Genomic DNA, 56,504 nt, shown 5'->3' with positions numbered 1-56,504 from the left:
GGGCGAGCGCGGCGATGACCGGTGCCGAGATGGCGAGGTGGCCGAGACCATGCGCGGAGATGTCGACGAAGAGGTGCACGCCGGCCCCGGTTTCAGGGCTCGGCTGCGTCCGCGGCCTGCGTGCGCACGATGCGCGCGAACTCCTGGGCCGCCTCGATCGCCCAGGCTTCGGTGCGCGGCAGCAGGAAGATCGACTGCGCCTCGCCCGTGCGCGGCCCGCCCATCGCCGCGCCGATGCGGCGGAGTTCGTGCAGCATGACGCGGGCGGCCTCCAGCGCCTCGATCCACGGCAGGACGAAGCGCCCGCAGAGGACGACGCGTTCACCTTGGGCCGGGGAGACGACGTCGGCGAGGTGGCCGTCGTCGAGTTCGGGCACCTCGGTATCCTCGGTCTGCAGGACCAGCACTGCCGCGCTCATCTCGCCCGTCGCCAGCATCAGGCTGGTCGGCTTGCAGGCGAAGCCGAGCGGCTCGTCGCTGCCGAGCAGCGTCGCCGGTAGCCAGCCGGCGCGCACCACGTCGGCCGGCGGTGCTTCGGGAGGGGCGAGCAGCACTTCGCTGCGTCCGGGCGCGCTGTAGTGCAGCAGCACCGGCGCGCCCCACAGCGGTCCGCCGAGCGGTCCGCCGAGCAGCAGCACGTCGCGCAGCAGCGTCACCAGCGGCGCGCGTTCGTCCTCGCGCAGGCACGCCAGCTCTTCGGCGATCTGCGGGTAGCTGGTGCACTCGATCCAGCTGCGCGCCGCCTCGATCGCCTCGTAATAGCGGCCCTCTTTCAGCCTGGCGGTGACTTTTCGATGCATGAGCGTTGCTCTCGACGGCAGGGAAACGATCGGCCGGCTAATTTACCGCCGCCGGGCCGCGCGATCAATCGCGCCTGCATGCCGGGAGCCTGTCCGGCGCTGCGCGCGCCGGGCCAGGGGTGTCTCCTTATGCGAAAGAGCGATAAGGAAATAATTCGAAAGACTTTGTCGGTCTAGAAGGCCTCCGTATAGTGGGCCCCTCGCCGTTTTCGAGGGTTTTGCCATGTCCCGCTCGTTCCGTCCCTTCGCCATTGCCGCCCTGCTCTCCGGCCTGCTCGCCGCGCTGCCGGCGGCTGCCGACAGCGTGCTCCTCAACGCTTCCTACGACGTCGCGCGCGATTTCTACAAGGATTACAACCCGCTCTTCCAGAAGCACTGGAAGGCGAAGAGCGGCGAGACCGTCGACATCAAGCAGTCGCACGGCGGTTCGTCGAAACAGGTGCGTGCCGTCGCCGACGGGCTCGAAGCCGACGTGGTGACCATGAATCAGGCCTCCGATGTCGATTTCCTCGCCGACAAGGGCTTGGTTGCGCGCGACTACGCGAAGAAATTCCCGAATAACGCCTCGCCCTACACCTCGACCATGGTGCTGATCGTGCGCAAGGGGAACCCGAAAGCGATCCACGACTGGGGCGACCTCGTCAAACCCGGTGTGCAGGTGGTGCTCGCGCATCCGAAGACCAGCGGTAACGGCCGCTATGCCTATCTGGCCGCCTGGGGTTATGCGCTGCGCCAGCCCGGCGGCAACGAGAAGACCGCGCAGGACTTCGTCGGCCGCGTCCTGAAGAACGCGCCGCTGTTCGCCGCCGGCGGCCGCGACGCGACGACCACCTTCCTGCAGCGCCGCATCGGCGACGTGTTGATTTCCTTCGAGAGCGAGGCCGAGCTGATCGCGCGTGAATTCGGCCGCGGCGACTTCGAGGTGGTCTATCCGTCGCAGTCGATCCTCGCCGAGTTCCCGGTGGCGGTGGTCGAACGCGTCGTCGACAAGAAGGGGACACGCAAGCAGGCGCAGGCCTACCTCGACTACCTGTGGTCGAAGGAAGGGCAGGAGAACGCCGCGCAGAACTACCTGCGTCCGCGTGACGCCGAGGTGCTGAAGAAGTATTCGGCGCAGTTCCCGACGGTGCGTACCTTCAGCGTCGATGAAGTCTTCGGTGGCTGGGGCAAGGCATACGCTGCGCACTTCCGCGACGGCGGCAGCTTCGACCAGGTCTACCAGCAGAAGTAAGCGTCGATGGCCCGCAACGTCCTTCCCGGCTTCAGACTTGGGCTCGGCTACACGCTGCTCTATCTGTCGCTGATCGTGCTCTTGCCGCTGGCGGCGCTGGTGTTCAAGTCGGCCGAGCTGTCGGCGGCGCAGTTCTGGGACATCGCCACCGGCGAGCGCGCACTCGCCTCGCTGCGCGTGACCTTCGGTTCGGCGCTGATCGCCGCGCTGATCAACGCCGCCTTCGGCCTGCTCACCGCCTGGGTGCTGGTGCGCTACACGTTTCCGGGCAAGCGCTTCGTCGACGCGCTGGTCGATCTGCCCTTCGCGCTGCCGACCGCGGTCGCCGGCATCACGCTGGCCACCCTCTACGCCGGCAACGGCTGGATCGGCCGGCACCTGGAGCCGCTCGGTTTCAAGGTCGCGTTCACCCCGGTCGGCATCGTCGTCGCGCTCACCTTCATCAGCCTGCCCTTCGTCGTGCGCACGCTGCAGCCGGTGATCGAGGACATCGAGCCCGAGATCGAGGAGGCGGCAGCCGTGCTCGGCGCCAGCCGCTGGCAGACCTTCCGCCTCGTGCTGCTGCCGGCGATCCTGCCGGCGCTGATCACCGGTTTCACGCTCGCCTTCTCGCGCGCGATCGGCGAATACGGTTCGGTCATCTTCATCGCCGGCAACATGCCCTTCATCTCCGAAATCACGCCGCTTTTGATCGTCGCCAAACTAGAGCAGTACGACATCGTCGGCGCCACCGCGCTGGCGGTGGTCATGCTGGTGATCTCCTTCGCGCTGCTGCTCGCGGTCAACGCCTTGCAGTGGCGGATGGCCAATCGTCACAGTGCAGCGGGAGCCCGCCGATGAGCAGTCCTCGTCCTTCCATCGCCGAGCCGCGCTGGGTGCGCTTCACGCTGACCGCGGTCGCGCTCGTCTTCCTCGGTTTCTTCCTCGCGCTGCCGCTGGTCGCGGTCTTCGTCGAGGCCCTAGCCGCCGGTATTCCCGCCTACCTCGATGCGCTCGCCGATCCCGAGGCGCGTTCGGCGATCTGGCTGACCGTGCTCGTCGCGCTGATCGCGCTGCCGCTCAACGTCGCCTTCGGCGTTGCCGCCGCCTGGGCGATCGCGCGCTTCGAGTTCCGTGGCAAGAGCGCGCTGATCACCCTGATCGACCTGCCCTTCGCGGTCTCGCCGGTGGTCGCCGGCCTTGTCTTCGTGCTGCTGTTCGGGTCGCAGGGACTGTTCGGCGCCTGGCTGTCGGCGCACGACATCCGCATCATCTTCGCCGTCCCCGGCATCGTGCTGGCGACCCTGTTCGTGACCTTCCCCTTCGTCGCGCGCGAGCTGATCCCGCTGATGCAGGCGCAGGGGCGCGAGGAGGAGGAGGCCGCCGTTTCGCTCGGCGCTTCCGGCTGGCAGATGCTGTGGCGGGTGACCCTGCCGAACATCAAGTGGGGCCTGCTCTACGGCGTCATCCTCGCCAACGCGCGCGCGATGGGCGAGTTCGGCGCGGTCTCGGTGGTCTCCGGGCACATCCGCGGCGAGACCAACACGCTGCCCCTGCACGTCGAGATCCTCTACAACGAGTACAACCAGGTCGGCGCCTTCGCCGCGGCTTCGGTGCTGGCGCTCCTGGCGCTGGTGACGCTGATCGCCAAGACCATCGTCGAGTGGCGCATGCGCCGCGAGACGGCGATGCTTGAAGCGAGCCTCTCGCCGGAGGGCGGCGCTGCCTCCCCGGCAGCCTGAGTCCAGGCGCCCCGACCCTTACCGACAGAACGACCATGAGCATAGAAATTCGCGGCATCGGCAAACGCTTCGGCAACTTCGTCGCCCTCGACAATATCGACCTCGATATCCCCAGCGGCGAGCTCGTCGCGCTGCTCGGCCCCTCGGGCTGCGGCAAGACGACGCTGCTGCGCATCATCGCCGGCATGGAATCGCCCGATCATGGGCAGGTGCTGTTCGAGGGCGAGGAAGCGACGCATCTGCACGTGCGCGAGCGCAAGGTCGGTTTCGTCTTCCAGCACTACGCGCTGTTCCGCCACATGACGGTGTTCGAGAACGTCGCCTTCGGCCTGCGCGTCAAGCCGCGCCACGAGCGTCCGTCCGAGGCCGAGATCCGCCGCCGTGTCACCGACCTCCTCAAGCTCGTGCAGCTCGACTGGCTCGCCGAGCGCTATCCCTCGCAGCTCTCCGGCGGCCAGCGGCAACGCATCGCGCTGGCGCGCGCGCTCGCCGTCGAGCCGAAGGTGCTGCTGCTCGACGAACCCTTCGGCGCGCTCGATACGCGCGTGCGCAAGGAACTGCGCCGCTGGCTCAGGCGCCTGCACGACGAGGTGCATATCTCCAGCGTCTTCGTCACGCACGACCAGGAGGAGGCGCTCGAAGTCGCCGACCGCGTGGTGGTGATGAACCAGGGGCGCATCGAGCAGATCGGCACGCCCGACGAGGTCTATTCGCGCCCGGCGAGCCCCTTCGTCTATCGCTTCCTCGGCGACGTGAACGTCTTCCACAGCCGCCTGCACGGCGCCTGGGCGGAAATCAACCGCTTGCCCGAAGGCGCCCATGCCGGCGAGGCGCTGGCCTTCATCCGTCCGCACGACATCGACATCGAGCGCTTCGAGCAGGCCGGTTCGCTGGCGGCGCGCGTGCAGGAAGTGCATGCGATCGGACCATCGGTGCGCGTCGAACTCGCGCACGGCAGCGAGCTGATCGAGGTCGAGCTGACGCGCGAGCGCGCCAACGCGCTGGGCCTGAGCCGCGGCGACCAGGTCTGGCTGCGGCCGCGGCAGGTGCGCGTGTTCGCTGCCGAGCCCGCAGGCGAGGAGTTCGGTTCGGGCATCTGAGCGACGCGCTGCTGCATGGCATGCGCAAGCGTGTGACTCCCTTTCCGGTCGCGGTGCTATAATCCGCGTCCGGTTTGCTCCGATGGTCTCCCCCATGGCGCTTTTTACGTTCGGCATCAATCACCACACGGCTCCTCTGTCGGTCCGCGAGCAGGTGGCGTTCAACGCCGAGAAGTTGCATCAGGCATTGGCTGACCTCACGCGCGCTAAACCCGTGCGCGAGGCGGCGATCCTGTCCACCTGCAACCGCACCGAGCTCTACTGCGCGACCGACGCGCCCGAAGCCGCGGCCGACTGGCTCGCCGAGTATCACCGCATCGGCCGTCAGGACATCAATCCCTACCTGTTCACCTACCCCGAGCGCGACGCCGTTCGCCACGCCTTCCGCGTCGCCAGCGGCCTCGACTCGATGGTCATCGGCGAGCCGCAGATCCTCGGGCAGATGAAGGACGCGGTGCGCGTCGCCGAAGAGGCGGGAACGCTCGGGACGACGCTGCACAAGCTCTTCCAGCGTTCGTTCGCGGTGGCCAAGGAAGTGCGCTCGACCACCGCGATCGGTGCCAACATCGTCTCGATGGCCGCTGCCGCCGTGCATCTGGCCGAGCGCATCTTCGAGCGCATCGACGAGCAGCGCATCCTGTTCATCGGTGCCGGCGAGATGATCGAGTTGTGCACGACCTACTTCGGCGCCGAAAAGCCGAAGCAGATCGTCGTCGCCAACCGCACCGTCGAGCGCGGTCGGGCGCTGGCCGAGCGTTTCGGCGGCACCGCCATCCGCCTCGACGAGATCGCCGATCGTCTGGCGCAGTTCGACATCATCGTCTCGTGCACCGGTTCGCCGCTGCCGATCATCGGTCTCGGCATGGTCGAGCGCGCGGTCAAGGCGCGTCGCCACCGCCCGATCTTCATGATCGACCTCGCCGTTCCGCGCGACATCGAGATCGAGGTCGGCGAACTCGACGACGTCTTCCTGTACACGGTCGATGACCTGGCACAGGTGGTGCAGGCCGGTCTCGAATCGCGCAAGGCGGCGGTGGTCGAGGCCGAGACGATCATCGCCCAGCGCGTCGACAGCTTCCTGCAGTGGATGTCCACGCGTGACACGGTGCCGCTGATCCGCTCGCTGCGCGACGCCGCCGAGCGCACGCGCCGGCACGAGATCGAGCACGCGCACAAGCTGCTGGCCAAGGGCGACGACCCGCAGCGCGTCCTCGAACAGTTGTCGATGCGGCTGATGAACAAGTTCCTGCATGCGCCGACGCAGACGCTCAATCAGTCGGCCGAGGACGAGCGCGCCGAAATGAATGCGATGGTCGCCCGCCTCTTCCATCTGCACACGCACGATTAGCTGCCGCTGACCGTCGGCGCCGCTGCCTGCCGTCCGCGCGGCCGGGGTGGCGCCTGCGCTAGCTGCCGACCGGGCATTCCCGGTCGGAGTCCCTCCGGTCGACGTCCTGCCTGCCCCGCGCCGGCGGCGCGCACTGATTCCAAACCTTCACTCCGTCAGCCTTCCCCATGAAACAGAGCATCGTCGATAAACTCGAGCGCCTTTGCGGTCGGCTGGAAGAACTCGACCGCGTGCTGGCGAGCGGCGAGGCGACGCGCAACATGGACGAGTACCGCAAGCTCACGCGCGAGCATGCCGAGATCGGCCCGGTGGTCGCGCGCTACCAGGATTGGCGGCAGTGCCAGGAAGATCTCGCGCACGCGCAGGAGATGCTCGCCGATCCCGAGATGAAGGAACTCGCCGAGGCCGAGATCGACGATGCGCGTGCGCGTCTGCCGGCGCTCGAAACCGAGTTGCAGACCCTGCTGCTGCCGAAGGACCCGGACGACGACCGCAACCTGTTCCTCGAGGTGCGCGCCGGCACCGGCGGCGACGAGTCGGCGCTGTTCGCCGGCGACCTCTTCCGCATGTACTCGCGCTACGCCGAGCGCCGCCGCTGGCAGGTCGAGATCGTCTCGGCCAATCCCTCCGAACTCGGTGGTTACAAGGAGATCATCGCCCGCGTCGTCGGCAGCGGTGCCTACGCCAGGCTCAAGTTCGAGTCGGGCGGCCACCGCGTGCAGCGCGTCCCGGCGACCGAGGCGCAGGGGCGCATCCACACCTCGGCCTGCACCGTCGCCGTGATGCCGGAGGCCGACGACCTCGCCGAGGTGGTGCTCAACCCCGCCGACCTGCGCATCGACACCTTCCGCGCGTCGGGTGCTGGCGGCCAGCACATCAACAAGACCGATTCGGCGGTGCGCGTCACCCACCTGCCGACCGGGATCGTCGTCGAGTGCCAGGACGATCGCTCGCAGCACAAGAACAAGGCGCAGGCGCTGTCGGTGCTCGCCGCGCGCATCAAGGACGCGCAGGAACGCGAGCAGAACGCGCAGATCGCCTCGACCCGCAAGAGCCTGATCGGCAGCGGCGACCGTTCCGAGCGCATCCGCACCTACAACTTCCCGCAGGGGCGCGTCACCGACCACCGCATCAACCTGACGCTGTACAAGATCGACTCGATCATGGACGGCGACATCGACGAACTGGTCGACGCGCTGGCCGCCGAACGGCAGGCCGAACTGCTCGCGCAACTCGCCGAGGGCGGCGAGTAAGTCCGCGATGAGCGGCAAGGCGAGCGGGGTGAGTGAGGCTGCCGCGGCGGGGGAAACCTTGCCGACGAGCATCGGCGCGGCCTGGTGCCTGGCCATGCGCCGCATCGACCGGCTCGATGCTCGCCTGCTGGTCGAGCACGTGGCCGGCTGCACGCACGCCGAGCTGATCGCCAGCCCCGAGCGTGCGCTTGCCGCCGACGCGGCAAGGCGACTGGCGGCGCTGGTCGAACGTCGCGCCGCCGGCGAGCCGCTCGCCTACCTCACCGGCTGCACCGGCTTCTACGGCCTCGACTTCGGCGTTTCCCCGGCCGTGCTCATCCCGCGTCCGGATACCGAGCTGATCGTCGAGCTGGCGCTGGCGCGTGCGCGCGCGCTGCAGGCGGCGGGAATGACGCCGCGCCTGCTCGACCTCGGCACCGGTTCGGGGGCGATCGCGGTTTCGCTGGCCGCCTCGCTGGCGCCGGGCGCACGGGTCGAGGCGGTCGAGCGGTCGCCGGCTGCGCTCGCGGTCGCCCGGGCCAACGCCCTCCGTCACGGTGTCGACGTCGTCTTCCATCAGGGCGACTGGTTCGCGCCGCTCGCCGCTACGGGCGTGCACACCCCGGGCCTGGCTACCGGCGTCGCCACGCGCTTCGACATCGTCGTCTCCAACCCGCCCTACGTCGCCGCCGGCGATCCGCATCTGGCGCAGGACGGCCTGCCCTTCGAGCCGCAGGAGGCATTGAGCGACGGCGGTGATGGCCTTTCCTGCCTGCGTGCGATCGTGCAGGAGGCGCCGGCGCATCTCGTGCCCGGTGGCTGGCTGCTGCTCGAACACGGCTACGACCAGGCCGCTGCGGTGCGTTCGCTGCTCGCTGCGGCGGGGTTCGTCGAGGTCGCGAGCTGGCGCGACCTGGCGGGGATCGAGCGCGTCAGCGGCGGTCGCTGGCACGCGGCGGGTGGCTGAGCGAGCGGCGGCAGCGGAACTTCAGGGCAGCTGCCGCGGTCTGTCGATGCCGTATTCTTTCACTGCTTTCCTCAGGAGATTTTCATGGATGTTCAGCAACTGATTCGCGAGCAGGTCAGCGGTGCGCCGGTGGTCTTGTACATGAAGGGTACGCCGCTGCAGCCGCAATGCGGTTTTTCGGCGATGGCGGTGCAACTCCTGCAGAATTGCGGCGTGCACGACTTCTTCAGCGTCAATGTCCTCGCCTCGCCCGAAATCCGCCAGGGGATCAAGGAATTCGCCAACTGGCCGACGATTCCGCAGCTCTACGTGAACGGCGAGTTCATCGGCGGCAGCGACATCATGCGCGAGATGTACACGACCGGCGAGCTGCAGCAACTGCTCGACAGCGCGCTTCAGAAGTGAGGTTCTGACGCGGCGCCGGCTCGATTGGGCGGCATCGCCGTGGCGAGGAAGGCGAGCGCCGCGTCGATGCCCTGGTCGAGTTCGGCGTAAGCATCGTGACTGCCGGCGATCAGCAGCAGTTGCGTCGAGTCATCGCGACGCCCGGCGTGGATCAGCCGGGCCTCGTCGGCCGGAACGGTCTCGTCGTCGAGGCCATGCACCAGCAATACCGGGCAGCCCACCTTGCCGATCGTATGCTGCGCAGCGATGTCGGCGAAGCGGTGGCCGATCACGTGCTGCACGTAGCGCAGCACGTACCAGCCGAAGGGAATGAACGGAACCCGCCAGGAGGCGAGCAGGCGGCGCATCACCGTTTCCGGGTGGGCGAAAGCGGCGATGCTGATCACCGCGGCCACCTCGTCACGGCGCGAGGCGAGCAGCAGCGCCGCTGCGGCGCCGACCGAGTGTCCGATCAGGCCGATGCGTCTGCCGTCCACGTCGGCGCGCTGCCGCAACCAATCCAGGGCGCTCTCCATGTCCTCGGCGAAACGCGGCAGCGAGGAAAAGGTGTCGCTGTCGCTGGCACCGTGGTTGCGCGCCTCGATCAGCAGCAGCCCGTAGCCGGCGCGGTGCAGTGCTGGCGCCAGCGGCAGCATGTTGGCGGCGTTGCTACCCCAGCCGTGCAGGATCACGAGCGCCGGCGCGGGCGATCCGGGTGATCCGGGCGGGCGCTTTCCCGCCGGCGGAATCCACCAGGCGCGCAGGCGCCGGCCGCGCTGCGTGCCGATGCGCACTTCGCTGAATGCGAGTCCGTGATCGGCCGGAGTCGCCGGGTCGACCAGCCGTGGTGCGCGCAGGCCGAGCCGGATGGCGAAGTTGATCAGCGCCAGCAGCAGGCCACCGAAGATCAGCGCAAGGGCCAGGATATCCATCATCGTTTCGCGGCCGGCAATCTAGGGCTCAGGTCTCGCATTGAACCTTGACACCTCTTTTCATCCACGAAATCCACGAAACAAGACATAGGGTTGCGGTCGTTCAGCGTCAAACCCGATGAATGGTTTCGCGTTTTTTCGTGCATTTCGTGGCCAACTGCTTTTTTCAGGTTGCAACATTACGGGTTGTGCCAGCAGATCCATCGCGGTGTCGATCGCTGGAGCCGCTCTGGAACCCGTGCGGGTGCGGGAGCGATTGCGGCAGCCACGGCCCGGATTACTCATGCAGCTTCCGGTCGCGGACTTCCGGAAGAAAGAACAGGCCGATCAGCGAGGCCAGGATCAGCAGGGCGGTCGGGTACCACAGCCCGGCCAGCGGGTTGCCGAACTGCACACCCAGCCAGGTCACCATGAATGGCGACATGCCGCCGATCCAGCCTGCCGAAAGGTTGTGCGGCAGGGCGACGGCCGTATAGCGGGTCCGCGCCGGGAACAGCTCCGGCAGGGTTGCCGTTTGTGGCCCGGTGATGCAGGCCAGCGGAACGACCAGGACGAGCAGCAGGATCACGATCATCGTCGAATCCGGCGTCGGCAGGCTGCCGTAGTGCAGCAGGCCCATGAAGACCGGAAAGATGCTGATGGCGCCGATGATCAGTCCGGCCAACAGCACGGGCCGGCGGCCGATGCGGTCGGACAGCCAGCCGCAGAATATCGTGGCCGGAAAAAGCGCCAGCGTGGCGATCGTGACCAGGCCGCTGGCCTGCGCGGCCGGAAGATTGACCACGGTTTTCAGGAAGACGGTGGTGTAGACCTGGGCTGAAAAGAAGAGCAGCGAACCGCCGGCGGAAAGGCAGAAAAACAGGAGCGCCATGCGCCCGAGTGTCTGCCGGTCGCGAAAGCATTCGCGCAAGGGCGTCTTCGCCAGCGCGTTCTGTTCGCTCAAATGGCGAAATACGGGCGATTCATGCAGGTTGACCCGGCTCTTGATCGAGATGGCCAGCAACAAGGCGGAAACCAGGAAGGGAATGCGCCAGCCCCAGTCCCTGAAGTCGGCGTCGCTGAGGAAATGCTGCAGGACGACGATTTGCAGCGTCGATGCCATCATGCCCAGCGGTCCCATCAGTTGCAGGACGCTGGTGTACAGGCCGCGCTTGCCGGTCGGCGCATGTTCGGTGAGGTAGACCGAGGCGCCGCCGATCTCGCCGCCAACCGAGAAGCCCTGCAGAATGCGCAGCGCGAGCAGCAGGCAGGGGGCGAGCAGGCCGACCTGCGCGTAGGTCGGCAGCAGTCCGACGCAGACGGTGGACACGCCCATCAGCACGATCGTCACCAGGAAGATGCGGCGTCGGCCATAACGGTCGCCGAGCGAACCGAACGCGGCGGCGCCGAGCGGGCGGACGATCATGCCGATACCGAAGGTCGCCAGGCTGGCGAGCAGGGCCGCCACCGGGTCGTCACCCGGAAAGAACAGGACGCTGAAGTAGATCGCCAGCGAGGCGAAGGTGAGGAAGTCGTACCACTCGAGAAAAGTGCCGAAACAGGCGGCAACGACGACTTTCTTCTGGATGTCCTGCGGGCTGTCGGTGGGCTGCATCATCGGTGAGCTGGAGGATTTCAGGAAGGCGGGCACCCGGATGCCGGAATCGCCGATGCTCGCACGAGGCCGCAGTGCCCGGCCTCGTTCGTGCCCGTTAACCTGAAACGTGGAACAATTTCGAGAAACATCCGCCGCCCTGATCTGCCGAAGCCGTCGCGATCAGCACTCCCGTCATCGCGAGCCCGAAGAGCGTGGCGATCCAGTGCGTAGGGCTGAATAGAAGAACGAACTGGATTGCCACGGCGCTACGCGCCTCGCAATGACGGCAGCGAATGGCTGCCTTTCATGCTCAGGGCTGGCACGACTCGCCATGACCGTCAGCCGCGCGCCCGCGCGCGTGCGATCGCCGCGCTCACCTGCGCCGGCGCCGTTCCGCCGATGTGGTTGCGGGCGGCGAGCGAGCCCTCGACGGTGAGCACCGCGAACACGTCCTCGCCGATCAGCGGCGAGAAGGCCTGCAGCTCGGCGAGCGACAGCTGCGGCAGGTCGACGCCGAGTTCCTCGGCGCGGCGAACGGCGAGGCCGACCGCCTCGTGCGCGTCGCGGAAGGGCAGGCCTTTCTTGGTCAGGTAGTCGGCGAGGTCGGTAGCGGTGGCGAAGCCCTGCTGCAGCGCCGCGCGCATGTTCTCGGGACGCGCGCTGATGCCGGGGATCATCGCGGCGAAGATGGCGAGCGTGTCGCGCACCGTGTCGGCGGCGTCGAACAGCGGTTCCTTGTCTTCCTGGTTGTCCTTGTTGTAGGCGAGCGGCTGGCCCTTCATCAGCGTCAAGAGCGACATCAGGCTGCCATAGACGCGGCCGGTCTTGCCGCGCGCGAGCTCGGGGACGTCCGGGTTCTTCTTCTGCGGCATGATCGAGCTGCCGGTGCAGAAGCGGTCGGCGATGCGCACGTAGCCGACGCGCGGGTTCATCCACAGCACGAGCTCCTCGGAGAAGCGCGAGATGTGCGTCATCAAGAGCGAACAGGCAGCGCAGAATTCGATCGCGAAGTCGCGGTCGGAGACGGCGTCGAGCGAGTTCTCGCAGACGCCGTCGAAGCCGAGCTCGGCGGCGACGAATTCGCGGTCGATCGGGTAGGTGGTGCCGGCGAGCGCGGCGGCGCCGAGCGGCAGTCGGTTCAGGCGGCGGCGGCAGTCGGCGAAACGTCCGGCGTCGCGCTCGCTCATCTCGACGTAGGCGAGCAGGTGGTGACCGAAGGTGACCGGCTGCGCGACCTGCAGGTGGGTGCAGCCGGGCATCGGCGTCGCCGCCTCGCGTTCGGCGAGGTCGAGCAGGTTGTTGCGGAAGTCGCGCAGCAGGACGAGGATCTCGTCGATCGCGTCGCGCAGCCAGAGACGGATGTCGGTGGCGACCTGGTCGTTGCGCGAGCGGCCGGTGTGCAGGCGCTTGCCGGCGTCGCCGACGAGCGCGGTCAGGCGCTTCTCGATGTTGAGATGGACGTCCTCGAGGTCGAGCGACCATTCGAAGCGTCCCGATTCGATTTCCTCGACGATCTGCGCCATGCCGCGCTCGATGTCGGCAAGGTCGGCGGCGCCGATGATCGATTGCTTCGCCAGCATGCGTGCGTGCGCGAGCGAGCCGCGGATGTCCTGCCGCCACATGCGCTTGTCAAAGTCCACCGACGAGGTGTAGCGTTTGACGAGTTCGGACATCGGTTCCGAGAAACGACCGGCCCAGGTGTAGGCGGTCGGCGTGCCGGGAGCTGGCGAGGCGGGCGAGGAAGAAGAGGTCATGATGGATGCGCGCGTGTGCAGTGAGGGAGCCTCGCGGAACGGTGCCAGTCGGTGCGCCGGACGGCCATCCCTGGCGGGGCGGGAGATGCGCGAGTATACGGCAAAAGCCCGGGCCCGGCCGGGCGCCAGGTGGCGTGCTGCCGCCGCTCCGCTGCCCGGCGCCGACTGCGGACGGGGGAAATCATGATCGAAACCGTTTTCGCCCACCTGTGGCGCGACGAGAGCCCGTACATCTTCGGCGCTGCCCTGCTGCTCTCGGCCCTGCTCTACCGCGCGCTCGGCGGCACCCGGCAGCCGCTCAAGCACTCGCTGCTCTTCCTCGCCTTCTGGCTCCTGCTCGATCTCGCCGCGGCGCTCTTTGCCGCGCGCGGTGAAGTGGTCATTGCCGGCGGCGTGCATCAGGCGGCCTTGCTCGGCTTCGGACTGGTGCTGATCCGCCTCTCGGGACTCGCGCTCTTCCGCGTGCTGCTGCCGGCGATCCGCGTTCGCGCGCCGCGCATCCTGGAGGACATCGTCGTCATCGCCGGCTACCTCGTCTGGGCGATGGTGCGCCTGGGCTACGCCGGTGTCGAGCTGACCGGTCTGGTGACCACCTCGGCGGTGATCACCGCGGTGGTCGCCTTCGCCATGCAGGATACCCTCGGCAACATCCTCGGCGGGCTCGCGCTGCAGCTCGACAACTCGCTGGAGATCGGCGACTGGGTGCGCTTCGACGACGTCTCCGGGCGCGTCGTCGAGATCCAGTGGCGCTACACGGCGATCGTCACGCGCAACGGCGAGAAGGTCGTCGTCCCCAACAGCCAGTTGATGAAGAGCAAGTTCTTCGTCCTGCTCGACCCGGAGCACGGCCAGGAAGGCTGGCGGCGCTGGGTCTGGTTCAACGTCGACTACGCGGCGCCGCCGGGCAGGGTGATCGCGGTCGTCGAACAGGCGATCGCCGACGCCGCCATCGCCAACGTCGCCAAGTCGCCGCCGCCCTCGTGCGTGGCGATGGAATTCACGCCCGGATCGGTGCGCTACGCGCTGCGCTACTGGCTGCTCGACCCGCGCGACGACGATCCGACCGACTCGGCGGTGCGCGTCCATGTCTTCGCCGCGCTGGCCCGTTCCGGCTGGGGCATCGCCTTGCCCGACCAGCTCATCCACATGGTCAAGGAGGGCGAACCCTACCGCGAACGCCTGCGCCAGCAGGAGCTCGAACGCCGCCTGCATGCCCTGGCGGGAATCCCGCTGTTCGCGCCGCTCTCCGACGGCGAACGGCGCACGCTCGCCGAACGGCTGGTCGACGCGCCCTTCGCCGCCGGCGACGTGATGACGCGCCAGGGTGCTGTCGCGCACTGGCTCTACATCGTCGCCAGCGGCGAGGCCGCGATCCTCTGGGCAGGCCCCGACGGGCAGCCGCGGCAGATCGGCACCGTTCCGGCCGGTGCCGTGTTCGGGGAGATGGGGCTGATGACCGGCGAACCGCGCTCGACCACGGTCGTCGCGCGCAGCGACGTCGAGTGCTACCGGCTCGACAAGTCGGGTTTCGAGGACATCATCCACGCGCGTCCGGAACTGGCCGAGGCGATGTCGCACATCCTCGCCGAACGCCTGCGCCAGATCGAGGAGATGCAGGCGCGCCTGCAGCGCGAGGGCAGCGAGCACCCGCGCGGCCACGGGCCGGCGGCGATCCTGACGCTCATCCGGGAGTTCTTCGGGTTAACGTGAAACGTGGAACAATTTCGTGAAACATCGGCCAAGCTGATCTGCGGAATCCGTCGCGATCGGCAGCCCGTCATCGCGAGCCCGCAGGGCGTGGCGATCCAGTGCGTAGGGCTGAATGGAAGAACGAACTGGATTGCCACGGCGCTACGCGCCTCGCAATGACGGTAGCGGATGGCTGCGTTTCATGGCATGGGGCGGCGGACGTCGCCATGAACGATAGGGACACCATGAATCATGGTGTCCCTATCGTGTGCCTTTCTTCTCCCACACCTGGAAGCGTTCACGGCCGGCGAAGACCGGCGGCGAGTCGTGGACCGGACGATCGTCGCGCAGGGTGAAGGCGTCGCCGAGCAGGGCGTCCAGTTCTTCCTGCGAGATGCCGAAAGGCGGTCCCTTCAGCTGCTCGGCGACGAAGAATACACCGGCGAGGAGGCATCCGGGGGCGAGCAGTTCGGCCATCCGCCGCGCGTAGCCGGCGCGCAGCTTGCGCGGCAGCGCGCAGAGGAAGGCGCGCTCGACGATCAGCGAGAAGGGCGCTGCCGGAACGAAGTCGAAGAAGTCGGCGCAGAGCAGCCGGCCGCCGAAGGCCTCGCCGAGCGTCTGCCGCGCGCGCTCGACGGCGGCCGCCGAGAAGTCGAGCGCGGTGACCTCCCAGCCGGCGCGGTCGAGCCAGGCCGCCTCGAGCGCGCTGCCGCAGCCGGGAACGAGCACGCGCCGGGCAGTCGCCTGCTGCACGTGCGCGGCGGCGAATTCGCGCAGCGCCTGCGGCACGCAGTGGGCCTCCCACGGCGTCACCCCCTCGCTGAAGCGCTTGTCCCAGAAGTCGGGAAGTTCGGGGCGCTGGTGCGCCGGCTTCTCCTGCTTCGCCAACTGCTCCGCCGCGCTCATCCTGCGCTCCCTGCTTGACTGCGCTGCCGCTCGCCAGCCGCCGCCAACGACCGTGATAGAATTCCGCGCTTCATGCGTGCCTCCTGCGTGCTCCCGGCGAGGCCGGTGCAGCGTCCCGATTGTCGACGAACCTACAGAGAATTCGCCTTGAACTCCTCATCTTCCTCTCCCTCCCGCATCGTCATCGCTTCCCGTGAGTCGCCGCTTGCCATGTGGCAGGCCGTCCATGTGCAGGGACGTCTCGCCGCATTGTATCCGCAGAGCCAGGTCGATATCCTCGGCATGACGACGCAGGGCGACCAGATCCTCGACAAGCCGCTGGCAACGATCGGTGGCAAGGGGCTGTTCATCAAGGAACTCGAAGTCGCGATGGAGGAAGGCCGCGCCGACCTGGCCGTGCATTCGCTGAAGGACGTGCCGATGGTGATGCCCGAAGGCTTCGTCCTCTCGGCCATCTCCGAGCGCGAGACGCCGTTCGACGCCTTCGTCTCGAACAAGTACGCTTCGCTCGACGAGCTGCCGGCCGGTGCCGTCGTCGGCACCTCCAGCCTGCGCCGCGAGGCGGTGCTGCGCTCGCGCTACCCGCAACTGGTGATCAAGAGCCTGCGCGGCAACCTCGGCACGCGCCTGAGGAAGCTCGACGCCGGCGAGTACGACGCGATCATCCTTGCCGCGGCCGGCCTGATCCGCCTAGGCCTCAAGGAGCGCATCCGCTCGACGCTGACCCCCGAGCAGTCGCTGCCGGCGCCGGGGCAGGGCGCGCTCGGCATCGAGACGCGCGCCGACCGTCCCGACGCGACCGCGATCGTCGCCGCGCTGAACGACCCGGAAACGGCGCACTGCGTGCGTGCCGAACGTGCGCTGTCGCGTGCGCTCGGCGGCAGCTGCCAGGTGCCGCTCGGCGGCTACGCGATCATCGAGAATGGTGAACTGTGGCTGCGCGGCTTCGTCGCCACCCCGGATGGCCAGCAGATGGTCAGCGCCGAAGTGCGCGGCGCGCCCGCCGACGACGAGGCCCTCGGCCTGCAACTCGCCGCCCAGCTGCGTGCGCAGGGCGCCGACGACATCCTCGCGCAGCTGGCGACGCACCAGGCCGGCTGATGTCGCGCTGGTATTTCGCCGTTGATGCCACCTCTTCAGAACCGATTGCCGAGAAAAAGCCGATGAGCCAGCCGCTGCAGGGTGTCACCGTCGTCGTCACCCGGCCGCTGGCGCAGGCGGCCGGTCTCGCGGCAATGATCGAGGCGGCCGGCGGCGAAGCCGTCGTCTTCCCGGTGCTCGAGATCGGTCCGGCCGAAGACCCGGCGCCGCTCGCCGCGGCGATCGACGCGCTCGACGACTACGCATTCGCCGTCTTCGTCAGCCCGAACGCGGTCGCCTACAGCGTGCCGGAGATCCTCGCACGACGCGCCTGGCCCGCGGGCTTGCGTCCGGTGGCGGTCGGCGGCGCTACCGTCGCTGCGCTCGCGCAACACGGGATCGGCCCGACCATCGCGCCTAGCCTGCGCTTCGACTCGGAGGCGCTGCTCGAACTCCCCGAGTTGCAGGCGGCAGCGGTTGCCAGCAAGCGCGTCGCCGTCTTCCGCGGCAACGGCGGTCGCGAGCTGCTCGCCGACACCCTGCGCGAACGCGGTGCCCGCGTCGATTTCATCGCCTGTTACCAGCGCACGACCCCCGCCGGCGGCTCGGCCTCTTTGAAGGACCTGTGGGACAGCGGCTGCTTCGACGCGGTCGCGCTGTCGTCGAGCGAAGGCCTGCGCAACTTGTGGGAGATGCTCGACGCCGAGGACCGCGAGCGCCTCGCCGAGACGCCGCTGTTCGTCCCGCACGCGCGCATCGCCGAGGCCGCGCACGCGCTCGGGCTGACGAACACCATCCTCACCGATCCCGCCGACGCCGGCATCATCGCCGGGCTGTGCGCGCACCCGTGGCGCTGAGCCACCGTGGCTGAAAGCATGCAGCGACTGCTCGCCGAACTGCAGCGGCTTTACTTCCTGCCCGGGCCCGGGTTGCCATCCCAGGCGGCCGGCGCTGGGAACGCACTTCCCGCGGCCGTCGATCTGGTCGACGCCGACGGCCGCGCGCGGGTCATGCTCGTCGATTTCAGGCGTGCCGACGACTGGGTCTCGGTGAGCAAGCTCCTGCACGCGCTGTGCAGCGAGCTCGAGCTGCCGCTGCCGGCGCTCTCGGTGGTGGCGTGTGGTGGCTTTCGCCTCTGGCTGTCGTTTGCCGAAGCGCTGCCGGCCGGCGAACTCGCCGCCTTCGCCGAGTCGCTGCGCCGCCGCTACCTCGCCGACCTGCCCGCTGCGCATCTGGCCTTCGCTCCGGTGGCCGCGGAGCCCTGCGCGCTGCATCTGGTTCCTGCCGCCGATGAGGAGAGCGGCAAGTGGTCGGCCTTCATCGACCCGGCGATGGGCAGCGCCTTCGTCGACGAGCCCGGACTGCCGCTGGCGCCGAACATGCAGCGGCAGGCCGAGATGCTCGCCGGGCTCAAGAGCATCGACCGCGCCGACTGGCTGCGGGTGACTGCGCTGTTGCAGCCCGCGCAGCCGGTGGCGCAGGAGCGCGTGCCAGAGGGCGGCGAGCTGAGCCGCCAGTCAAGCCGTGATCAAGGTCGCGGAAGCTCCGGCCCGGACGTCGCCGGCCATCATGACGACCCGAAGGCTTTCCTGCTCGCGGTGATGAACGATCCCTCGGTCGCCATGCGCGACCGCATCAGCGCCGCGCAGGCACTGCTGCCCTGGTTCGCCGGGCCTTCAGCTTCGTAGGTCGGCTTACGCTGCGCTAACCCGACCTGCCAGACTCTGCCTAGGCCCAGTCGCGCGGCGGCAGCAGTGCGTAGATCCTCGCCTCGGGGCTTCCCGGTTCGGGCTGCCAGTCGTATTTCCAGCGCACCAGCGGCGGCATCGACATCAGGATCGATTCGGTGCGACCGTCGCCGTGCAGGCCGAACAGGGTGCCGCGGTCCCAGATCAGGTTGAATTCGACGTAGCGGCCGCGGCGGTAGGCCTGGAAGTCGCGTTCGCGCTCGCCGAAGGGCGTGTCCTGGCGGCGCGCGACCAGCGGCAGGTAGGCGTCGGCGAAGGCGTCGCCGACGGCGCGCGTGAGCGCGAAGCAGCGCTCGAAGCCGCCGGTGTCGAGGTCATCGAAGAAGACGCCGCCGACGCCGCGCGGCTCGTTGCGGTGCGGCAGGTGGAAGTACGCGTCGCAGGCCTTCTTCATGTCCGGATAGACCTCGGCGCCGAAGGGCGCGAGCGCCTGCTTCAGCGTGCCGTGAAAGTGGCGGATGTCTTCCTCGAACGGGTAGTAGGGCGTCAGGTCGCAGCCGCCGCCGAACCACCACAGCGGCTCGCCATCGGCCGGTGTCACGGCGAGCGCGCGCACGTTGAGGTGCGCGGTCGGGCAGTACGGGTTTTCCGGGTGCAGGACCAGCGAGACGCCCATCGCCGTGAAGGGCGCGCCGGCGAGCTGCGGCCGGGCGGCGGTGGCCGACGCCGGCAGCGCCGCGCCGCGCACCTTCGAGAAGGCGACGCCGCCGCGCTCGAAGACGCGGCCGCCTTCGATGACGCAGGTGAGGCCCTCGCCGGCAAGTGCGGCCTCGCTCGGCTTTTCCCAGGCGTCGCGCAGGAAACGGCCGCCTTCTGCGCCTTCGAGTTCCTCGCAGGCGGCGACCAGGCGCTGCTGCAGCTCGCGGAACCAGGCCTCGGCGGCGCTGCCGCCCTGCGCCGCTGCCGGCCGCGGGGCGGTGTCGCTCATCGGTTGATCGCCCGGTAGCCGATGTCGCGGCGCAGCTGCATGCCGTCGAAGTGGATGCCGCTGGCGACCTCGTAGGCGCCTTGCTGCGCGAGGCGGACGTTGTCGCCGAGCGCGGTGACGCAGAGGACGCGACCGCCCGAGGTGACCACCTTGCCGTCGACCAGGCGCGTTCCGGCGTGGAAGACGTGCGCATCGTTGCTGCCTTCCGACAGGCCGTTGATCGTATCACCGACACGCGGCGTTTCCGGGTAGTTGGCGGCGGCGAGGACCACGCCGAGCGCGACGCGGCGGTCCCACTCGGCTTCGATCGCATCGAGCTTGCCGTCGATCGCGTGCTCGAGCAGGACGGCGAGGTCGGACTTCAAGCGCATCATGATCGGCTGCGTCTCGGGGTCGCCCATGCGGCAGTTGAATTCGAGCGTCTTCACCGAGCCGTCGCGGCCGATCATCAGGCCGGCGTAGAGGAAGCCGGTGTAGGGGATGCCGTCGGCGGCCATGCCGCGCACCGTCGGCATGATGATCTCGCGCATCACGCGCGCGTGGATCTCGGGCGTCACCACCGGCGCCGGCGAGTAGGCGCCCATGCCGCCGGTGTTGGGACCGGTGTCGCCGTCGCCGATGCGCTTGTGGTCCTGGCTGGAGGCCAGCGGCAGCACGTTCTTGCCGTCGACCATGACGATGAAGCTGGCTTCCTCGCCGTCGAGGAACTCCTCGATGACGACGCGGGCGCCGGCGTCGCCGAGCTTGTTGCCGGCGAGCATGTCGTCGATCGCGGCATGTGCTTCGGCGAGGTTCATGGCGACGACGACGCCCTTGCCGGCGGCGAGCCCGTCGGCCTTGATCACGATCGGCGCGCCCTGTGCGTCGACGTAGGCATGCGCGGCGCTAGCGTCGGTGAAGGTCGCGAAGGCCGCGGTCGGGATCTTGTGCCGTGCCATGAAGCGCTTGGCGAAGTCCTTCGAGCTTTCGAGCTGCGCGGCGGCCTTGGTCGGGCCGAAGATCTTCAGTCCGCGCGCGCGGAAGATGTCCACGACGCCGGCAGCGAGCGGCGCCTCGGGGCCGACCACGGTGAGCGCGACCTTCTCGCTTTCGGCGAAGTCGGCGAGCGCGACCGGGTCGGTGAGCGGCAGGTTCTCGAGTTCGGGTTCAAGCGCCGTGCCGGCGTTGCCGGGGGCGACGTAGATCTTGCGGCGCAGGCCGGGTGCCTGCGCCAGCCGCCAGGCGAGCGCGTGCTCGCGGCCGCCGGAACCGATGACGAGTAGTTTCATTAGGGTCTTTTCCTTAGTCAAAAGTTCGTTTGAGCCACTTTTTTAGTGCGAGGAATTTAGGGCTTGTGGTGTCGATCAGGTTGTTGCCGATCAGCGCTGCCAGTTTCTGGCCGGGCACTTCCTGCCAGGCGAGCCAGGTCGCCATTTCGGCCTTGGTCTTGAAGTGCGCCGGGAATTTCGGGGTGTCAATGTCCGTGACCGCAGTCCTTGCGCGGCGCAGCAGGGTTGCCTCGGATCTGGCGGCGATGCCGATACAGAAATCCTCGAGGTAGCCTTCGTTCCTGTTGTTCGGCATGATCCAGACGCCGATGTCCGGAAGCCCTCCGGCGTGCGCGAAAACAATGCCTTCCTCGCCGTCACTGATCGGCGCGTAGTCAAGCGGTCCGAGCTTTCCGGAAATGTGTTCGAGTGTTCCGGAATAGCCCAAACCTCCTTTCGATGCGTAATCGGCGTCGACGATCAGCCCCAGTCGGCTGACGCGTCCGTCTCTGAGTTCTCCGACCAGATCGACGAACAAGTCGATGGCGTTGCCTTTGCCGCGTCCTTTGCCAGCGGCGTAATCGGCCGGTGGACCAACCCAGATCTCTTTCTTTCGGTAGCCGATGCTGTAACAAAAGGCCTCGAAGAACGATCCGTCGATGTCGCCTTCGACGATCAACTTTTTTGATGAGGGATTCGCACTCATCAGCGCACCTCGATGTCGGCTTCCGTCATGCGGCTCAGACGATTCTCGTCGAAAACGGTAGCGAAGATGCGATTAGCGTCTTTCGGGGCGACACTGCGCCCAAGGCGGAAAAGGACACCTTTGGTGGCTGTATCCTCTTGGGCGGATTGACTGAATGCTTCCACACAATCCCTGCTGTGTGTCGTGCAGAAAACTTGAACATCGAGTTCCTTCGCCAGATGAAACACCATGTCCCAAATCTGTTTCTGTACGGAAAAGTGCAAGCCATTCTCGAATTCGTCGAGCAGAAGCAGGCCGCCCTTGGCCGAGAAGAGAGCAAGTACCAACTGCAAAAGCCTTGTCATCCCGTCGCCCATGCTGGCTAAGGGAATTGGAACGGACTGGCCACTGATCTTGACGATCGCTACGCGCGCGCCCTCCTTGGTAAAGCTTCCCTCTTTTTTTTGCACGAAGGCAAGGCCAGAAACCGATTCGTCAATAATCTTGAGCGCCTTGAGCGAGTACTCCTCGGCCTCCGTGAGAGCAACGCTATCCCACATCGATGCCAAGCGTTCCGCCGTGATGAAGTCGGTAGGGACGTAAACGTGGGGAATTGAGCGTGCGTCTGCACCATGAGTCAGGTATCTACGTCTGCTAAGTGGTGTGTCAGCCAAGTCGAGCCAGAATGAACGGTTCTTGGTCGATAAGAAAAGCGCTTGTTCGGGTGTCGTGTCCTGAGAAAAAAGGTCAGGACTGCTTTTTTCTAAAGGCACACGCTTACGGCGACGAAGCGTGCTGCCCGATTCGTCTTGGAATTCCTCGAATACCTCGAAAAACAATCTATGTTCGAGCTGAACGTAAGACCCTCTGCTGGAGTCTCCGATATATATTTCCTTGCCGTCTTCCTCTGGAAAGCGTCGGTTGGGGAATAGGTGGCGAAACGAAGAGTCAATCGCCTCGACACCGGATTCGGAAAGCGGGTTGTCAAATCGCAGGTTCTCGTCGTGGCTTCCCAAAATCGAATAGAGTGTGGCTGGATCACCTTGACTGGCGTAGATTGTCAAGGCTTCGAGAACGGCGCTCTTTCCGCTGTTGTTTTTGCCGACGATGAGATTGACGCGACCGAGCCCATTTATACTGAGCTCGTCGAATAAGCGAAAATTCCTGATGGTCAGGTCATGAATCATTGCGAATCCCATCGTCGGCGGTGAAAAACCAGTCGATCAGTGGCGGAAGTGGCGGGCGCCGGTGAACACCATCGCCAGGCCGTGTTCATCGGCGGCGGCGATCACTTCCTCGTCGCGCACCGAGCCGCCGGGCTGGATCACCGCAGCTGCGCCGGCTTCGGCGAGGACGTCGACGCCGTCACGGAAGGGGAAGAAGGCGTCGGAAGCGACCACCGATCCCTTCAGTTCGAGACCGGCGTGCTGCGCCTTGATGCTGGCGATCTTGGTCGAATCAACGCGGCTCATCTGGCCGGCACCGACGCCGAGGGTCATTCCGTCGCCGCAGAAGACGATCGCGTTCGACTTGACGAACTTGGCGACGCGATACGCGAAGAGCAGGTCCTCGACCTGTGCCGGGGTCGGCGCCTTCTTCGTCACCACGCGCAGGTCGGAGGCCTGCACGTTGAACGCGTCCGGCGTCTGCACCAGCAGGCCGCCGCCGACGCGCTTCAGTTCGAAGGCCTGCAGCGCGCGTTCGAGCGGGACTTCGAGGACGCGCAGGTTCTGCTTGGCGACCAGCAGTTCCTTGGCAGCTTCGGTGAAGGCCGGGGCGATGATCACTTCGACGAAGTGCTTGCGCTCGCTCATCGCAGCGATGACGTCGGCGTCGACGGTGCCGTTGAAGGCGATGATGCCGCCGAAGGCCGAGGTCGAGTCGGTGCGGAACGCCTTCTCGTAGGCGGCGAGCAGCTTGACGTCGATGGCGACGCCGCAGGGGTTGGCGTGCTTGACGATGACGCAGGCCGGCGCGGTGAAGGTCTTCACGCACTCCCAGGCAGCGTCGGCGTCGGCGATGTTGTTGTACGACAGTTCCTTGCCCTGCAGCTGCACGTAGCTGGCGATGCCGCCGGCGACCGGCGCCGTGTCGCGGTAGAAGGCGGCCTGCTGGTGCGGGTTCTCGCCGTAGCGCAGCGTCTCGACGCGGTCGAAGGCGAACTGCAGCGCGTTCGGGAAGGTCTGCGGCTTGTTCTCCTCGTCGAGCGAGGTCAGCCAGTTGGCGATCGCGCTGTCGTAGCGGGCGGTGTGCGTGAACGCCTTCTTGGCCAGGTTGAAGCGGGTCGTCGCCGACAGCGCGCCGTCGTTGGCGGCCATTTCGGCGAGCAGCGCGTCGTAGTCGGCGGGGTCGGTGACGACGGCGACGCCGGCGTGGTTCTTCGCCGCCGAGCGCACCATCGCCGGGCCGCCGATGTCGATGTTCTCGATCGCTTCGTCGAGGGTGACGCCGTGCTTGGCGACGGTTTCACGGAAGGGATAGAGGTTCACGCAGACGAGGTCGATCTGCGGGATGCCGTGCGCGGCGATCGTCGCCAGGTGCTCGGGCAGGTCGCGACGCGCGAGGATGCCGCCGTGCACCTTCGGGTGCAGGGTCTTGACGCGACCGTCGAGCATTTCCGGGAAACCGGTGTAGTCGCCGATCTCGGTGACGGCCAGTCCGGCGTCGCGCAGGAGCTTGGCGGTGCCGCCGGTGGACAGGAGGGTGACGCCTTTCGCGGCGAGGCCGATCGCGAAGTCGAGGGCGCCGCGTTTGTCGGAAAGGCTGATCAGGGCTTGACGGATTTTCATGTTGGCCTGGGAAGTGATGAGCGGGAAGGGTGAGGGGTGAGTTCCGGGAGCACCGGCAGGCGCTGCCTGTGGGCGCTCGGAACGGTGCGGTTCAGCCGAGCAGGCGGTAGTCGACGAGCTTCTTGCGCAGGGTGTTGCGGTTGATGCCGAGCATCTCGGCGGCGAGCGTCTGGTTACCTGCGGCCTGGCGCATGACGATCTCGAGCATCGGGCGTTCGACGCTCTTCAGCACCATGTCGTAGATGCCGGCCGGTTTCTCGCCGTCGAGGTCGACGAAGTAGGTTTCCAGCGCGCTGCTGACGCAAGCCGAAATGTCCTGAGTACTCATGCTGCCAGCCCTCCCCAGGCCGTTTCGTCGCTGTGCTGTCCGGCGTCGGCCGGTGCATCTTCGTTGTAGTGCAAGTGCTCGCCCTGTGCGCCGAGCAGGCGGAAGAAATCGTCGACGGCGCGGCGCTGCAGTTCGACCGTCGGCAGCTGGTTCATCGCGTGGCGGAACGCCGCCGAGCCGGAGAGGCCCTTGGTGTACCAGGAGATGTGCTTCCTGGCGACGCGCACGCCGGTGTCCACCCCGTAGAAGGAATAGAGGTCCTCCAGGTGGCCCAGCAGGATCTCGTGGATTTCGGCGACGCGTGGCGGCGGCAGTTTCTCGCCGGTGGAAAGGTAATGCTCGATCTCGCGGAACAGCCACGGCCGGCCCTGCGCGGCACGGCCGATCATCAGCGCGTCGGCGCCGGTGACGTCGAGCACATGGCGCGCCTTCTCGGGCGAGGTGATGTCGCCGTTGGCGACGACCGGGATCCTGGCTGCCGCCTTGACCGCGGCGATGGTCTCGTATTCGGCGTGGCCGGTATAGCCGCAGGCGCGCGTGCGGCCGTGCACGGCGAGCGCCTGGATGCCGCTCTCCTCGGCGATGCGCAGGATGTTCAGCGCGTTGCGACTGCCCTTGTCCCAGCCGGTGCGGATCTTCAGCGTCACCGGCGTCCCCAGTGCGCCCTCGACCACCGCTTCGAGGATGCGGCCGACCAGCACTTCGTCCTTCAAGAGCGCCGAACCGGCCATCACGTTGCAGATCTTCTTCGCCGGGCAGCCCATGTTGATGTCGATGATCTGCGCGCCGCGCTCGACGTTGTGGCGGGCCGCCTCACTCATCATGCGCGGGTCGGAGCCGGCGATCTGCACCGCGATCGGCGCCACTTCGCCCTCGTGGTTGGCGCGCCGTTGCGTCTTGGCGCTGCCGTAGAGCAGCGAGTTGGAGGTCACCATCTCCGAAACCGCGAGGCCGGCGCCCATGCGCTTGCACAGCTGGCGGAACGGGCGGTCGGTGACGCCCGCCATCGGCGCGACGAAGAGGTTGTTGCGCAGGGTGAAACCGAGGTAGTTCATCGAGGGCGTCGGGGGCGATTGAGGTCGATCCGCACGGGGGGCGGCGACGGTGGCAGAAAAGCGCCGGCGAGGCGCTGCAAGAACGGCACTGAAGATCCGCGCGCAGCGCTGATCCTCTGCCGGTGCCGGCGGCTCCCTGCGCCGCTGCGGACGGCTGGCGGCGAGGCCGAGATTCTACGCCTTCCGGCGCCTAAAAAATAGTCAATCGCCGCGCCAGGTCGGCGCCGCGACGGTCCCGTGCGCCAGACGCCGCGCCAGCGGCGCGCGCAGCGCCGGCAGCACGTCGAGCGCAAGCAGGCCGATGCCGCGCAGCGCGGACATCCCCGGCAGGGTGCTGCCGAAGACGCGGATCAGTCCGTCGGTGAAGGCGATCGTTCCCAGTCGGTCGCCGCGCCGCTGGCGGCGGTAGTCGGCAAGGAGCGCCCCGGCGCCGACGTCGATGCGCTGCTGCGTGACGCTGCGCACCGCGTTGCCGATCACCGTGGCCAGCGTCAGTGCGTCGCGCAGGCCGAGGTTGAAGCCCTGGCCGGTGACCGGATGCAGCGTCTGCGCCGAGGCGCCGATCCAGACTTGGCGCGGCACCGACAGGGTTTTGCGTGCGCGCAGCGCCAGCGGCCAGGCGCTGCGCGGACCGATCGCCGCAAAGTCGAGGCGCGTGCCGAAGTCGGCGCGCAGCAGGGCGAGGAAGGCTGCGTCGTCGAGTTCCAGCAACTCCGGCAGGCGCCCATTGCTGGTCGTGTACACGAGCGAATAGTCGCTGCCGAGCGGCAGCAGGGCCAGCGGACCGTCTGCGGTGAAGCGTTCCCAGGCGCGACCCTGGTGCGCGCGCGCCGGGGTCACTTCGGCGACGATCGCGCTCTGCCGGTAGTCGCGCGTGAGCCAGGCGGTGGCATCGGCCGCGCTGCCCTCGGCATGGACGACCAGGCGGGCGGCGATGCGCTTCGGCTCGCCGCCCGTTGCCAGGGTCAGGGTGATCTGGTCGCGCTCTTCGGCGAGCGCGGCGACGGTCGTTTCGGCGAAGCGCGTGACGCGGGCTGCGCCTGTCAGGGACTGCGCCTGCACCAGTGCCTGCTCCAGCGCCGCGAGCAGCGCGCCGTAGCGCAGCACGTGGCCGAGCGCAGCTTGTCCCTCGGCCGCCACGTCGCTGCCCTCGATCAGCGTCCGGCCGAAGCCACCGCGCTGCGAGACATGGATGTCGCGAATCGGCGTCGCGCTGGCGGCTTCCCACGCGCCGAGCGCTGCCAGGATGCGGCGCGAGCCTTCGGCGAGCGCCAGCGCGCGCGGGTCGTCGCGGCCCGCTCCGGCAGCGCGACGGTCGATCAGCGCGATGCGCAGCGCGACGCCGGCGCCGACCAGCGCGTTGGTCAGCGCCAGACCGACCGGGCCGGCGCCGACGATGGCGAGGTCGAAGCTGTCGGCGACGGATGGCGAAACTCCAGCAGGCGCGGCGGCTTGTGCCGGCATGGGTTCAGTCACGGCGCATCACCTCCTCGATCTCGGCGACCGTCTTCGGTGCGCTGGTGTACACGCTCGCCCCCTCGGCGGTGACGAGCACGTCGTCCTCGATGCGGATGCCGATGCCGGCGAGCGCGGCCGGCACCTTCTCGCCCGGGCGCAGGTAGAGGCCCGGTTCGACGGTCAGCGTCATCCCCGGCGCCAGCGTCGTCCATTCGTCGCCGGACTTGTAGTCGCCCGCGTCATGCACGTCCAGTCCGAGCCAGTGGCCGGTGCGGTGCATGTACCACGGCTTGTAGGCCTCGCGCTCGATTGCGCCGTCGACGCTGCCTTCGATCAGGCCGAGGTCGATCAGCCCCTGGGTGAGCACGCGCAGCGCCGCGTCGTGGTAGGCGGTGAAGGGGGCGCCGGGGCGGATCGCGTCGATCGCGGCGGCCTGCGCGGCGAGCACGATTTCGTAGACCTCGCGCTGCGCGGCGCTGAAGCGCCCATTGACCGGGAAAGTGCGCGTGATGTCGGCGGCGTAGCCTTCGAGCTCGCAGCCGGCGTCGATCAGCACCAGCGCACCGTCGGCGAGCAGGCGGCGGTTGTCCACGTAGTGCAGGATGCAGGCGTTGGCGCCGCCGGCGACGATCGGCGGGTAGGCGTGGCCGTCGGCACCGCGGCGGCGGAATTCGTGCGACAGCTCGGCTTCGAGCTCGTATTCGGCCATCCCCGGACGGCAGGCGCGCATGGCGCGCGCGTGGCCGGCCGCGGCGATGTCGGCGGCCTCGTGCATCAGCCGGATCTCGTGCGCGTCCTTGACGAGGCGCATCGCGTCGAGCGGGGCGCGCAGGTCCCTGATGCTGCGCGGCGGCCGCCTGCCGGCGCGCGCCATGCCACGCACCGCCGCCATCGCCTTGAAGATGCGCGCGTCCCAGGCGCTGTCGTCGCCGAAGGAGTGCCAGACGCTGTCACGGTCGGCGAGCAGCTCGGGCAGGCGCTGCTCGAATTCCTCGATCGGCCAGGCCTCGTCGAAGCCGAAAGTCTCCTGCGCCGCTGCGGGGCCGTAACGGAAGCCGTCCCAGATCTCGCGTTCGGCGTGCTTCGGCCGGCAGAAGAGGATGGCGCGCGCCGGCGCGGGCTGCGCGCCGCGCCGCTCGCCGACGAGGACGAGCACCGCCTCGGGTTCGGGAAAGCCCGACAGATACCAGAAGTAACTGTCGAAACGGTAGGGATGGTGCGTGTCGCGGTTGCGGATGCGCTCGGGGGCGGTCGGCACGATGGCGATGCCGTCGCCGAGCTGTGCCAGCAGGCGCTGGCGGCGCAGGGAGAACGGGGAGTGCCGGCCGGCAGGAGTCAGGGGGGCGGTCATCGGAGGCTTTTCGGGATCGGCGCGGTTTGAGAGGAGGCTGTATCAACCTGAAAAAAGCACTTGACCACGAAATGCACGAAAAAACGCGAAATCATTCATGGGCTTTGACGCTGAGTGGAAACAACCGGATGGGTTGGACACTGAACGACCGCAACCCTATGTTTTGTTTCGTGGCTTTCGTGGCTTTCGTGTTTTTCGTGGATGAAAAGAGGTTACAAGGATCAAAACGATCCTCAGCGGCGCAGTTCGCGGTCGAGTGCGGCGAGGCGTTCGGGCGTTCCGACGTCGACCCATCGGCCGCCGTGGTGTTCCCCGCCGAGGCGGCCGGCGGCGATCGCTGCGTCGAGGAGCGGCCGCAGTTTCATGACTGCGCCGCGCTCGACACCGGCGACGAGTGCCGGCGAGAAGATGCCGATCCCCGCGTAGGTGAGCGTTGCGGCAGCGTGCCGGGCAGCGACGACGCTGTCGCCGACGAGGGCGAAGTCGCCGCCGGGGTGCTGCGGCGGATTGTCGACCATCACCAGATGCGCGTCGCGGCCACGCGCGCCGAGCGTCGCGGCGATGGCCGGTGCGCGCGCCAGGTCCCAGTCGCAGAAGACGTCGCCGTTGATGACGAGGAAAGGGTCGTCACCGAGCAGCGGCTGCGCCCAGGCGATGCCGCCGGCGGTTTCCAGCGCGCCGGCGGGTTCGCGCGACCAGGCGATGCGGACGCCGCAGGCACTGCCGTCGCCGAGGGCGGCCTGCAAGGTGTCGGCCAGATGCGCGCAGTTGATCACCACCTCGGAGAGTCCCGCCGCCGCCAGCCGTTCGAGGTGCCAGACGATCAGCGGCTTGCCGCCGACCTGCAGCAGCGGCTTCGGCAGCGTGTCGGTCAGGGGGCGCATGCGCTCGCCGCGGCCGGCGGCGAAGATCAGCGTCTTCATCGCCACCTTCAGAAGGTGAGGCCGACCGTCACCTGCCTATTTTCGAGCGTGTCGAGCAGGCGCGCCAGCGGCCGCAGCTCGCGGTAACGCTCGCAGGTGCGGCGCAGGTAGTAGGCGACGCGCGGCATGTCCTTCAGGTAGCCGTCCTTGCCGTCACGGTGCTTGAGGCGGGCGAAGATGCCGAGCACCTTGAGCTGGCGCTGCGCGCCCATCCATTCGTAGTCGCGGTAGAAGTCGTGGAAATCGGTCGCGACCGGCAGTCCGGCCGCGCGCGCGGCTTCCCAGTAGCGGATGACGAAGTCGAGCTCCTGGTCTTCTTCCCAGTCGATGTAGGCGTCGCGGAAGAGCGAGACGGGGTCGTAGGTGATCGGGCCATACACCGCGTCCTGGAAGTCGAGGACGCCCGGTGACCGCGGGAATCCCCCGTCGCCGACGACCATCAGGTTGCGCGAGTGATAGTCGCGGTGCACGAAGACCTGCGCCTGCGCCTGGGCGCAGTCGAGCAGCAGGCCATTGACCGTCGCCAGCGTCTCCGCCTGCTTGCTGTCGAGGCTGATGCCGAGATGGCGGGCGACGTACCAGTCGGGGAAGAGCGCCAGTTCGCGCGCGAGCAGTTCGCGGTCGTAGGCCGGCAGGATCCCCGGCCGGCTGGCGTGCTGGATGGCGATCAGCGCTGCGCGCGCGTCGGCGTAGTGCCGCGGCGCACTGCCGCTGTCGGCGGTGAAGGCGTCGAGGTAGGTGCGGCTGCCGAGGTCGGAGAGCAGGAGGAAGCCTTGCGCGAGGTCGCTGGCGAAGACTTCGGGCGTGTTGGCGCCGGCTGCCCGGAACAGGGCGGCAACGGTAAGGAAGGGGCGGCAGTCCTCGTGTGCGGGCGGCGCGTCCATGACGATGCGCGTCGTGCCGTCGGTGAGCGTCACCCGGAAATAGCGACGGAAGCTGGCGTCGGCCGAGGCCGGTGCGATCGCGCCGGCCTGGCCGCCGAGCGCTGCGCTGACGAATTCGTGCACGGCGCGCATACGTTCGTCGCCCGCAGCGGCGAGCGGCGCTGCAGACTGGCCGCCACTCTCTGGCATGGGGTTCATCGGTCTTTCTCCGGAAGGGGCGGCCAGGTCTCTGGCCGGCCTGCATGAATGGGGAGGCCGTGCGCTGCCACGCGCGATCACGGCGGCGGCGCGAAGCAAGGCCTGGTGTTGATGCTAGAATTGCGCGATTTTACACCTGCCACCCGCGCGCGAATGGCCACCCATGGCCACGAATGGCCGCGACTCACGGGCGCTCCTGATGCGTTTCCCTTCCGCCGACCCGAATCCAGCCCCCCCAGGACGAATGAATTTCCGCATCGGTCTTCCCTTTCGCGTGAAGCCTCTCGCGGTGTTCGTCTCGGGCGCCATGCTCGGCGCCTTGCCGCTCGCCGCCGGCGCGCAGGGGCTGAGTCCCCTGCGCGTGCACCCGGCGCTGCTCGGGCTGCCGGTGCCTCCGACGGCTTCGCTACCGAGGCCCGCCAGCCCCCCCGCCACCGGCACCGCCGGGCGCGCGCTCGACGCGGGCAGCGGCACGGGGCGTTCGTCGGGCACGCGCCCGGCCTCCCGCAGCACTGACAAGGCGGCCCGTGGCGCGGCCACCGCCGAGCCGTCTGCCGTCGCCGCCCCTGTGCCACCGTCGTGGGCCCAGCGCTTGTGGCAGCCGGTCAGGCAGACCTGGGATCTCGGCACGCTCGAGCTCTACCTGCCGTTCCACACCTACCACCTGCGCAGCGCGTATACCAAGGAACAGATCGCCGGCTATCAGGAAAATCCGCCCGGCCTGGGGGCCGGCTTCGGTCGCTATAACGAGAAGGGCAACTGGGAAGGCGTCTACGCGATGGGCTTCCACGATTCGCACTTCAAGCCACAGTGGATGGCCGGCTACGGGTGGAAGACCTTCTGGAATCCGGTCGATGAGGTGAAGCTCGGTCTCGGCTACACGGCCTTCCTGATGATGCGTGCCGACATCTTCGACTACAAGCCCTTTCCCGGCATCCTGCCGATCGCTTCGATCGGCTATCGCAACCTGAGTCTCGAAACGGCCTTCGTTCCCGGCGGTGCGGGAGCCGGCAACGTCTTCTTCTTCTGGGCGAAGTGGGAGTTCGGCAAGGCGGGCGAGGCGATCGGGACGCCGGCAAGCGCTCCTGCGGCGGCGCAGGAACAGCGTCCGCAGATCGTCGCCGGCCCTTACCGAACGCCGGCTGCTGCCCCCTACGCGGCAGGGAGCGTGCCCGCCACGGCCTTCCCGGCCGGCACGGCTGAATCTCCGGCGGCACCCTTGGCCGTACCGGAGAGTAGCGGCGAACCGTCGCCAGCCGAGGCGGATACCGAGGAAGAGCGCGTGGACGACGGCCTGCCGCCCTTGTCCCTGCGCCTGACCAAGCAGATGGGCGAACCGGTCAAGAGCGATCAGCCCCTCCCGGTTTTCCTGACCGCCGATCGCATCCACGGCGATACCGAAACCGAGATGGTCGCCGAGGGCGATGCCGAACTGCGCAGGATCGGCACGGTACTCACCGCCGAGCGCCTCACCTATTCGCCGGTTGAAGACGAAGTCACTGCCAGCGGCAAGGTGCGCATCGAGCAGGGCGGCGACGTCGTCTCCGGCCCCTATCTGCGCCTGCGTCTGCAGGATCAGGTCGGCTTCTTCGAACAGCCGAGCTACACGCTGATGCGGCAGCCGAAGGCGGTGGCGGCCTTCGGGCAGAGCGTTTCGGCGTTCGGTGCGCAGGACCCGCTGACGGTGGGCGGCACCTTGCCCACGACGCCGAATGGGGCCGCAGCCCCGGTGACGGGAACCGACAGCAGCTCCTACGTGATGCCTTCGGGATCGCCTTACGCCAGCGTTGGTGTGTCCACGGTGTCCTCGTTCTCGACGTTGGCGCCGCGCACCGCAGTCGAGGGGCACGGCCAGGCCGAGCGGATCGACTTCGAAGGCGAAAACCAGGTGCGCATCAGCGAAGGCACCTACAGCACCTGCAAGCCGGGCAACGACGACTGGTACGCGCAAGCGGACGAGCTCAGGCTCGACTACGACCGCGAGGTCGGCGAGGGGCGCAACGGCACGGTCTACTTCAAGGGCGTGCCGATCCTCTATTCGCCGTGGCTGACTTTTTCGCTCAACAACCAGCGCAAGTCGGGCTTCCTCGCGCCGACCTTCGCCTCGAGCACCACCAGCGGCTTCTCGCTGAACCTGCCGTATTACTGGAACATCGCGCCGAACATGGACGCGACCATCGCGCCGCGCATCCTGTCCAAGCGCGGCCTCCAGCTCAATACCGACTTCCGCTACCTCGATTACAACTATTCGGGACAGGCGCGGCTGGAACTGCTGCCCAACGACCTGCTCGCCGAGGAGAACCGCTGGGGGCTGTCGCTGCTGCATCGCCATACCTTGGCACCGGGGCTGTCCGGGCAACTCAATTTCAACGCGGTTTCCGACGACAAGTACTACACGGACCTGTCGAGCCGGATCGGCAGCACCGCGCAGACCCAGTTGCTGCGCCAGGGGATGCTCAACTGGTCGCCGAGCGGCTGGTGGACGACGAACCTCAACCTGCAGTCGTACCAGACGCTGCAGCCCGACCCCGCGGTGTCGGTGACGAAGCCGTACAGCCTCTTGCCGCAGATCAACTTCAACGCGCGCAAGCCGTATTGGCTCGGCGGCACCGACAGCTCGCTGTTCGGCCAGTATTCGGCCTTCGTGAATGCCGACCCGGCCAAGGCCGAGGCGCGGCGCCTGGTCGTCTATCCGCAGCTGGCGCTGCCGATCGTCAATCCCGGCTGGTACGTGACGCCGAAGCTCGGCGTGCATGCGACCAACTGGACGATGACCCGCCAGGACGCCGGCGCGCTGGCGGACGCACCCGACAGCTTCAACCGCACCCTGCCGGTCTTCTCGGTCGACGCCGGGATGACTTTCGAGCGGCCGTTGGAGTGGGCGGGTCAAAACTTCACGCAGACGCTCGAACCGCGCCTCTACTACCTGAACGTCCCCTACCGCGACCAGAGCCGCATCCCGGTCTTCGACAGCGGTCTGGCCGACTTCAACTTCGCGCAGATCTTCGCCGAGAACCAGTTCACCGGCCAGGATCGCTTCAACGACGCCAACCAGCTGACCGCTGCGGTGACCTCTCGCCTGATCGCCCCCGAGAGCGGGCGCGAACTGATGCGCGCGATGCTCGGCCAGCGCTTCTACTTCAGCGACCAGCAGGTGATGTTACCGACGCAGGCGCAGCGCGAGTGGAACAAGTCCGACCTGCTTGCCGCCTTCTCCGGCGAGGTCGCCCCGAAGCTCTACGCCGACGCGGCTGTCCAGTACAACGTCGATCAGGCGCGCACCCAGCGCACCTCGCTCGGTGCGCGCTACCTGCCGGCACCGGGCAAGGTCTTCAACGCCGCGTATCGCTTCAACCGCGACCAGATCAAGCAGGTCGACTTTTCCGGACAGTGGCCGATCCACGGCGGCTGGTACGCCGTCGGTCGCCTCAACTACTCGCTGAAGGACCAGCAGCCGATCGAGAACATCCTCGGCTTCGAGTACGACGGCGGTTGCTGGGTCGTCCGCATGGTCGGCCAGCGTCTGGCGACGGCGACGGGCGTCGCATCCTCGACGTTCTTCGTGCAACTGGAGCTCAACGATTTCGCGCGCGTCGGCTCCAATCCGCTCCAACTGCTCAGGCGCAGTATCCAGGGCTACGGCCGCATCAACGATATCCAGACACTTTCCGATCCCGCCCTTGGTCAATGAGGAAGACTGCATGAACTGCACGCGCTGCATCCGCTCCCTTTTCCTCGCCGTCGGCTTGCTGGCGCTCGCCGGCGCCGCCGCCGCTGCCACGCCGCGCAGCGAACCGGTGCTCGCCGACCGCATCGTCGCCGTCGTCAACGACGAGGTGATCACGCTCAACGAGCTGCGCAGCAGCCTCGATTCCGCGCTCGGCCGCTTGAAGCGCCAGGGCACGCCGCTGCCACCGCAGGACGTCCTGCAGCGGCAGATGCTCGAGCGCCTGGTGATGGACCGCATCCAGTTGCAGTACGCGCGTGACACCGGCCTGCGCATCGACGATGCGCAGCTCGAGATGGCGCTGCAGCGGATCGCCGCCAACAACCAGATGTCTCTCGCGCAGTTTGCCGCGCTCCTGGAAAAGGACGGAATTCCCTTGTCGCGTTTCCGCGAGGAGATCCGCGAGGAGATGACCATCGCCCGCGTGCGCGAACGCGAGGTCGAGAACAAGATCGCCGTCTCCGAAGGCGAGATCGACAACTATCTTGCCGCCGAAGCCGACAAGGGGGGCAGGAGCGAGGAATTCAGGCTGGCGCACATCCTCTTCCGCGCCCCGGAAGCGGCGAGTCCGGAGCAGATCCAGAAGCTCAGGGAGCGGGCCGAGCAGGTGCAGGCGCGGCTTGCTCGCGGCGAGGACTTCGCCCAGCTCGCCGCCGCCTATTCCGATGCGCCCGACGGGCTCAATGGCGGCGACCTCGGCTGGCGCCCGCTCGACCGCATGCCGTCGATCTTCTCGGCGTCGGCGGCGAGCCTGAACCCTGGCGAGACTTCGCCCCTGCTGCGCAGCGCGAACGGCTTTCACCTCATCAAGCTGATCGCCAAGCGCGGCGGTGCGGTGGTGCCGGCCGTGCAGCAGACGCGCGTCCGCCACATCCTGGTCAAGGTCAACGAGGTCGTCTCCGAGTCCGAGGCGCGCCATCGCCTCGAAGGGCTGCGCGAGCGCCTGGCGAACGGCGGCAACTTCGCCGAACTGGCACGCCTCTACTCGCAGGACGGTTCGGCACCGAAGGGCGGCGACCTCGGCTGGATCTACCCCGGCGACACGGTTCCCGAGTTCGAGCGCGCGATGAACGCGCTGCAGCCGGGCGAGATCAGCCAGCCGGTGCAGTCGCCGTTCGGCTTCCACCTGATCGAGGTGCTGGAGCGGCGCGTGCAGGACGTGTCCAGCGAACGCCAGCGCATGGCCGCGCGCCAGGCCCTGCGCGAACGCAAGTTCGACGAGGCCTACCAGGACTGGCTGCGCCAGGCGCGCGACCGCGCCTACGTCGACCTGCGTCTCGAGGAGCGCTAGCAGATGAACGCGTCTGCACTGCCGGTGCTTGCGGTCACCTCGGGCGAGCCGGCCGGTATCGGTCCCGAGCTCTGCCTGCGCCTGGCCGAGCGCGACTGGGCGGCCACGCACGGCGTGCGCCTGGTCGTCCTCGCTGACCGCGAGCTCTTGGCCGCGCGTGCCGCGCAGACGGGCTTTGCGCCGCGCCTGCGCGACTGGGATCCGCAAGCGGCCCCGCTTGCGGGCGTGCTCGACGTGCTTTCGCTGCCGCTCGCCGTGCCGGCGCAGGCGGGTGTGCTCGATGTCGCCAACGCGCCTTACGTGCTCGCGCTGCTCGATCGGGCGTTGGCCGGCTGCCGCGCAGGCGCCGACGGGACGCCGCCCGAATTCGCCGGGATGGTCACGGCGCCGGTGCAGAAGTCGATCATCAACGACGCCGGCGTCCCCTTCACCGGCCACACGGAGTACCTGGCCGCCGCCTGCGGCGTCCCCCGCGTGGTGATGATGCTCGCCGGCGGCGATCTGCGCGTCGCGCTGGCGACGACGCACCTGCCGCTGCGCGAGGTGCCCGATGCGATCACGCGCGACTCGCTCGCCGAGACGATCCGCATCATCGCCGCCGACATGCGCCGCAAGTTCGGCATCGCCGAGCCGCGCATCCTCGTCGCCGGGCTTAATCCGCACGCCGGCGAGGGCGGCTCGCTCGGTCGCGAGGAAATCGAGGTGATCGCGCCGACACTCGCCGCCCTGAGGGAGGAAGGCTTCAGGCTGATCGGCCCGCTTCCCGCCGACACCATGTTCACGCCGCCGCAGCTCGCGCGCGGCGACTGCGTGCTGGCGATGTACCACGACCAGGGGCTGACCGCCTTGAAGTACGCGACTTTCGGCGCCGGCATCAATGTCACCCTGGGGCTGCCGGTGATCCGCACCTCGGTGGACCACGGCACCGCGCTCGACCTCGCCGGCAAGGGTAGTGCCGACCCGGGTAGCCTCTTCGTCGCCGTCGAACAGGCGGCGCTGATGGTCAGCCGCTCGGCGGCGCTGGCGGCGGCGGATCGAGCTTGAGCGCATGATGCGGAACACCAGAGAGGGAGTGGGGCAATGAGCGAACACCGCGCGCGCAAGCGCTTCGGCCAGAACTTCCTGGTGGACCGCGGCATCATCGGCGACATCGTCAACGCCGTCGCGCCGCGCCGCGACGACTGCGTGGTCGAGATCGGTCCGGGCCTGGCCGCACTGACCGAGCCGCTCGCCGAGCGCGTGAACCACCTCCACGTGGTCGAGATCGACCGCGACCTCGCCGCGCGCCTGCGCCGTCGTTTCCCGGCCGAGCGCCTGACGGTGCACGAGGGCGACGCGCTCGAATTCGACTTCGCCGCGCTGCCGCGTCCCCCCGGCTCGCGGCTCAAGGTCGTCGGCAACCTGCCCTACAACATCTCGACACCGCTGCTCTTCCACCTCGCCGGCTTCGCCGAGCTCGTCTACGACATGCACTTCATGCTGCAGCGTGAAGTCGTCGAGCGCATGGTCGCCGAACCGGGCAGCAACGATTACGGCCGCCTGACGGTGATGCTCGGCTACCGCTTCGTCATCGACTGGCTGCTCGACGCGCCGCCCGAGGCCTTCGACCCGCCGCCGAAGGTGCATTCCGCGGTCGTCCGCCTGATCCCGCGCCCCGCTGCCGACTTGCTGGCGGCCGACGAGGCGGTCTTCGCCCAGGTCGTCGCCGCAGCCTTCGCGCAGCGGCGCAAGATGCTGCGCAACACGCTGAAGGGAATCGTCGCCGACGCGGGCTTCGCCGAACTCGGTATCGATCCGACGCGGCGCGCCGAGGAACTGGCGATCGCCGACTACGTGCGCCTGGCGAACTGGCTGTCCGCACAGCAAGGCGCACGCCAAGGCTGATCGGGCGCTTGAATTTCGGCGCCGCGCGCTTCAGACTTGCACTTGCCCCGGGTGCTTGCGCGCGGGGCGGGTCGGCAGCAGCCGCAGCGATGCGGGCAACGATGCAGGACGTGCGCAGCGATCACAAATGGGGGTTATCGTGTCAGAGACGCAGACAGCCGCGGCGCCGCCGCCGGCAGCAGGACGTGACGCGGAGGCGGGCGTTCACGCGGGAGGTGCAGCAGGCGTGGCAGCCGGTGAACCGCCGGCCGGCGGCGAGCGCGAGGTCGCGGCGCTCGACCGCGTCGTCATCCGCTTCGTCGGCGACTCCGGCGACGGGATGCAGCTGACCGGCAGCGAGTTCTCGCGCGCGATCGCGCGTGCCGGCCACGACTTCGCGACGCATCCCGACTATCCCTCCGAGATCCGCGCGCCGAGCGGAACGCTGTTCGGCGTCTCCGGCTTCCAGATCCAGTTCTCGTCGGGCGAGGTGTTCACCTCGGGTGACGCGCCGGACGTGCTGGTGGCGATGAATCCGGCGGCGCTGAAGACCAACCTGGGCGAACTCGCGCGCGGCAGCGTCCTGCTCGTCAACAGCGGCGCCTTCACGGCGGCCAACCTCGCGCGTGCCGGCTACGCGAAGAACCCGCTCGAAGACGGCAGCCTCGACGGCTACCGCCTGCTCGCGGTCGACATCTCGGCGCTCAACGCGCGCGCGCTGGCGGGGACCTCGCTGTCGAAGAAGGAGGTCGACCGCTGCAAGAACTACTTCGCGCTCGGCCTGATGCTGTGCCTGTTCGGGCGCCCGCTCGAAGCCGAGATCGCCGACGTCGCCCAACGTTTCGCGAAGAATCCGCGCTTTGCCGAGGCCAACGTCCTCGCCCTGCGCGCCGGCTACGGCTTCGCCGAGGCGAGCGAGCTGTTCGCGACCACCTTCGAGATTCGTGCCGCCTCCTCGGTTCCGGGCACCTACCGCAGCATCACCGGCAACCATGCGGCCGCGCTCGGTTTCGTCGCCGCCTCGGAACTCGCGGGAACGCCGCTCTTCCTCGGTTCCTACCCGATCACGCCGGCGACCGACATCCTGCACGAACTCGCCGCGCTGCGGCACTTCAAGGTGACCACCTTCCAGGCCGAGGACGAGATCGCCGGCATCTGCTCGGCGATCGGCGCTGCCTGGGGCGGCAGCCTGGCGCTGACGACGACCTCGGGACCGGGGATGGCCTTGAAGAGCGAGGCGCTCGGCCTCGTGACCATGCTCGAGCTGCCGCTGGTGATCGTCAATGTGCAGCGCGCCGGTCCCTCGACCGGCCTGCCGACCAAGACCGAGCAGTCCGACCTCCTGCAGGCGCTCTTCGGCCGCCACGGCGAATGCCCGATCCCGGTGATCGCTGCGCGTTCGCCGGCCGACTGTTTCGACTGCGCGATCGAGGCGATGCGCATCGCCGTCACCTACATGACGCCGGTGATCATGCTCTCCGACGGCGGCATCGCCAACGCCGCCGAGCCCTGGCGCATCCCCGACGTGGCCTCGCTGCCGCGCATCGCCGTGCATTACCGCAGCGATCCCGAGGGCTTTTCCCCCTACGCGCGAGACGAGCGGCTGGCGCGCGCCTGGGTGCCGCCGGGAACCCCGGGCATGGAGCACCGCATCGGCGGGCTGGAGAAGGACTTCCTTTCCGGCAATCTGTCGCACGACGCGCAGAACCACCAGCGCATGGTCGAGGTGCGCGCTGCCAAGGTCGCCGGCATCGCGCGCGACTTGCCGCCGCTGGTGGTCGACGGTCCCGACAGCGGCGACCTGCTCGTCGTCGGCTGGGGCGGTACCTGGGGCGCGATCGCCGAGGCGCGCAAGCAGGCCGCCGCGGCAGGTCTCTCGGTCGCGCACCTGCACCTGCGCCACCTGAACCCGCTGCCGCGCGACCTCGACGACATCCTCGGCCGCTACAAGACGGTCCTCGTTCCCGAGTTGAACCTGGGCCAGCTGTCCAGGCTGCTGCGCGAACGCACGCTGCGCGCCGTCGAGACGATGCACAAGGTGCAGGGACGACCGTTCCGCGTGAGCGAGATCCGCGCGCGCATCGAGGAACTTTGCGGGAGGCAATCATGAACGACATCGTCGAGTGCAGGGCGGCGGCGGGAAGCACGCAGGTGCTGACGCGCAAGGATTTCGAATCCGAGCAGGACGTGCGCTGGTGTCCGGGCTGCGGCGACTACGCGCTGCTGGCGCAGGTGCAGAAGCTCCTGCCGACGCTCGGCATCCCGCGCGAGAACTTCGCCTTCGTGTCGGGGATCGGCTGCTCCAGCCGCTTCCCGTACTACATGGATACCTACGGCATCCATTCGATCCACGGCCGCGCGCCGGCGATCGCCAGCGGCCTCAAGCTGGCGCGACCCGAGCTGTCGGTGTGGGTCGTCACCGGCGACGGCGACGCGCTGGCGATCGGCGGCAACCATTTCATCCACGCGATCCGCCGCAACATCGGGCTGAAGATCGTGCTGCTCAACAACCGCATCTACGGTCTGACCAAGGGCCAGTTCTCGCCGACCACCGAACTCGGCGAGAAGACCAAGACCTCCCCCTACGGCAACATCGACCCGCCGTTCTCAGCCGCCGCGCTGGCGCTCGGCGCCGGCGCGACCTTCGTCGCGCGCGTCCTCGACACCGACCTGCCGATGCTGCAGCAGGTGCTGGCGCGTGCCGCGACGCATCCGGGAACCGCCTTCGTCGAGGTGCTGCAGAACTGCATCGTCTTCAACGACGGCGCCTACTCGACGCTCACCGACAAGGCGACGCGCGACGAGGTCCGCCTCACGCTCAGGCACGGCCAGCCGCTGCGCTTCGGCAAGAACGGCGAGCACGGCATCCGCCTGCGCGGCCTCAAGCCGGAAGTCGTCAGCGTCGCCGGTGCGCCCGGTGTTGCAGAGGGCGAGGGCGTCGCCGAGAGCGAACTCGCGGTGCACGACGAGGCCGACGCGCACGGCAGCCTCGCCTTCCTGCTCGCGCAGTTCGCCGCGCCCGAGTTCCCGCAGCCGCTCGGCATCCTGCGCGCCGTCGAGCGCCCGGCCTTCGAGGTGATGAACGCCGGCATCGCCGCGGCCGCACGCGAGCAGCGCGGGCCGGCCGATCTCGCTAGCCTGCTCGCCGGCGGCGACACGTGGACGGTTGGCTGAACGCAGTCGCGCTGACCGCCCATCCGGCCGGCGCGACGACGAGAGCGCAGGTTTTCGTCGCTGCCGCGCCGGGCGGCGACGGCGCTCTCTGCCTCGACTACCGGCTCGACCTGCCGGCCGGTGCCAAGGTCGCCATCCCCGGCCCCGGCGACTCGCTGCCGCCCGACCGCCTGTGGCAGTTCACCTGCTTCGAAGCCTTCCTCGCGCGTGCCGGCGCCCCTCACTACCGCGAGTACAACTTCTCGCCGAGCGGGCAGTGGGCCGGCTGGCGCTTCAGCGACTATCGCCGGCGCGACGAACTGGCAGTGCCGGCGCCGCGACTCGAATGGACGCGCTCGGCTGCCAGGCTCACGCTGCGCGCCAGCCTGCCGGCGTCGGCGCTGCCCCCCGGCAGCGGCGTCCTGCAGCTCGGCCTGTGCGCCGTCCTCGTCGGCAACGACGGGGAGACCGCCTATCTCGCGCTGGCGCATCCGCGGGCGCTTCCCGACTTCCACGACCGCGCCGCCTTCGTCCTCGAACTCCCCGGCTGAGGCCGCGCCGCCGCTTCCACGACCCTTTCATCCTTAAACCTTAAAACCTCTTTTCATCCACGAAAAACACGAAAGCCACTAAAAAACATGGGGTTGCGGTCGTTCCGTGTCTAAGCCATCGGGTTGTTTCCACTCAGCACCGAACCTCATCAACGATTTCGTGTTTTTCGTGCATTTCGTGGCCAACTGCTTTTTTCAGGTTCATCCTTTTCGGACATGCTCACCGGACTCGAACGCCTTCTCGCCGACCCCGACCTGCGCCGTCCCCTGGCCGGCCGGCGGCTGGCGCTGCTCGCCCATCCCGCTTCCGTCACCCGCGACCTGACGCATGCGCTCGACGCGCTCGCGGCCCAGCCCGGGCTCGAACTCGGTGCCGCCTTCGGCCCGCAGCACGGGTTGCGCGGCGACAAGCAGGACAACATGGTCGAGTCGCCCGATTACCTCGACCCGCGCCACGGCATCCCGGTGCATAGCCTCTACGGCGAGGTGCGCCGACCGACCGACGCGATGATGGAAGGCTTCGACGTCCTGCTCGTCGACCTGCAGGACTTGGGCTGCCGCATCTACACCTTCATCACCACGCTACGCTACGTGCTCGAAGCCGCTGCGCGCCACGGCAAGGCGGTGTGGGTGCTCGACCGGCCCAACCCGGTCGGCCGGCCGGTCGAAGGCCTGACGCTGCGCCCCGGCTGGGAGAGTTTCGTCGGCGCCGGTCCGCTGCCGATGCGCCACGGGCTCACGCTCGGCGAGCTGGCACGCTGGTTCGTCGCCGAATTCGCGATCGACGTCGAGCTCGAGGTCGTCGCCATGGACGGCTGGCGCCCCGAGGAGGGACCCGGCTTCGGCTGGCCGCTGGGCGAGCGCAGCTGGATCAACCCGAGCCCGAACGCGCCCAACCTGTCGATGGCGCGCGCCTATCCGGGGACGGTGATGCTCGAAGGTACGACGCTCTCGGAAGGCCGCGGCACGACGCGCCCGCTCGAACTGTTCGGCGCGCCCGAGCTCGACGCCGGCGCGCTCGTCGCCGAGATGCGCAGGCTCGACGCCGGCACGGCCGAATCGTGGCTCGCCGGCTGCGTGCTGCGCGAGTGCTGCTTCGAGCCGACCTTCCACAAGCATGCCGGCCAGCTCTGCCACGGCGTGCAGATCCACGTCGATGATCCGGCGTACTATTCACACGATGTGTTCAAGCCGTGGCGCCTGCAGGCGCTCGCCTTCAAGGCGCTGCGCAACCTGCGTCCCGACTATCCGCTGTGGCGCGATTTTCCCTACGAGTACGAGCATGAGCGGCTGGCGATCGACCTGATCAACGGCAGCCCCCTGCTGCGCGAGTGGGTCGACGACCGGGCAGCGACGCCGGCCGAGCTCGACGCGCTGGCAGGCGCCGACGAGGCTGCCTGGAACGAGCGCCGGAGGGAGTTCCTGATCTATTGATCGCCCTTATTCGCGGCTTCCGCTGCTCCCACGCCCGTCGTGGGAGGGCCGGAAGGCCCGAATCATGGCGAGTGGTGTCACCCCCGAGCATGAAACGAAGCCATTTGCTGCCGTCATTGCGAGGCGCGTAGCGCCGTTGCAATCCAGTTCGTTCTTTCGCGGCCTCGCCAGTTCGTGCAACCCGAAACCAGTCCTACGCACTGGATCGCCACGCCCTGCGGGCTCGCGATGACGTGCCTTTGCGGACGCGTCGTGGCGGTTCGCGTCATTGCGAGGCGCGTAGCGCCGTGGCAATCCAGTTCGTTCTTCCGTCTCCTCGCCCTTGTCGGCCATCCACGGCCGACCGGATGCGAGACCTGGGTACTGGATCGCCACGCCCTTCGGGCTCGCGATGACGTGCTGCTGATCGCCAAGCCCCTCGGCCTCTCGATGACGGAACCGAAGTGCCAGCCCGACTTCTCAGCCGACGATCAGGCGCGGCGTTCCGCTCTCCAGCCGGCCGATGACCACCGCCTCGGCGAAGCCCTCGCCGTGCAGCAGTTCGAGCACGCGTGCGGCGCCGCTCTCGGCGCAGGCGATCAGCAGGCCGCCGCTGGTCTGCGGGTCGGTGATCAGCGTGCGCTGCCAGTCGGGGCTGCCGTCGGGCAGCACCACCTCGGCGCCGTAGGCCGCCCAGTTGCGCCCCGTGGCGCCGGTGACGACGCCGTTGCGGCTGTGCGCGAGCGCTTCGGCGATGAGCGGCAGCGCGGCGAAATCGACGCGCGCGGCGAGTCCCGAGCCGCGGCAGATTTCGAGCAGATGACCGCCGAGACCGAAGCCGGTGACGTCGGTCAGCGCATGCACCTCGTCGAACCCGGCCAGCGCCGTCCCCGGCGTGTTCAGCGTGGTCGTCCATTTGATCATCTCTCCGTAGCCGTCGGTCGAGAGGATGCCCTTCTTCAGCGCCGCCGAGAGCACGCCGATGCCGAGCGGCTTCGACAGGATCAGGACGTCGCCCGCGCGTGCCGAGCTGTTGCGGCGGACGCGCTGCGGATGGACGAGACCGATGCCGACCAGCCCGTAGATCGGTTCGAGCACGTCGATGCTGTGCCCTCCTGCGATCGGGATGCCGGCCGCGGCGCAGACCGCCTCGCCGCCGGCGAGGATGCGGCGGATCGCGTCCTCGGGCAGCTTGTCGAGCGGCATGCCGACCAGCGCCAGCGCGAACAGCGGCTTGCCGCCCATCGCATACACGTCGGACAGCGCGTTGGTCGCCGCGATGCGGCCGAAGTCGTAGGGGTCGTCGACGATCGGCGTGAAGAAGTCGGTGGTGGCGACGATCGCCTGCTCGTCGTTCACGCGATAGACGGCGGCGTCGTCGCTGGTCTCGGTGCCGACCAGGAGGTCGGGCGGGAGCACGCGCAAGGGCGATTCGGCGAGGAGGCGCGACAGCACCGCCGGCGCGATCTTGCAGCCGCAGCCACCGCCGTGGCTGAAGCGGGTCAGGCGGACGGGTTCGGCGTCGGTCGTGGCGGCGGGTCGGGCGGCTGATTCGGCTGTCTTGTCGTTCATGGCGGCTCTGTTCTCGTTAAGATGCGAAGCTCGATAACACCCTGGCGTTCAGAAAGTGTCCGATTACACACTGGCAACCGTAGCACAAGTCGGCGAGTTCGATACCATCATCGACGTCCGCTCGCCGGCCGAATACGCCGACGACCACATCCCCGGCGCGATCAATTGTCCGGTCCTCGACGACGAGGAGCGTATCCGCGTCGGCACCCTGTACAAGCAGGTCTCGCCCTTCGCCGCGCGCAAGCTCGGCGCCGTGCTGGTGGCGCGCAACATCGCGCGGCATCTGGAGGAGAAGTTCAGCGAGCAGCCGAAGTCGTGGCGGCCGCTGGTCTGCTGCTGGCGCGGCGGCCAGCGCAGCGGCTCATTCACGCTGGTCCTGCGCGAGATCGGCTGGCCGGCCAGGCGGCTCGAGGGCGGCTACAAGGCCTGGCGCCATCACGTCATCGCCGGGCTGGAAACCCTGCCCGCGCGCCTGCCCTTCCGCGTCGTCGCCGGACCGACCGGCAGCGCCAAAAGCCGGCTGCTCGAAGCGCTGGCCGCGCAGGGCGCGCTGGTCCTGCACCTCGAAGAGCTGGCCGCGCACAAGGGCTCGGTGCTCGGCGACCTGCCGGGTGCGGCGCAGCCCTCGCAGAAGACCTTCGAGACGAAACTGTACGTCGCCCTCGCCGAACTTGCCGAACGCTCCGCACGGGCGCCGGGGCAGCCGGTCTATGTCGAGGCCGAGAGCCGGCGCATCGGCGCGCTGCGCCTGCCCGAGGCGCTCAACGCGGCGATCCGCTCGGCGCCCTGCCTGTTCATCGACGCCAGCCTGCCGGCGCGCGTCGATTACCTGCTCGACGACTACGCCTACCTGTGTTCTGCCGAGCAACTGCGCGAGCCGCTGCTGCGCCTGAAGGAACTGCAGGGCCGCGAGCGCGTCGAGCGCTGGCTGCAACTCGCCGAAGCCGGCGATTTTCGCTCGCTGGTCGGCGAACTGCTGACCCTGCATTACGACCCGCTCTACGCGCGTTCGCAGCCGCGCAACTTCGCGCGCTTCGCCGGCGCGCCGCGCTACCGGGTTGATGAGCTTTCTCGCGCCAGCCTCGACGCGCTGGCAGCCCGGATTTTGGATGAAGGCGGGCGCCCGGCATAATGCGCCCCCTTGAGGGGCGCAGCGGGTGCCGTACCCTTTGCAGCGAGTCATTCCATTGAACATTAACGAAGAGAGCGAAGACGATCTTGTCGTCAACGAGCCGCGCCTGTGGACCGGCAAGGGCTGGACCGCGCGCGTGATCAAGAACGAGGACGACGAAGGCTGGGCCGTCGCGATGATCAAGGACGGCGAGTCCGAGCCGGCGCTGGTCGGACCATGGACCATGGGCCGCAACAAGAAGGACCCGAAGCCGCTCGACGCCGCCGCCTTCAACACCCTGGTCAAGACCGCGTCCGAAGTGCTGCGCCGGCACGAGCAGCAACTGCACGCGCAGTACCACAAGCGGGTGAGCGTGAACACGCCGGACGGGCGGATCGAGGTCACGCTCGACATCGTTCCCGACGAGTACGACCCGCACGCGATCCTTGCCGCCAGCGATGCCGCCGGAGACGAGATCGCCCGCGTTCGCGTCGCGCCGAACTTCAAGCTCAACCTGGCCAGTGCCAGCGCCTGGATCGACGACGAGTTCAGGAAACCCGGCTGAGCGCCGAGACTGCGCGGTTGCGGCGTATCATGCACGGCCAGACCCCACGGAGCCCTAACTTGACCCAGCGCATCTTCGAACTCGACCGCGAGTTCATCGAACTGAACATCCTGCTCAAGCTGCTCGGCATCGCCCACTCGGGCGGCGCCGCCAAGGCGCTGGTCGGCGACGGACAGGTCAGCGTCGACGGCGTCCCCGAAACGCGCAAGACGCGCAAGCTGCGCGGCGGCGAGCTCGTCAGCGTCGGCGGCGAGGAAATCCGCATCGTCGCAAGCGGCGCCGACTGATCCGGCGGGGGCGATCCGGGCGGCCCGTCAGACGCGGTCGCCGAGCACGTGCGTCGCCGCGACTGCGCGATCGTCGCCGAGCATCATCAGCACGAACAGGCGCTCGGACAGCGTCGTCGCGTTCGCCATCCGGCGCGCGAGCAGCGGTGTTGCCTGCGCGTCGAGGACGACGAAGTCGGCCTCCTTGCCGGGCAGGAAGTTGCCGATGAAGCGCTCGAGGTAGAGGCTCCTGGCGCCGCCGAGCGTCGCCAGGTAGAAGGCGCTCTCGGGCGACAGCGTCTGCCCCTGCAACTGCAGCACCTTGTAGGCCTCGTTCAGCGTCTGCAAGAGCGAGAAGCTCGTCCCGGCGCCGACGTCGGTGCCGAGGCCAACGCGGATGCCGAGCGCCTGCGCGGCGGCGAGGTCGAACAGTCCCGAGCCGAGGAAGAGGTTCGAGGTCGGGCAGAAGCTGATCGCGGTGCCGGTGGCGCCCAAGCGTTCGCGGTCCTCGTCGTCGATCCACAGGCAGTGCGCGAAGAGCGCGCGTTCGCCGAACTGGCCGAAGCGCTCGAAGACGTCGCCGTAGCTGCGCGCTTCGGGGTAGAGCTTGCGCGCCAGTGCGACCTCGCTGCGGTTCTCGGCGAGGTGCGACTGCAGGTGCAGTTCGGGCCAGGCGGCGAACAGCCTGCCGGCGAGCGTCATCTGCTCGCGGCTGGAGGTGAAGGCCGAGCGCGGCGTCACCGCGTAGCGCAGGCGAGCGCGCCCATGCCAGCGTTCGATCAGCGCTTTCGCCGCGCCGTCGCCGGTGATCGCGCCGTCGCGCAGGAAGTCCGGACAGTTCCGGTCCATCAGCAGCTTGCCGGAGACGAGGCGCATGCGCCGTTTTTCGGCGGCGGCGAACAGCGCGTCGACCGATCCGGCATGCACCGTCGGCAGCACCGAAGCCGTCGTCGTCCCGTTCTTCAGGAGTTCGTCGCAGAAGAATTCGGCGACCGCTGTCGCGTGCTCGGGGTCGGCGAAGCGGCGCTCGGCAGGGAAGGCGTACTTCTCCAGCCAGGGCAGCAGTTGCTCGCCGTAGCTGGCGATCATGTCGGTCTGGCCGTAGTGCACGTGCGTGTCGACGAAGCCGGGCAGGATCAGCTTGCCGCGGTAGTCGAGCGGTGTGGTTCCGTGCGGCAACTTCGCCAGCAGGGCGTCGGCCGGGCCGAGTTCGGCGACATGACCGTGGCGCAGGACGAGGATCCCGTCGGCGAAGTGCTCGAGCGCGGTGGCCCCGTGGCTTGCCGGGTCGGCGAGGAAATGGACGATCTCGCCGCGCACGGCGAGCAGCGGCGCGGGAGGGGCGGGCGGCGGATTCACTGCGCGAGACGATGGGCGATTACTGTTTGGCGGCGCTTTTGTCATCTCCCGACTCATCCCTGTCATCAGGCAGGAAATGATAGCCGGAAAAGGGCTTCCCGGCTTTGCTGTGCTTGCCGGCGCGAACCCGAACCATGAAACACGCTGCTTCATTCCGGTCATTGCGAGGCGCGCAGCGCCGTGGCAATCCAGTTCGTTCTTCTGTCTTCGCGACCTGATTCGAGCCCTACGCACTGGATCGCCACGCCCTGCGGGCTCGCGATGACGGGCTGCTGATGTTTCACCTCAACGTTCGCGGGCGCGCTTCGCCTCTTCCAGCAGGTAGCGCTGGTAGTCGTCGAGGTCGCCGTCGAAGGGGGCGACGCCGCCGCGCGAGACCAGCCAGAACTCGTCGCAGACCGAGCGCAGGAGCGCACGGTCGTGGCTGACCAGCATCACCGTTCCCTCGAATTCGTTGAGCGCGACGCCGAGTGCCTCGCGCGTGGCGAGGTCGAGGTGGTTGGTCGGCTCGTCGAGCAGCAGCAGGTTCGGACGCTGCCAGACGATCATGCACAGCACCAGCCGCGCCTTCTCGCCGCCGCTCATCGTCCCGACCGGCTGCTTGACCATGTCGCCGCTGAAGTTGAAGGTGCCGAGGAAGTTGCGCAGATCCTGCTCGCGACCCGCGACGTAGCCGCTTTTTCCCGCGGCGATCGTTTCCCTGGCCAGCCGGGTCATGTGTTCGAGCGGCGTGTCCTGCGGGCGCAGCACGTCGAGTTCCTGCTGCGCGAAGTAGCCGATGTTGAGTCCGCGACCGGCGCTCGTTTCGCCGGAAAGCGGCGCCAGGTCGCCGGCGATCGTCTTCACCAGCGTCGACTTGCCCTGGCCGTTGGCGCCGAGGATGCCGATGCGCTGTCCGGCATGGACCGAGCGCCTGATGTTGCGCACGATCACGGCAGGCAGCGTGCCGGCCGGGGCATCGGCCGGCGGCGGGTAGCCGATGGCCACGTCGGCAAGCGACAGCATCGGGTTCGGCAGGTTGAGCGGTTCCTGGAATTCGAAGCTGAACTCGGCGTCGGCGAGCACCGGCGCGATCTTCTCCATGCGTTCGAGCGCCTTGACCCGGCTCTGCGCCTGCTTCGCCTTGCTCGCCTTGGCCTTGAAACGGTTGATGAATTCCTGCAGATGGGCGATCTTTTCCTGCTGCCGGGCCAGCGCCGACTGCTGCAGTGCCATCTGTTCGGCGCGCATGTCCTCGAACGCGCTGTAGTTTGCGCCGTAACGGACGAGCCGGGCGTTGTCGATGTGTAGCGTCACCTGCGTGATCGAGTCGAGGAACTCGCGGTCATGGCTGATCACGATCAGCGTCCCCGGGTAGCGCTTCAGCCACGCTTCGAGCCAGACCAGCGCGTCGAGGTCGAGGTGGTTGGTCGGCTCGTCGAGGAGCAGGAGGTCGGACGGGCACATCAGCGCGCGCGCCAGTTGCAGGCGCATCCGCCAGCCACCGGAGAAGCTGTTGACCGGATTTCCCAGTTGGTCGGCGCGGAAACCGAGGCCGAGGATCAGTGCCTGCGCGCGCGCTTCGGCATCGTGCGCGCCGGCGTCGTGCAGGTCCATGTAGGCGTGCGCCATGCGCATGCCGTCGTCGCCGGCTTCGGCCGCGGCGACCTCGGCCTGCGCCGCGAGCAGCCGCGTGTCGCCGGCGATGACGAAGTCGGTCGCGCTCTCTTCGGTCTCGGGCATGTCCTGCGCGACCTGCGCCATCCGCCACTGCTTCGGGATCGAGTAGTCGCCGGCGTCCTCGTGCAGAGTGCCGTTGAAGAGGCCGAACAGCGAGGACTTGCCGGCGCCGTTACGACCGACGAGGCCGACCTTCTCGCCGGGATTGAGGGTGACCGAGGCGCGGTCCAGCAGCACCTTGGCGCCGCGGCGCAAGCTGACGTTCTTGAGGGTGATCATGGGCGAGATGGTGGCGCGTGGGCGCCAGAGAAGTGCGGCGGGCGACGCAGCAATGGAGGCGCGGCGCGTCGCCAGGGGAGGCACAGGGCGCCGGCGAGGGACGAGCTTGCGCGGTGAGCGCGCGTGCGGCCCGGGGAGGGCCACCCGGCGGGGGGATGACTCAGGCGGAGGTCGAGTTGCTTGCGTCGGTGGCGGGCAGTTCGGCAGCGTCGTCCCGCTCTTCGCCTTCCACTTCGCTGTCCGCGGCTGCGCCGCTGCTGCCGGCGGCCTTGGCGGCGAGCTTCTGGCGGCGTTTTTCTTCCTGCTTGTTCTTCTTCGCCAGATCCCTCTGGCGCTTTTCGAACTGGTAATTGGGTTTGGCCAAGAGGTTTTCCTTTGCGGGTGAGGCGTGCGGGAAGGGAAGAGGGATTGGAAGGGGGAAGGCAAGGCGCTGCCCGGCGCGTGCGCCGGTTCCGGGAGTATGCCACCTCTGCCGTTCCCCCGCTTGCCGGCGTTCCGGCCGAGGTGGCCGGGCCGGGGAATGTTGCGCGCTTCAGTCGCCGATTTCGGCGAATACCGGCGCGTGGTCGGAGGGGCGTTCGAGCTTGCGCACTTCGCGCTCGATGCCGGCGGCAGTGCAGCGTGCGGCGAGCGGCTGCGACAGCAGCACGTGGTCGATGCGCAGGCCGAGATTGCGCTGGAAGCCGCGCATGCGGTAGTCCCACCACGAGAAGCTCTTCTCCGGCTGCGCGAAGCAGCGGAAGCTGTCGACGAGGCCCAGGTCGAGCAGGCGCCTGAAGGCGGCGCGCTCGGCGTCGGAACAGAGGATCTGGCCGGCCCAGGCGGCGGGGTCGTGCACGTCGCGGTCTTCGGGAGCGATGTTGTAGTCGCCGGCGACGACGAGTTGCGGATGCGCGCGCAGCTCGTCCTCGATCCAGCCGGCCAGCGCGTCGAGCCAGGCCAGCTTGTACGCGTACTTGTCGCTGCCGACCGCCTGTCCGTTCGGGACGTAGGCGGAAATCACGCGCACGCCGTCGATGGTCGCAGCGATCAGCCGCTTCTGCTCGTCGGCAAAGTGCGGGTTGCCGACGACGACGTCGGTCGGGGCCTTACGCGAGAGCAGCGCGACGCCGTTGTAGGTCTTCTGCCCCGAGAACACCACCTGATAGCCGGCCGCCTCGATTTCGGCGCGCGGGAACTTGTGGTCCTCGAGCTTGGTTTCCTGCAGGCAGACGACGTCGGGCTGCGCCACGGGCAGCCAGTCGAGCAACTGCGGCAGACGGACTTTCAGGGAGTTCACGTTCCAGGCGGCGATTTTCAAGTTTTTTCCCGATCAGCGAAGGAGAAGGAGGGAGGGGGCGCTCGTCGTCGTGTTTTGTAATCGTCGAGATGCGTGCGCCGGGACGGATTGTGCCAGCCGGGAGCGGAATGCGAAAACTAGCCTTCCACTGGCTCGGCCGGCAGCAGCAGGTTGAGCAGCACTGCCAGCACGCCGCACAGGCTGATGCCTTGCAGTGAGAAACTGCCGATATTGACGCCGAGGCCGCCGATGCCGGTGACCAGCGTCACCGAGACGATGCACAGGTTGCGCGCGCTCGACAGGTTGACCTTGGCTTCGAGCAGCGTCTTCAGGCCGATGCCGGCGATCGAGCCGAACAGCAGCACCATGATGCCGCCCATCACCGGCATCGGGATGGTCTGCAGGAGCGCGCCGAACTTGCCGACGAAGGCCATCAGGATGGCGAAACCGGCCGCCCAGGTCATCACCACCGGGTTGTAGTTCTTGGTCAGCATCACCGCGCCGGTGACTTCGCCGTAGGTGGTCACCGGCGGGCCGCCAAACAGGCCGACGACATTGACCGCCAGACCGTCGCCGAGCAGCGTGCGATGCAGGCCGGGGTTTTCGGTGTAGTCCTTGCCGCTGACCGAGCCGATGGCGAGGATGCCGCCGACGTGTTCGACGATGGGTGCAATCGCCACCGGGATCATGAACAGGATCGCCGCCAGGTTGAATTCCGGCGTGCCGAATTCCGGCATGGCGATCCAGGCCGCTTCGCTGAGCTTGGTGAAATCGACGATGCCGACGAACAGCGACGCGATGTAGCCGACAGCAACACCGATCAGGATCGGAACCAGTTTCAGCAGACCGCGGGCGCGGATTGCGGTCAACATCGTTGCCAGCAAGGAAACGGTGGCGATGGCAATGGCCGTTTCGTACGGCACGACCTGCGCATCGCCCGCCTTGCCGGTCGCCATGCTGACAGCAACCTGGGCCAGACCGAGACCGATGACCATGATTACCGGGCCGATGACCACCGGCGGCAGCAGCTTGTGGATCAGCTCGATGCCACGCCATTTGACCAGCGCGGCGGCAACATAATAGAAGAAGCTGGCGGCAGCCAGTGCGCCCAGCGTCGCGTTCATGCCCCAGGTCTGCACCGAGTAGATCACCGGCGCGATGAAGGCAAAGCTGGAGCCGAGATAGATCGGCACCTGACGCTTCGTGCACACCTGGAAGATCAGCGTACCGACACCAGCGCCGAGCAAGGCCAGACTGGGATTCAGCCCGGTAAGCAGCGGCACCAGCACGGTTGCGCCAAAGGCCACGAAAAGGATTTGCGCACCGGATAGGGCGGTACGCCAGACGGGATCTTGTGTCGTGTTCATGCTTCCTTGGTCCCGAAGATCTTGTCGCCGGCATCGCCGAGACCGGGAATGATGTAGCCCTGTTCGTTCAGGTGGCTGTCGATGGCCGCCGTGTAAACCTGTACTTCCGGGTGTGCCTTGCTCAGCGCCGCGATGCCCTCCGGTGCGGCGACCAGCACTAGCGCCTTGATCTGCTGGCAGCCCTTGCGCTTGAGCATGTCGATGGTGGCGATCAGCGAACCGCCGGTGGCCAGCATCGGGTCGAGGATGATTGCCAGACGTTCGTCGAGCTGGCCGACGAAACGCTCGAAATACGGCTCCGGCACCAGCGTCTCGTGATTACGGGCAATGCCGACGACGCTGACCTTGGCGTTCGGGATCAGGTCGAGCACGCCATCCAGCATGCCGATGCCGGCGCGCAGGATGGGCACCACGGTGACCTTCTTGCCCTTGATCTGCTCGACTTCAACTTCACCGCACCAGCCGGCGATCCGGCAAGGTTCCAGTTCGAAATCGCTGCAGGCCTCGTAGCTCAGGAGACGCGCCAGCTCGGCCGTCAGCTCGCGAAATTTCTTGGTGCTGATGTCGCCTTCCCGCATCAATCCGATTTTGTGTTTGACCAGGGGGTGGCGGACTTCGATTACCGGCATGACGACCTCGCGCGCGTTTGCAGAAAAGGGGAAAGCTTGATTCTACTGTTGAGCCAATCGAACTGGTCGCGTGCCGAGGTTCGGCAACAACTGATCGTGGCTGCCAATACCCAGTTTGCTCACAGCGCGACACCGGTCTTCGATGAATCCGCTTTTGCCAAGGCGAGAAGTCCGTCGGCGTGGCATGTCAATAGAATGGCCGTCCGGGCAAGACGGAGAACAGGCTGTCGTGGGCGACGTCGTCTACTGCAACAAGGCGGTGTTCTGCCGGCAGCGAATCCCCCCGCGTCTCACCCCGCGGCGAGCCGGCGCACCCATTCAATCTGCGCCGGCAGGCAGCGGCTGGCGAGGTCGTAGCGCTCGACGGCGACTTTTCTCGCCGCGCTGCCCAGCCGCTGGCCGAGCGCACGGTCGGCGAGCAGGCGGCAGACCGCGTCGGCGAGTGCTTCCGGGTCGAAGAAGTCGGTGAGCAGCGCGGTCTCTTCGTCGGCGAGCGCCTCCTCGACCGGCGGCGTGCGGCTGGCGACGATCGGGCAGGCGACGCTCATCGCTTCCAGGAGGCTCCAGCTGAGCACGAACGGGTAGGTGAGGTAGACGTGCGCCGATGAGAGCTGCAGCAGGCGGACGAAGTCGGGGTAGGGGATGCGACCGACGAAATGCACGCGGCTCGCGTCGATCCGCTCCCTGACCTCGTCGAAGAAGATCGAGCGCCAGGTCTTGCCGGGTGGTGGAGCGGCGCCGTAGCTCACTTCGTTGCCGCCGACGATGATCACCCGCGCCTGCGGGCGGCGCACGAGGATTTCGGGCAGCGCGCGCATGAACACGTGGTAGCCGCGGTAAGGCTCGAGGTTGCGATTGACGAAGGTGATCACTTCGTCGGCGCGCGTGAGCGTGCGGCTGCCGTTGAGGCGCATGCTCACGCGCCCATCGGGACATAACTGGCGCGTGTCGATGCCGTCGTGGATGACGTCGATCATCGCCTGCAGCCGCTGCGGGTACTGGCTCTTCTGCCAAGCGGTCGGCGACAGTCCGCGCGCGGCCTCTTCGAGGCTGAGCAGCGCGTTGGCGTTCTTCAGGCGCAGGCGGCTGGCGTTGGCCAGCGCGTCGCCGCTTTGCGGAAACTCCGGGTCGAAGCCGACGTCGCTGCCCTCGGCCCGGTAGAAGAACTCGCAGTAGAGGCCGAGCCGCGCCTGCGGCCAGATTTCCCTGAGGAACAGGGTCTCGCCCCAGCCCGGATGGGCGACGATCACGTCGGGGACGAAGCCCTCGGCGCGCAGCGCCAGCGCGCGGCGGCTCGCGGCCTCGCCGCGCAGCACCTTCACCTGCAGGTCGGAGAGCCAGGGGTGGACGGCCTTCGGATCGGCTTTGGCGATCGCCTCCGGCGCCACCTTGTAGCCGAGCACGCGTACCCGACCCCAGGCCGCGTCCTCGCCGAGGCGTAGCGCGACGACCTCGTTGGCCGGGTCGGCGGCAAGTGCCGGCGCCAGATGCTTGTACTGGCCGGGGAAATTCTGGTGGACGAACAGGATTTTCATGATCCGGCGAGGCAGAGAATTTGTCATTGCAAGGCGCGCAATGCCTTGGCAATCCAGATTACGACTGGATCGCCAGGCCCTGCGGGCTCGGGACGACCGGCTGTGAGTCTGCGCAGCCGACAATACCGTCATTGCGAGGCGCGCAGCGCCCCGGCAATCCAGTTCGTACTTCTGGATCACCGCTCGCTGCGCACTCGCGATATCGGCGAACGGGCAATCAGGCCTCGACCATGCCGCTGTGGCGCAGCAGCGCATCGACCTGCGGGTCCCTGCCACGGAAGGCGCGGAAGGATTCGAGCGCCGGGCGTGCGCCGCCGACCGAGAGGATTTCGTCGAGGAAGCGCCGTCCGGTGGCGAGGTCGAAGGGGTTGCCGGCTTCCTCGAAGGCGGCGTAGCAGTCGGCGGAGAGGACTTCGGCCCACTTGTAGCTGTAGTAGCCGGCCGCGTAGCCGCCGGCAAAGATGTGCGAGAAGCTGTTCGGGAAGCGGTGCCAATCGGGCGGGACGATCACCGCGACCTCGCGCCTCACTTCGGCGAGCAGGTCGAGCAGGTTGCCGCCGGCCGGGTCGAAGTCGCTGTGCAGCAGGAGGTCGAACAGCGAGAACTCGATCTGGCGCACCGCCTGCATCCCGCTCTGGAAGTTCTTCGCGGCGAGCATGCGCTCGAACAGCGCGCGCGGCAGTTCCTCGCCGCTATCGACGTGCGCGCTCATGCCGCGCACCACGTCCCACTCCCAGCAGTAGTTCTCCATGAACTGCGAGGGCAGCTCGACCGCGTCCCATTCGACGCCGTGGATCCCCGAGACGCCGAGTTCCTCGACGCGGGTGAGCAGGTGGTGCAGCCCATGGCCGGTCTCGTGGAAGAGCGTGGTCACGTCGTCGTGGCTGAAGGTCGCCGGCTTCGGCTGCCCGTTGCGTTCGCCGACCGGACGCGGGAAGTTGCAGTTGAGGTAGGCGACCGGCGCCTGGATGCCACCCGGATGGATACGGCGGCGGGTGATCGCCTCGTCCATCCAGGCGCCGCCGCGCTTGGTTTCACGCGCGTAGAGGTCGAGGTAGAACTGGCCGACGAGTTGTCCCTCGGGCGTCTCGATGCGGTAGAAGCGCACGTCCTCGTGCCATACCGGCGCGCTGTCGGGCAGGACCCGCACCGCGTACAGCTTCTCGATGACGCCGAACAGCCCGGCGAGCACCTTCGGCTCGGTGAAGTACTCCTTCACCTCCTGTTCCGAAAACGAATAGCGTTGCTGGCGCAGCTTTTCCGAGGCCCAGGCGATGTCCCAGGGTTCGAGTGCGGCAAGGCCCAGTTCGGCCGCGGCGAATTCCTTCAGTTGCGCGAGGTCGCGCTCGGCGAAGGGCTTCGCCCTGGCGGCGAGGTCGCGCAGGAAGGCAGCGACCTGCGTCGTCGATTCGGCCATCTTCGGCGTCAGCGAGACCTCGGCGTAGTTGGCAAAGCCGAGCATCCTCGCTTCTTCCTGGCGCAGTTCGAGGATGCGGCGGATCAGCGGCGTGTTGTCGAGCTCGGCCGGGCCGAACTCGGATGCGCGCGTCGCGTAGGCGCGGTAGAGCGCCGCGCGCAGGCGGCGGCTGTCGGCGAACTGCAGCACCGGCAGGTAGGAGGGCATGTGCAGCGTGAACTTCCAGCCCTCGACCCCAGCCCTGGCGGCGGCCTCGCGCGCGGCTTCCCTGACGTCCTCGGGCAGCCCGCCGAGTTCGGCAGGGTCGGTGACGATCTCGGCGAAGGCATTGGTCGCGTCGAGCAGGTTTTCCGAGAACTTGGCGGCTAGGCTCGACAGCTCTTCCTGGATCTCCTGGAAGCGCGGCTTCGCCGCATCGGGAAGTTCGGCGCCGGACAGGCGGAAGTCGCGGATTTCGTTGTCGACGATGCGCTTCTGCGCCGGATCGAGTCGGGCGTACTCGTCGCTGGCGCGCAGCGCCTTGTACTTCGAGAACAGCGCGAGGTTCTGCCCGAGTTCGGCGAAGAAGCGCGATACCTCCGGCAGCATCGCGTTGTACGCCTCGCGCCAGGCGGGGACGTCATTGACCGAGTGCAGGTGGCCGACGATCCCCCACGCGCGCGAGAAGCCTTCGAGGCCGTCCGCGAGCGGCTGCGCGAAACCCGCCCAGGTCGCCTCGGTCTCCGCCGCGGTCAGGCGCTCGACCAGCGCGCGCGCGCGCGTCAGCAGTTCTTCGATGGCGGGCTTCACGTGGTCCGGGGTGATCGCGTCGAAGCGCGGCAGTCCGGAGAAGTCGAGCAGGGGGTTCGTGGCGATGTCGGTCATGGGGTCGCAGAAGGAAGAGGTTTAACGTGAAACTGCAAGGGCTGAAGCCAGCCCCCGAACAGCAGCCGGTCATCGCGAAGGCCGTAGGCCCGTTGCGATCCAGTGCGTAGGGCTCGAATCAGGTCGCGAAGACAGAAGAACGAACTGGATTGCCACGGCGCTGCGCGCCTCGCAATGAACTGTGCTTGTCGTCAAGCGAATTCTGGCGAAAATGATGTTTTTTGAGTAGCGACGGCGAAGGCTTGGCGAAGTAGTTTGTGGGCGATCGCAATGTTGATCACCTTAAAGGG

The 56,504-nt window shown here is 68.0% G+C and carries 49 protein-coding genes (1 of these 49 running past the window's edge); 23 read left to right on the top strand and 26 right to left on the bottom strand.

Annotated features, from left to right (window positions below; genetic code table 11):
• Both CCR84_RS13080 and CCR84_RS13075 read right to left on the bottom strand, forming a co-directional pair.
• On the bottom strand, nt 1-79 hold the start of the coding sequence (locus tag CCR84_RS13080) for a glycosyltransferase family protein (protein ID WP_201213077.1). Its footprint begins 974 nt before the window's first position; 79 of the gene's 1,053 nt are visible here — the first part of the coding sequence; it begins with the start codon at nt 77-79; its stop codon lies beyond the left edge, outside the window.
• 13 nt (nt 80-92) lie between these two features.
• Nucleotides 93-800 (bottom strand): hypothetical protein, encoded by a 708-nt coding sequence (locus CCR84_RS13075; protein WP_201213075.1) that lies wholly within the window; start codon nt 798-800, stop codon nt 93-95.
• A gap of 223 nt (nt 801-1,023) precedes the next feature.
• On the opposite strand from CCR84_RS13075, the gene CCR84_RS13070 reads away from it, so the two are divergent.
• The 8 genes from CCR84_RS13070 to grxD all read left to right on the top strand — a co-directional run bounded on the left by CCR84_RS13070 (nt 1,024) and on the right by grxD (nt 8,804).
• Nucleotides 1,024-2,031, top strand: a complete 1,008-nt coding sequence (locus CCR84_RS13070) for a sulfate ABC transporter substrate-binding protein (RefSeq protein WP_201213073.1) — start codon at nt 1,024-1,026, stop codon at nt 2,029-2,031.
• Nucleotides 2,032-2,037: 6 nt separating this feature from the next.
• Nucleotides 2,038-2,871, top strand: coding sequence for a sulfate ABC transporter permease subunit CysT (cysT, locus tag CCR84_RS13065; RefSeq protein WP_201213071.1), 834 nt, complete (start codon nt 2,038-2,040; stop codon nt 2,869-2,871).
• Nucleotides 2,868-3,752 (top strand): sulfate ABC transporter permease subunit CysW, encoded by an 885-nt coding sequence (cysW, locus tag CCR84_RS13060; RefSeq protein WP_201213070.1) that lies wholly within the window; start codon nt 2,868-2,870, stop codon nt 3,750-3,752. The genes cysT and cysW overlap by 4 nt, the downstream gene beginning before the upstream one ends.
• Nucleotides 3,753-3,787: 35 nt before the next feature.
• Nucleotides 3,788-4,852 carry a sulfate/molybdate ABC transporter ATP-binding protein gene (locus CCR84_RS13055; protein WP_201213068.1) on the top strand — a complete coding sequence of 355 codons (1,065 nt, stop codon included), beginning with the start codon at nt 3,788-3,790 and terminating at the stop codon, nt 4,850-4,852.
• A gap of 94 nt (nt 4,853-4,946) precedes the next feature.
• The gene (gene hemA / locus CCR84_RS13050) at nt 4,947-6,200 is read left to right on the top strand and encodes a glutamyl-tRNA reductase (RefSeq protein ID WP_201213067.1); all 1,254 of its coding nucleotides are present in this window, start codon (nt 4,947-4,949) and stop codon (nt 6,198-6,200) included.
• Nucleotides 6,201-6,367: 167 nt separating this feature from the next.
• Nucleotides 6,368-7,453 (top strand): peptide chain release factor 1, encoded by a 1,086-nt coding sequence (gene prfA, locus CCR84_RS13045; RefSeq protein ID WP_201213065.1) that lies wholly within the window; start codon nt 6,368-6,370, stop codon nt 7,451-7,453.
• 7 nt (nt 7,454-7,460) lie between these two features.
• Entirely contained in the window at nt 7,461-8,399 is a 939-nt protein-coding gene (prmC, locus tag CCR84_RS13040; protein WP_420825397.1) for a peptide chain release factor N(5)-glutamine methyltransferase, read from the top strand.
• 84 nt (nt 8,400-8,483) lie between these two features.
• On the top strand, nt 8,484-8,804 hold the full coding sequence (grxD, locus tag CCR84_RS13035; RefSeq protein WP_201213058.1) for a Grx4 family monothiol glutaredoxin: 321 nt from the start codon (nt 8,484-8,486) through the stop codon (nt 8,802-8,804).
• Here grxD and CCR84_RS13030 read toward each other — a convergent pair.
• From CCR84_RS13030 to argH, 3 genes are all read right to left on the bottom strand, one after another.
• Complete coding sequence (locus tag CCR84_RS13030; protein WP_242508720.1) at nt 8,795-9,715, bottom strand: alpha/beta hydrolase; 921 nt, start codon at nt 9,713-9,715, stop codon at nt 8,795-8,797. The two genes, grxD and CCR84_RS13030, sit on opposite strands and share 10 nt — an antisense overlap.
• Before the next feature lie 277 nt (nt 9,716-9,992).
• Entirely contained in the window at nt 9,993-11,309 is a 1,317-nt protein-coding gene (locus tag CCR84_RS13025) for an MFS transporter (RefSeq protein ID WP_420825399.1), read from the bottom strand.
• Between the two features lie 320 nt (nt 11,310-11,629).
• Nucleotides 11,630-13,045 (bottom strand): argininosuccinate lyase, encoded by a 1,416-nt coding sequence (argH, locus tag CCR84_RS13020; RefSeq protein ID WP_201213052.1) that lies wholly within the window; start codon nt 13,043-13,045, stop codon nt 11,630-11,632.
• 183 nt (nt 13,046-13,228) lie between these two features.
• Here argH and CCR84_RS13015 point away from each other — a divergent pair, with 183 nt between their 5' ends.
• On the top strand, nt 13,229-14,755 hold the full coding sequence (locus CCR84_RS13015) for a mechanosensitive ion channel family protein (protein ID WP_201213050.1): 1,527 nt from the start codon (nt 13,229-13,231) through the stop codon (nt 14,753-14,755).
• 240 nt (nt 14,756-14,995) lie between these two features.
• Here CCR84_RS13015 and CCR84_RS13010 read toward each other — a convergent pair whose 3' ends face one another.
• On the bottom strand, nt 14,996-15,640 hold the full coding sequence (locus CCR84_RS13010; protein WP_242508719.1) for a methyltransferase domain-containing protein: 645 nt from the start codon (nt 15,638-15,640) through the stop codon (nt 14,996-14,998).
• 147 nt (nt 15,641-15,787) lie between these two features.
• Between CCR84_RS13010 and hemC the strand changes: the two genes are divergently transcribed.
• The 3 genes from hemC to CCR84_RS12995 all read left to right on the top strand — a co-directional run bounded on the left by hemC (nt 15,788) and on the right by CCR84_RS12995 (nt 18,408).
• Nucleotides 15,788-16,741 (top strand): hydroxymethylbilane synthase, encoded by a 954-nt coding sequence (hemC, locus tag CCR84_RS13005; RefSeq protein ID WP_274610821.1) that lies wholly within the window; start codon nt 15,788-15,790, stop codon nt 16,739-16,741.
• Nucleotides 16,742-16,803: 62 nt separating this feature from the next.
• A complete protein-coding gene (locus tag CCR84_RS13000; protein WP_201213029.1) occupies nt 16,804-17,577 on the top strand; it encodes a uroporphyrinogen-III synthase in 774 nt (257 codons plus the stop codon).
• 6 nt (nt 17,578-17,583) lie between these two features.
• Complete coding sequence (locus CCR84_RS12995; RefSeq protein ID WP_201213020.1) at nt 17,584-18,408, top strand: hypothetical protein; 825 nt, start codon at nt 17,584-17,586, stop codon at nt 18,406-18,408.
• 40 nt (nt 18,409-18,448) lie between these two features.
• On the opposite strand, the gene hemF is transcribed toward CCR84_RS12995, so the two are convergent.
• The 11 genes from hemF to CCR84_RS12940 all read right to left on the bottom strand — a co-directional run bounded on the left by hemF (nt 18,449) and on the right by CCR84_RS12940 (nt 30,305).
• Nucleotides 18,449-19,396, bottom strand: a complete 948-nt coding sequence (gene hemF, locus CCR84_RS12990) for an oxygen-dependent coproporphyrinogen oxidase (RefSeq protein ID WP_201213018.1) — start codon at nt 19,394-19,396, stop codon at nt 18,449-18,451.
• Nucleotides 19,393-20,664, bottom strand: coding sequence for a phosphoribosylamine--glycine ligase (gene purD, locus CCR84_RS12985; RefSeq protein WP_201213016.1), 1,272 nt, complete (start codon nt 20,662-20,664; stop codon nt 19,393-19,395). Before purD ends, hemF begins: the two co-directional genes overlap by 4 nt.
• 13 nt (nt 20,665-20,677) lie before the next feature.
• Nucleotides 20,678-21,349 carry a DUF3226 domain-containing protein gene (locus CCR84_RS12980; RefSeq protein WP_201213014.1) on the bottom strand — a complete coding sequence of 224 codons (672 nt, stop codon included), beginning with the start codon at nt 21,347-21,349 and terminating at the stop codon, nt 20,678-20,680.
• Nucleotides 21,349-22,515, bottom strand: a complete 1,167-nt coding sequence (locus tag CCR84_RS12975) for an AAA family ATPase (RefSeq protein WP_201213012.1) — start codon at nt 22,513-22,515, stop codon at nt 21,349-21,351. Before CCR84_RS12975 ends, CCR84_RS12980 begins: the two co-directional genes overlap by 1 nt.
• A 36-nt stretch (nt 22,516-22,551) precedes the next feature.
• Nucleotides 22,552-24,117, bottom strand: a complete 1,566-nt coding sequence (purH, locus tag CCR84_RS12970; RefSeq protein WP_201213010.1) for a bifunctional phosphoribosylaminoimidazolecarboxamide formyltransferase/IMP cyclohydrolase — start codon at nt 24,115-24,117, stop codon at nt 22,552-22,554.
• A 91-nt stretch (nt 24,118-24,208) separates the two neighbouring features.
• Complete coding sequence (locus CCR84_RS12965) at nt 24,209-24,445, bottom strand: helix-turn-helix domain-containing protein (protein WP_201213003.1); 237 nt, start codon at nt 24,443-24,445, stop codon at nt 24,209-24,211.
• Nucleotides 24,442-25,500, bottom strand: coding sequence for a tRNA dihydrouridine synthase DusB (dusB, locus tag CCR84_RS12960; protein WP_201213001.1), 1,059 nt, complete (start codon nt 25,498-25,500; stop codon nt 24,442-24,444). The genes CCR84_RS12965 and dusB overlap by 4 nt, the downstream gene beginning before the upstream one ends.
• 201 nt (nt 25,501-25,701) lie before the next feature.
• A complete protein-coding gene (locus CCR84_RS12955) occupies nt 25,702-26,976 on the bottom strand; it encodes an FAD-dependent monooxygenase (protein ID WP_338052616.1) in 1,275 nt (424 codons plus the stop codon).
• Nucleotides 26,969-28,309 (bottom strand): aminopeptidase P N-terminal domain-containing protein, encoded by a 1,341-nt coding sequence (locus CCR84_RS12950; RefSeq protein WP_201212999.1) that lies wholly within the window; start codon nt 28,307-28,309, stop codon nt 26,969-26,971. The genes CCR84_RS12955 and CCR84_RS12950 overlap by 8 nt, the downstream gene beginning before the upstream one ends.
• Before the next feature lie 233 nt (nt 28,310-28,542).
• Nucleotides 28,543-29,232: an N-acetylmuramate alpha-1-phosphate uridylyltransferase MurU gene (gene murU, locus CCR84_RS12945; RefSeq protein WP_201212991.1), complete on the bottom strand. Its 690-nt coding sequence runs from the start codon at nt 29,230-29,232 to the stop codon at nt 28,543-28,545.
• A gap of 8 nt (nt 29,233-29,240) precedes the next feature.
• A complete protein-coding gene (locus CCR84_RS12940) occupies nt 29,241-30,305 on the bottom strand; it encodes an aminoglycoside phosphotransferase family protein (protein ID WP_420825398.1) in 1,065 nt (354 codons plus the stop codon).
• 253 nt (nt 30,306-30,558) lie between these two features.
• Here CCR84_RS12940 and pagP point away from each other — a divergent pair, with 253 nt between their 5' ends.
• The 8 genes from pagP (at nt 30,559) to CCR84_RS12900 (ending at nt 42,333) form a co-directional block, all read left to right on the top strand.
• Nucleotides 30,559-34,005, top strand: coding sequence for a lipid IV(A) palmitoyltransferase PagP (gene pagP / locus CCR84_RS12935; protein WP_201212983.1), 3,447 nt, complete (start codon nt 30,559-30,561; stop codon nt 34,003-34,005).
• Nucleotides 34,006-34,015: 10 nt separating this feature from the next.
• Complete coding sequence (locus CCR84_RS12930) at nt 34,016-35,332, top strand: peptidylprolyl isomerase (protein WP_201212981.1); 1,317 nt, start codon at nt 34,016-34,018, stop codon at nt 35,330-35,332.
• Between the two features lie 3 nt (nt 35,333-35,335).
• The gene (gene pdxA, locus CCR84_RS12925; protein ID WP_201212979.1) at nt 35,336-36,376 is read left to right on the top strand and encodes a 4-hydroxythreonine-4-phosphate dehydrogenase PdxA; all 1,041 of its coding nucleotides are present in this window, start codon (nt 35,336-35,338) and stop codon (nt 36,374-36,376) included.
• A gap of 36 nt (nt 36,377-36,412) precedes the next feature.
• The gene (gene rsmA / locus CCR84_RS12920) at nt 36,413-37,216 is read left to right on the top strand and encodes a 16S rRNA (adenine(1518)-N(6)/adenine(1519)-N(6))-dimethyltransferase RsmA (RefSeq protein WP_201212977.1); all 804 of its coding nucleotides are present in this window, start codon (nt 36,413-36,415) and stop codon (nt 37,214-37,216) included.
• A gap of 226 nt (nt 37,217-37,442) precedes the next feature.
• Nucleotides 37,443-39,305 (top strand): 2-oxoacid:acceptor oxidoreductase subunit alpha, encoded by a 1,863-nt coding sequence (locus CCR84_RS12915; RefSeq protein ID WP_338052615.1) that lies wholly within the window; start codon nt 37,443-37,445, stop codon nt 39,303-39,305.
• Nucleotides 39,302-40,369: a 2-oxoacid:ferredoxin oxidoreductase subunit beta gene (locus CCR84_RS12910; RefSeq protein WP_201212974.1), complete on the top strand. Its 1,068-nt coding sequence runs from the start codon at nt 39,302-39,304 to the stop codon at nt 40,367-40,369. The genes CCR84_RS12915 and CCR84_RS12910 overlap by 4 nt, the downstream gene beginning before the upstream one ends.
• A complete protein-coding gene (locus tag CCR84_RS12905; RefSeq protein WP_201212972.1) occupies nt 40,354-40,899 on the top strand; it encodes a DOMON-like domain-containing protein in 546 nt (181 codons plus the stop codon). Before CCR84_RS12910 ends, CCR84_RS12905 begins: the two co-directional genes overlap by 16 nt.
• Before the next feature lie 216 nt (nt 40,900-41,115).
• On the top strand, nt 41,116-42,333 hold the full coding sequence (locus tag CCR84_RS12900) for an exo-beta-N-acetylmuramidase NamZ family protein (protein WP_201212970.1): 1,218 nt from the start codon (nt 41,116-41,118) through the stop codon (nt 42,331-42,333).
• Between the two features lie 459 nt (nt 42,334-42,792).
• Here CCR84_RS12900 and selD read toward each other — a convergent pair whose 3' ends face one another.
• Nucleotides 42,793-43,884 (bottom strand): selenide, water dikinase SelD, encoded by a 1,092-nt coding sequence (selD, locus tag CCR84_RS12895; RefSeq protein ID WP_201212968.1) that lies wholly within the window; start codon nt 43,882-43,884, stop codon nt 42,793-42,795.
• Between the two features lie 55 nt (nt 43,885-43,939).
• Between selD and mnmH the strand changes: the two genes are divergently transcribed.
• From mnmH to CCR84_RS12880, 3 genes are read left to right on the top strand one after another with little or no spacing between them, the layout of a single operon-like run.
• Nucleotides 43,940-45,016, top strand: a complete 1,077-nt coding sequence (gene mnmH / locus CCR84_RS12890; RefSeq protein ID WP_338052614.1) for a tRNA 2-selenouridine(34) synthase MnmH — start codon at nt 43,940-43,942, stop codon at nt 45,014-45,016.
• Between the two features lie 55 nt (nt 45,017-45,071).
• Nucleotides 45,072-45,560, top strand: coding sequence for a hypothetical protein (locus tag CCR84_RS12885; RefSeq protein ID WP_207186291.1), 489 nt, complete (start codon nt 45,072-45,074; stop codon nt 45,558-45,560).
• 59 nt (nt 45,561-45,619) lie between these two features.
• Nucleotides 45,620-45,847, top strand: a complete 228-nt coding sequence (locus tag CCR84_RS12880) for an RNA-binding S4 domain-containing protein (RefSeq protein ID WP_201212966.1) — start codon at nt 45,620-45,622, stop codon at nt 45,845-45,847.
• A gap of 27 nt (nt 45,848-45,874) precedes the next feature.
• On the opposite strand, the gene guaD is transcribed toward CCR84_RS12880, so the two are convergent.
• The 8 genes from guaD to CCR84_RS12840 form a co-directional block, all read right to left on the bottom strand.
• Entirely contained in the window at nt 45,875-47,185 is a 1,311-nt protein-coding gene (gene guaD, locus CCR84_RS12875; protein ID WP_338052613.1) for a guanine deaminase, read from the bottom strand.
• Between the two features lie 285 nt (nt 47,186-47,470).
• Nucleotides 47,471-49,123: an ABC-F family ATP-binding cassette domain-containing protein gene (locus tag CCR84_RS12870; protein WP_201212962.1), complete on the bottom strand. Its 1,653-nt coding sequence runs from the start codon at nt 49,121-49,123 to the stop codon at nt 47,471-47,473.
• 160 nt (nt 49,124-49,283) lie between these two features.
• Nucleotides 49,284-49,487 carry a hypothetical protein gene (locus CCR84_RS12865; RefSeq protein WP_201212953.1) on the bottom strand — a complete coding sequence of 68 codons (204 nt, stop codon included), beginning with the start codon at nt 49,485-49,487 and terminating at the stop codon, nt 49,284-49,286.
• A gap of 168 nt (nt 49,488-49,655) precedes the next feature.
• Nucleotides 49,656-50,423, bottom strand: coding sequence for an exodeoxyribonuclease III (gene xth / locus CCR84_RS12860; RefSeq protein ID WP_201212951.1), 768 nt, complete (start codon nt 50,421-50,423; stop codon nt 49,656-49,658).
• Between the two features lie 116 nt (nt 50,424-50,539).
• Nucleotides 50,540-51,769, bottom strand: coding sequence for a uracil-xanthine permease family protein (locus CCR84_RS12855; protein ID WP_201212949.1), 1,230 nt, complete (start codon nt 51,767-51,769; stop codon nt 50,540-50,542).
• Nucleotides 51,766-52,398, bottom strand: a complete 633-nt coding sequence (gene upp, locus CCR84_RS12850; protein WP_201212947.1) for a uracil phosphoribosyltransferase — start codon at nt 52,396-52,398, stop codon at nt 51,766-51,768. The genes CCR84_RS12855 and upp overlap by 4 nt, the downstream gene beginning before the upstream one ends.
• 290 nt (nt 52,399-52,688) lie before the next feature.
• Entirely contained in the window at nt 52,689-53,933 is a 1,245-nt protein-coding gene (locus CCR84_RS12845) for a glycosyltransferase (RefSeq protein WP_201212945.1), read from the bottom strand.
• A gap of 217 nt (nt 53,934-54,150) precedes the next feature.
• Nucleotides 54,151-56,214, bottom strand: a complete 2,064-nt coding sequence (locus CCR84_RS12840) for a M3 family metallopeptidase (protein WP_201212943.1) — start codon at nt 56,212-56,214, stop codon at nt 54,151-54,153.
• Between the last annotated feature and the right edge of the window lie 290 nt (nt 56,215-56,504).

Origin of the sequence: Rhodocyclus purpureus (genome assembly GCF_016653115.1) — a bacterium.
In the GTDB taxonomy this organism is placed as follows: domain Bacteria; phylum Pseudomonadota; class Gammaproteobacteria; order Burkholderiales; family Rhodocyclaceae; genus Rhodocyclus; species Rhodocyclus purpureus.
This window is presented reverse-complemented; position numbering and strand designations above follow the sequence as displayed.

What these genes read in the sequence shown, in the direction of transcription:
- CCR84_RS13075 (WP_201213075.1), bottom strand. Translation starts at nt 800, where the DNA reads ATGCATCGAAAAGTCACCGCCAGGCTGAAAGAGGGCCGCTATTACGAG.
- CCR84_RS13070 (WP_201213073.1), top strand. Translation starts at nt 1,024, where the DNA reads ATGTCCCGCTCGTTCCGTCCCTTCGCCATTGCCGCCCTGCTCTCCGGC.
- cysT (WP_201213071.1), top strand. Translation starts at nt 2,038, where the DNA reads ATGGCCCGCAACGTCCTTCCCGGCTTCAGACTTGGGCTCGGCTACACG.
- cysW (WP_201213070.1), top strand. Translation starts at nt 2,868, where the DNA reads ATGAGCAGTCCTCGTCCTTCCATCGCCGAGCCGCGCTGGGTGCGCTTC.
- CCR84_RS13055 (WP_201213068.1), top strand. Translation starts at nt 3,788, where the DNA reads ATGAGCATAGAAATTCGCGGCATCGGCAAACGCTTCGGCAACTTCGTC.
- hemA (WP_201213067.1), top strand. Translation starts at nt 4,947, where the DNA reads ATGGCGCTTTTTACGTTCGGCATCAATCACCACACGGCTCCTCTGTCG.
- prfA (WP_201213065.1), top strand. Translation starts at nt 6,368, where the DNA reads ATGAAACAGAGCATCGTCGATAAACTCGAGCGCCTTTGCGGTCGGCTG.
- prmC (WP_420825397.1), top strand. Translation starts at nt 7,461, where the DNA reads ATGAGCGGCAAGGCGAGCGGGGTGAGTGAGGCTGCCGCGGCGGGGGAA.
- grxD (WP_201213058.1), top strand. Translation starts at nt 8,484, where the DNA reads ATGGATGTTCAGCAACTGATTCGCGAGCAGGTCAGCGGTGCGCCGGTG.
- CCR84_RS13030 (WP_242508720.1), bottom strand. Translation starts at nt 9,715, where the DNA reads ATGGATATCCTGGCCCTTGCGCTGATCTTCGGTGGCCTGCTGCTGGCG.
- CCR84_RS13025 (WP_420825399.1), bottom strand. Translation starts at nt 11,309, where the DNA reads ATGCAGCCCACCGACAGCCCGCAGGACATCCAGAAGAAAGTCGTCGTT.
- argH (WP_201213052.1), bottom strand. Translation starts at nt 13,045, where the DNA reads ATGACCTCTTCTTCCTCGCCCGCCTCGCCAGCTCCCGGCACGCCGACC.
- CCR84_RS13015 (WP_201213050.1), top strand. Translation starts at nt 13,229, where the DNA reads ATGATCGAAACCGTTTTCGCCCACCTGTGGCGCGACGAGAGCCCGTAC.
- CCR84_RS13010 (WP_242508719.1), bottom strand. Translation starts at nt 15,640, where the DNA reads ATGAGCGCGGCGGAGCAGTTGGCGAAGCAGGAGAAGCCGGCGCACCAG.
- CCR84_RS13000 (WP_201213029.1), top strand. Translation starts at nt 16,804, where the DNA reads ATGAGCCAGCCGCTGCAGGGTGTCACCGTCGTCGTCACCCGGCCGCTG.
- hemF (WP_201213018.1), bottom strand. Translation starts at nt 19,396, where the DNA reads ATGAGCGACACCGCCCCGCGGCCGGCAGCGGCGCAGGGCGGCAGCGCC.
- purD (WP_201213016.1), bottom strand. Translation starts at nt 20,664, where the DNA reads ATGAAACTACTCGTCATCGGTTCCGGCGGCCGCGAGCACGCGCTCGCC.
- CCR84_RS12980 (WP_201213014.1), bottom strand. Translation starts at nt 21,349, where the DNA reads ATGAGTGCGAATCCCTCATCAAAAAAGTTGATCGTCGAAGGCGACATC.
- CCR84_RS12975 (WP_201213012.1), bottom strand. Translation starts at nt 22,515, where the DNA reads ATGATTCATGACCTGACCATCAGGAATTTTCGCTTATTCGACGAGCTC.
- purH (WP_201213010.1), bottom strand. Translation starts at nt 24,117, where the DNA reads ATGAAAATCCGTCAAGCCCTGATCAGCCTTTCCGACAAACGCGGCGCC.
- CCR84_RS12965 (WP_201213003.1), bottom strand. Translation starts at nt 24,445, where the DNA reads ATGAGTACTCAGGACATTTCGGCTTGCGTCAGCAGCGCGCTGGAAACC.
- dusB (WP_201213001.1), bottom strand. Translation starts at nt 25,500, where the DNA reads ATGAACTACCTCGGTTTCACCCTGCGCAACAACCTCTTCGTCGCGCCG.
- CCR84_RS12950 (WP_201212999.1), bottom strand. Translation starts at nt 28,309, where the DNA reads ATGACCGCCCCCCTGACTCCTGCCGGCCGGCACTCCCCGTTCTCCCTG.
- murU (WP_201212991.1), bottom strand. Translation starts at nt 29,232, where the DNA reads ATGAAGACGCTGATCTTCGCCGCCGGCCGCGGCGAGCGCATGCGCCCC.
- CCR84_RS12940 (WP_420825398.1), bottom strand. Translation starts at nt 30,305, where the DNA reads ATGCCAGAGAGTGGCGGCCAGTCTGCAGCGCCGCTCGCCGCTGCGGGC.
- pagP (WP_201212983.1), top strand. Translation starts at nt 30,559, where the DNA reads ATGAATTTCCGCATCGGTCTTCCCTTTCGCGTGAAGCCTCTCGCGGTG.
- CCR84_RS12930 (WP_201212981.1), top strand. Translation starts at nt 34,016, where the DNA reads ATGAACTGCACGCGCTGCATCCGCTCCCTTTTCCTCGCCGTCGGCTTG.
- pdxA (WP_201212979.1), top strand. Translation starts at nt 35,336, where the DNA reads ATGAACGCGTCTGCACTGCCGGTGCTTGCGGTCACCTCGGGCGAGCCG.
- rsmA (WP_201212977.1), top strand. Translation starts at nt 36,413, where the DNA reads ATGAGCGAACACCGCGCGCGCAAGCGCTTCGGCCAGAACTTCCTGGTG.
- CCR84_RS12910 (WP_201212974.1), top strand. Translation starts at nt 39,302, where the DNA reads ATGAACGACATCGTCGAGTGCAGGGCGGCGGCGGGAAGCACGCAGGTG.
- CCR84_RS12900 (WP_201212970.1), top strand. Translation starts at nt 41,116, where the DNA reads ATGCTCACCGGACTCGAACGCCTTCTCGCCGACCCCGACCTGCGCCGT.
- selD (WP_201212968.1), bottom strand. Translation starts at nt 43,884, where the DNA reads ATGAACGACAAGACAGCCGAATCAGCCGCCCGACCCGCCGCCACGACC.
- CCR84_RS12870 (WP_201212962.1), bottom strand. Translation starts at nt 49,123, where the DNA reads ATGATCACCCTCAAGAACGTCAGCTTGCGCCGCGGCGCCAAGGTGCTG.
- CCR84_RS12855 (WP_201212949.1), bottom strand. Translation starts at nt 51,769, where the DNA reads ATGAACACGACACAAGATCCCGTCTGGCGTACCGCCCTATCCGGTGCG.
- upp (WP_201212947.1), bottom strand. Translation starts at nt 52,398, where the DNA reads ATGCCGGTAATCGAAGTCCGCCACCCCCTGGTCAAACACAAAATCGGA.
- CCR84_RS12845 (WP_201212945.1), bottom strand. Translation starts at nt 53,933, where the DNA reads ATGAAAATCCTGTTCGTCCACCAGAATTTCCCCGGCCAGTACAAGCAT.
- CCR84_RS12840 (WP_201212943.1), bottom strand. Translation starts at nt 56,214, where the DNA reads ATGACCGACATCGCCACGAACCCCCTGCTCGACTTCTCCGGACTGCCG.